The sequence below is a fragment of the Micromonospora humida genome (assembly GCF_016901255.1).
Classification (GTDB): domain Bacteria; phylum Actinomycetota; class Actinomycetes; order Mycobacteriales; family Micromonosporaceae; genus Micromonospora; species Micromonospora wenchangensis.
Genome location: NZ_JAFEUC010000007.1, coordinates 340,008 through 397,678 on the forward strand (window position 1 = coordinate 340,008; position 57,671 = coordinate 397,678).

Consider the following 57,671-nt stretch of genomic DNA (forward strand, 5'->3'; position numbering starts at 1 on the left):
GCTCGGCGCGGACGTCCCGGCCGCCCTGCTCGACTTCGCCCGGGGGGTCAACGCCACCCAACTGGTGCTCGGCGCGAGCCGGCGCGGCCGGTTCGCCCACCTGTTCGCCCGAGGCGTCGGCGTCACCACCACGGCCCGCTCCGGGGCGATCGACGTGCACCTGGTGACCCACCCGCAGGCCGGGCGGGGCCGGCGCGGGGCGGCGGTGCCGGCGGCGCTGTCCCGGCGACGTCGACTGCTCGGGTTCGCGCTCGCCGGGCTGGGCCTGCCGCTGCTCACCCTGCTGCTGTCGGTGCTGCCGGACCTCACCCTGACCAACGACATCCTGATCTTCCTGGCCGGGGTGGTCGGGGTGGCGCTGGTCGGTGGGCTGTGGCCGGCGCTGGTCGCCGCGCTGGGCGGATCGCTGCTGCTGAACTGGTTCTTCACCCCGCCGTACCGCACGCTGACCATCGCCGAGGCGGACAACCTGCTCGCGCTGGGCGTCTTCGTCGCGGTGGCGGTCGCGGTGAGCTGGGTGGTGGACGTGGCGGCCCGGCGTACCCGGGAGGCGGCCCGCGCCGCCGCCGACGCGCAGACCCTGGCCACCGTCGCCGGCAGCGTGCTGCGCGGCGAGCGACCGCTGCCGGCGCTGCTGGACCGGCTGCGGGAGACCTTCGCGCTGCGCGCGGTCAGCGTGCTCGAACTCGCCCCCGACGCCCAGGGGCGGCCCGGCCGGGCCCACGAGGAGGGCGTGTGGCGTCGGGTCGCCAGCGTCGGGGTGGATCCGGCCGGCAGCCCCGGCGCGGGGGAGACCACGGTGCCGGTCGACGAGCGGCTGACCGTGGTGCTCAGCGGCCGTCGGCTGGAGGCCGCCGACCGGCGCATCGTCGAGGCGTTCGCCGCGCAGGCCGCCGTCGCGCTGCGTCAGGAACGGCTCGCCGAGGAGGCGGCCACGGCCCGGCCGCTCGCCGAGGCCGACCGGTTGCGCACCGCGCTGCTCGCCGCCGTCAGCCACGACCTGCGTACGCCGCTGGCGTCGGCGAAGGCGGCGGTGAGCAGCCTGCGCAGCCCGGATGTCGAGTTCGACCCGGAGGACCGGGCCGAACTGCTCGCCACCGCCGACGAGTCACTGGACCGGCTCGGCCGGCTGGTGGCGAACCTGCTCGACATGAGCCGGTTGCAGGCCGGCGCGCTGGGCGTCACCCGCACCGCGGTCGGCCTGGAGGACGTCGTACCGCTGGCCCTGGACGAGCTGGGGCCGGCCGCCGCCGAGGTGCGCACCGACATCCCCGCCGACCTGCCGGCCGTCGACGCCGACCCGGGCCTGCTGGAACGGGTGCTGGTCAACGTCGTCGCCAACGCGCTGCGGCACAGCCCGGTCGGTCGGCCCCCCACGATCACCGCCAGCGCCCACGCCGGGCAGGTGGAGCTGCGGGTCATCGACACCGGGCCCGGTATCCCCGAGGACCGCTGGGAGCACGTCTTCCTGCCGTTCCAGCGCCTCGGCGACCGGGACAACCAGACCGGGGTGGGGCTCGGACTGGCGCTGTCCCGAGGGCTGGCCGAGGCGATGGGTGGCAGCATCACCCCGGAGACCACCCCCGGCGGGGGGCTGACCATGGTGCTGCGGCTACCCGCCGCCGACGAGAGGCCGGACCGGTGACCCGCATCCTGGTCGTCGACGACGAACCACAGATCCTCCGCGCACTGCGGATCAACCTGCGTGCCCGGGGGTACGACGTCGAGGTCGCCGAAACCGGCACGGCCGCGCTGAAAGCCGCCGCCGGCCACCCGCCGGACCTGGTGGTGCTCGACCTGGGCCTGCCCGACCTCGACGGCGTGGAGGTCATCCGGGGCCTGCGGGGCTGGACCACGATCCCGGTCATCGTGCTCTCCGGGCGGGCCGGCAGCGCGGACAAGGTCGCCGCCCTCGACGCCGGTGCCGACGACTACGTCACGAAGCCGTTCGGGGTGGACGAACTCCTCGCCCGCATCCGCGCCGTCACCCGCCGCCTCGCCTCCTCACCCGTCGACGCGACGGCCACCGCCCGGGTGGGCCGGCACACCGTCGACCTCGCCACCCGCACCGTCACCCGGGACGACGGCACCGAGATCCGGCTCACCCCCACCCAGTGGGCGGTGCTGGAACGGCTGCTGCGCAACCCCGGGAAGCTGATCAGCCAACGCCAGCTCCTGCACGAGGTGTGGGGGCCGGAGTACCAGCAGGAGACCAACTACCTGCGGCAGTACCTGGCGCAGTTGCGGCGCAAGCTGGAGGACGATCCGGCCCGGCCCCGGCACCTGATCACCGAGCCGGGCATGGGCTACCGCTACCGCCCCTGACCGGCGCGGCCCTGTCTCAGGCCGTGCCCCGGCGGTCACCGGGCCGGCGACGCCCCGCCTCCATCACCGGGCGTCGTGCCCTATCCGGCGACAAGTCCGATCGCCAGGGCGACGACGGCGAGCAGCGGGGGGAGGAGCTGCTTGAGCGCGGCGCTGGCCTTCGACGGTGCCGAGACCAGCAGCACCAGCCCGGCGGCGATCATCGACCCGGCACCGACGAAGACCAGCGTCGCGCCGACGGCGTGCGCGCCCATGGCGTACGCGACGATGCCGACGACGATCGCGACGGCCAGGAACAGGTTGTAGAAGCCCTGGTTGAAGGCGAGCTGCCGGGTCACCTCCGCCTCCTCGCGGCTGGTGCCGAAGACCGCGCGGGCGCGGGCGCTGGTCCAGACGACGGACTCCAGGTAGAAGATGTAGACGTGGATGAGGCCGGCGATGCCGGCCAGGACGAGCCCTGCGACGACCACGACCCTGCCTCCTCGGTTCGCGCGGAACGGAGATGTCCGCCACCGTCATTCTTCCTGTCCGCCGTGCCCCCGAATCAGGTGGTGGCGGGTTTCCCGTGCGCCTCCTACGGTGGGGGAGACGTGGGGGAGGTTCAGGTTGCTCGACGCGGGTGACGCGGTGCGTTGGCTCCAACTCGCCGCACCCCGCGGTGGGCCGGACGACCTGCCGATGCTGGTGAACCAGGTCGCGCCAGCCATGGACGCCACCGAGATCGTGATCTACCTGGCGGACTACCAGCAGGCCAGTCTCGTACCGTTGCTCGGTGCCGGTCTCGACCGGGGTGAGTTGTCGATCGAGACGACCCTGGCCGGCCGGGCGTTCACCGCTCTCGACGTGCAACGCGCCGCCGACAGCCCGGACCGGGTCTGGGTGCCGCTGCTCGTCGGGTGCGAGCGGATGGGCGTGCTGGAGATCGTCTCGCCGGCCGCCGGGGAGCGGGCCATCGACGGGCCGGCCTGGGAGCTGGCGACCTGCGTCGGTCAACTGGTGGTGAACCGCCGGCCGTACGGCGACGTCGTCGAGCGGCTGCGGCGGCGGCTGCCGATGCAGGTCGCCGCCGAGATCGTCTGGGGTCTGCTGCCGCCGTTGACCTTCGCCACCGACGAGATGGTGCTCACCACCATCCTCGAACCGTGCTACGACGTCGGCGGCGACATCTTCGACTACGCGCTCAACGGCGATGTGCTCAGCGTCGGGCTGTTCGACACCTGCGGGCACGGCATCCGGGCGAGCACCCTGGCCTCACTGGTGGTCAGCGCCTACCGCAACGCCCGCCGGTGCGGACTCGACCTGGTCGACACGGCCCTCAGCATCGACAAATGGGTACGTTCGGAGCACCCGCACCTGTTCGCCACGGCGCTCCTCATCGAGCTGGAGCCGAGCACCGGCCGGCTCCGGGTGATCAACGCCGGTCACCCGGGCGCACTGCTGCTGCGCGACGGCAAGGCGATCCGGGAGCTGCCGGGCCCGACCGCGCTACCGCTCGGCCTGGGCCACCTGACGACCCAGCGCCCCGAGGTGTACGAGGAGGAGCTGCATCCCGGGGACCGCATCCTCGCCTATACCGACGGCATCACCGACGCGCGGGGCGGCGACGGGGAGCGGTTCGGGTTGACGCGGCTCGTCGACTTCGTCAACCGGGCCCTCAACGACCAGTTGGCCACCCCGGAGACGATGCGCCGGTTGGTGCGCGCGGTGGTTGCCTACCAGGAGGGGCAGCTCGACGACGACGCGACGTCGCTGCTGCTGGAGTGGCGTCCGCCGCGTACCCCACTGCCCCACCTGCCCGGGGACCCGACGCGGGAGGGGTGAGCGGCCGTGGCGCGGGGCGGTGGCCGGCTGGCCCGGCACCGGACGACGGGGTCACCCGGCCGGGTCGGTGTCCCGGTCGCTCGGGCGGGGCACCGGCACCGGGTCGGTCCGCTGGGGCCGGTCGGGCTCGGTGAGCTGGAGCAGGCGGTACATGGTGCGCCTTAGCAGCACCGCGGCGTCGCCCGGGCGGGCGGTCAACGCGCCCAGCACCGCTGCCGGGTCGATCCCGCCGGTGAGAGCGAGCTGGGGCAGCAGCGGCCGGTGCGGGTCCAGCCGGGGCGCGTGGAGGGCGAGCAGATGTTGCGGCGTACCGGGGGCGGGCGTCGGCCCCGGGGCGGGGAGCACCAGGGTCCGACGTCCGACGGCGGCGGCGTAGGCGGTGACGGAGCCGTGGTCACCGATGACGTGGTCGGCGGCGACCACCGGGGCCCGCCAGTCCTCGCTCGGTCCGGGCAGCAGCAGCCCGGCGTCGAGGCAGCTCCGGAGCCAGGCGCGGATCTGGCGGTGCCCGTGGGCGGCCCAGATCGCCGGGTGCAGCAGCGCGGCGACCCGGTAGCGCTCGGCCGGGAGCTGTGCCATCACCTGCGGTAGCAGGTCGGGCCAACGTCCGAAGCTGCCGTCCGGGCCCCAGGTGGAGGCGACCACCACGAGTTCCTGGTTTTCGTTCAGCCCCATGGCCCGCCGGTAGTCCGGGCGGTGGGGCAGGCTGGCGACGAGCCGGTCGACGCAGGGGTCACCGACGACCACCGCCGTCCCGAGCGCCTGCGGGCACTGCCGTCGCAGCACCTCCACCTCGTAATCGTGGGAGAGGGCGAGAGCCGCCGGGAGCACCCGTCCGTCGTGGGTGAGCCGTTGCGCGTCGAGACCGTAGACGGGGCGGTCGGCGGGTGCCGGTCCAGCGGTCGGGCCGGAACGCACCCGCTTGCTGCGCCCGGCTCCGTGGGCCAGCAGCAGCAGGGGCGCGTGGAGTTGGTGCAGCCCGCCGTGGGCGGCGGCGAGGCCGAGGTCGAAGCGTTCCCGGACGGCCTGCTGCCAGGGCAGGACGAGCGCGCCGAGCCCGTCGAGGAGCTGTTCCACCCGGTGGTTGAAGACGTCCGGGGCGATGGTGAAGACCACCTGCACCCGGGGGTCGCTCTCGACGTACCCGATGACGTCGAGCAACCGGTGGCAGCTCGCGAGGGTGTGGGTCACGACGAGCACCGTGTGGCAGCCCGACCGGGTCACCCAGCGGTCGGCATCGATCCCGATGGGAGCGGGTGACCACGCCGACGTCATGGCTCGCCCCTTCGGTCGTCCTCTCCTGCTGTCCGATCAGGACGGTACCGTCGACGCGGGGCTCCCGGCAGCTTCGGGCGGTCCACGCACACGGCGACGGCCGGCCGACCCGCGACGCGAAGCGGCCGGGACCGCCACGGCGGTCCCGGCCGCATCCCTGCCGGCGGCGGGATCACCCGTCCAGCGGCTTGATCCAGATGTTGCGGTACTGGACCGGGTTGCCGTGGTCCTGGAGCCGGATCGCGCCGGCCGCCGGGCCCTCGGGCCGACTGCCGCCGGTCGGGCCGAGGATCTCCACGTCGTCGTGCACGGTGACGCCGTTCCACACCACGGTGACCCGGGGGTTCGCCACCTTGACGCCGGCCGCGTCGTAGCGGGCCTGCCGGTACTCGATGTCGTACGTCTGCCAGGTCTGCGGCGGGCGGGCCGCGTTCACGTCGGGCGCCTTCTGGGTGTAGATGGCGGCGGCGTCGTTGTTCTGCGGCGGGTCGATGCCGAACGAGTCGAGCACCTGGATCTCGTAGCGGTCCTGGAGGTAGACGCCGCTGTTGGCGCGCTGCTGGCCGGTCACCTCCGGCGGGTAGAGCGGCAGGTTGAACTCGACGTGCAGCCGGAAGTCGCCGAACGCCTGCACGGTACGCAGGTCGCCGCCGCGTACGGTCATGGTGTTGCCGTCGAGCGTCCACTCCGGTTCGCGGCCGTCGGTGTGCTGCCACTCGGTGAGGTCACCGCCGCCGAACAGGGTGATCCGTTCCCCGCGCGGCCGGACGGCGAGCACGTCGAGGTTGACGTGCCCGGAGTCGGCGCTCTCCTTGCGGTACTCGACGATGTTGCGGCCCCGGCGCAGGTGCGCCTTGCTGGTGACGGTGCCCCACTCCTCCCAGGTGACGGTGGACGGGAAGACGGTCTGCCCGATTCGCTTGCCGTTGACGTACAGGCTGAGTTGCTTGGGGCCGGAGAACGGGTTCGGGCCGTTGCTGTAGCGCATCGCCAGGTCGTGGTTGCCGGCCTCGGGGACGTCGACGGAGATCCGGGTCGACGCGCCGTCGTCGGCGAACCCGGCGGCGAAGCCGGCACCGGAGTAGGCGGCGTGGTCGGTGGCCATCCCGACGCCGACGGTACGGCCCTCCTCGGCCTCGAAGAAGGTCTGCGGCTGGGCCACCCGGCCGGGGATCTCGTTGAGCGTGTACCACGCCTCGGTGTTCCACAGCTGCTCGCCGTCGGCGGCGGAGAACGGGCGCGGCGAGCGGACGTGCACCACCCGGTTCTCCTTCAGGCCCGGAATCCGCAGCCGGACGGTGCGCCCGTTGGCCGCCAGCACCGCCCGGGTCACGGTGAGTTTCTCCAGGTCGAGCTTGGGGCCGCCGTACTGGCTGGTCGCCCCGTAGCGCCACTGCGTCACCTGGTACGCCTCGGCGAGCCGGTCGGCCGTCTCGGCCGAGATGGGCTCGGTGTACTCCAGGTCGAATCCGTTGGCGGTGGCGCGCATCTGCTTGACCTCGAAGGTCGAGGTGCCGTTGGGGGTGAGTTTCTGTAGGCCGTAGCTGAGTTTGCCCTCCTGGCCCCAGTTGCCGCCGGCCCCCACGCCGCCGGTGTAGACCGCGCCGTCGGGGCCGAGGGTGACCTCGTTGACGCCGGCCTCCAGGCCCTGCGTGTGCCGGAACACCGCCCCCTGGTACTGCCCCTCTACCTCGTCGAGGTACACCCGTTGCAGGCCGCCGTAGGTGACGTCGCCGACGACGAGCTGCCCGGCGTACGGGCCCTGCGTCAACAGCACCGGACTGGACGGGGAGTTGCCGATCTCGTTCTGCGGGAGCCAGACGATCGGCCGGGTCACCGGCTTGTCGTCGTACGGCCCGTCGGGGGTGGTGTAGTGGTTGAAGAACGCCCCCTGCTGGATCTGGACCAGCTTGGACGCGGGCAGCCAGCCGCCCTGGTTGTCGGTGACGAGGACCTCGCCGCGCGGCCCCCAGCCGATCCCGTTCGGGGTACGCAGCCCACCGGCCACGTACGTGATCTTGCCGGTCCGGGCGTTGACCCTGATCGAGGTGCCCCGGTTCGGCGCGGGCTGCGGCACGGTGGTGGCCCCGCCCTGGTTGATCGCGACCGACAGGTTGAGGTGGAAGAACCCGTCCCGGTAGAGCAGGCCGAACGCGAACTCGTGGAAGTTGCCGCCCCACGGCCAGGTGGCGACCGTACGCCGATCGTCGGCGACGCCGTCGTCGTCGGTGTCGCGCAGCGCGGTCAGTTCGTGTTTCTGGCTGACGTAGACGGTGCCGTCGACCACGGCGACGCCCTGCGGCTCGCGCAGCCCGTCGGCGAACCGGTGGTAGGTGACCTGGTCGGGGCCGGTCGCGCCGGTCGCGCCCTCGGCCACCCAGACCTCGCCGGTGGCGTTGTCGGTGCCGCCCCAGGTGCTCAGCACCAGCGCACCGTCGGGCCGGAACGCCATCCCGGTGACCTGCGGCCGGAACCCGTCGGGGCGCAGGTCGGTGAGGGTGTAGCCGGGGTGTACCCGGTCGAGCGGCAGGCCGTCGCCGGCCGCGTCGGTGGCCCCCTCGCAGTACTTCCAGCCCGGCGCGGTGACCCGGACCACCCCGGCGTCGGTGCTCAGCGCGGAGGTCGGCACGAGGGTGAAGTCGGCGCTGCCGGGCGGACGCCATTCCAGCCGGAGCACCTGGCCGCCGCCGTCGTCGAAGTGCTCGATGCGCAGCGGGTGCAGGCCGGCGGTGAGGGTGGTCGACCCCTCCTTGGCGGTTTCCCCGTGCAACCCGTCGTGGTCGACGACGACGGTGTCGCCGATGCTCAGTCGGGAGCCGTCGTCGCTGGTGAGGCGGAAGGCGTAGGTGCCGTCGACGGGTGCGGCGAGGTTGCCGGTGACGTGGCTGACGAACCGGTCGGCGAGCCCGAAGTCGTCGGTGCTGGTCCAGTTGACCTGCGGCATCAGCTTGTCGACGTTCGGCGTCTGGGCGGGCTTGAGGGTGCACAGCGCCGACAGCGGGGTGCCCATGTCGTACGTGCGCAGGGTGACGCCGGGTTCCTGGGGCGGCAGGTCGGCGGCGGGGGCGGCGGTGGCCGGGGTGACGGACCCGGTGGCGAGGACGGTCGCCAGGGCGGTGCCGGCGGCCACGAGCGCGGATCTGCGCCGCCGGTGCGGGGTGGTCATGGTGCCTCCAGTGGTGGTGGGCCCGGCCGGGGGACCGCGCCACTTTCTCCCGTTGGCGGTTCGGTATGGAACGCGTCACACCGAAGATTGATCGCAGACACTAACACTTTGAATCGATTCGGGGAAACTTTTCGATGGTTGTGCAAAAGTCGACCGGGGGTGGGTCGAATCCACCGGCTCGTGGGCTGGTCGCCGGGGTCGGGGGTGAGGCACTATGCCCATGGAATCCGCGCAGCTCAAGCCAGGACTGGTAGGTGAACCGTGCCGCTGCCCCGTCGCGTGGTCGTTTCCGGTGTGGTCGCCACGGCCGTCCTCGGCGCGGCGGTGGGCGTCGCCGTCTGGGCCGGCCGGGACGATCCGGCGTACCAACCGCCGACGTCGCGGGTGGTGCAGCCCGGCGCACCCGGCCAACCGGGACGGCAACTGTCCGGCACCGACCTGTCGCAGGTCTCACCGCCCGGGTTCACCGCCGCCGACAGCCGGTTCGTGCAGGGCATGATCCCGCACCACACCCAGGCCCTGGCGATGACCGCGTTGCTGGCCGGGCGTACCACCAGCCCGGACGTGACGCTGCTGGCCAAGCGGATCGAGGTGTCGCAGGGCGACGAGATCGCCCGGATGCGCGCCTGGCTCGCCGAGCGCAACGTGCCGGCCGCCGGCGGCCACGACGGGGCGGCACACGACGCGCTCATGCCGGGGATGCTCACCTCCGCCCAGTTCGACCAGCTCAAGCAGGCACGTGGGGCGGAGTTCGACAGGCTCTTCCTCACCGCGATGATCCGCCACCACCAGGGCGCACTGACCATGGTGGAGCAGTTGTACGCCGCCGGCGGTGGCCTGGAACCGGCGAGCGACCAGTTCGCCCGCGAGGTCAACGCCGACCAGGGCATCGAGATCCAGCGAATGCAGCAGATGCTGGCCAAGCTGGGCTGAGTCACCGCCCCGCCCGGCGCAGGCCCGGCTGCCCCCCGGCCTGGCCCGCGTAGGGCCGGGGTCGGCCTCCATGGGCGGCGTCGGCTCGTCATAGGGAGCCGGGAGCGGCCGGGGCCTGCCCAGCGACGCTGGGCAGGCCCCGGTTCTGCATGACCCGCCGGTCCGTCGGACCGGTCGGGTTACCCGTCGAGCTGGTCGATCAACGCGCGTGCGTCGCGGACCAGCAGGTTGCGCGCCCCGATGGCGTTGAGCGCGCCGGCCTGGTCGAGGAAGGTGGTCAGGTGCCCGACCGCCTCCGCCGGCTGGCCTGCGGAGGCCGCCGCGCCGGCCTTGCCGAGGCTGGTGGTCAGCTTGTCGGCGTTGCCTGCGCTGACGGTGCCGGCGGACCGGTAACCGTCGACGAGGGCCTGCAGGTCGGCGAAGGACGTCGTGGTGGTGAACATGACGGACCGGTTGGTGGTGTTACCGGCCTTGTCCTTCGCGGTCACCGTCAGGGTGTGGCTGCCCAGCGGGAGGCCGGACAGGTTGACCGTCGCCCCCCGGGCCACCCGCTTGCCGTCCAGCAGCGCGCTGTCCGGGTTGATGCCGGGCCCGGAGCCGGTGTCGGTGACCGTCCAGTCCACCGTTACCGTGCCGGAGTCACCGTACGCCGTGCCGTCGGTCAGCCCGGACACCTGCACCTCGGGAGCGGTCCGGTCGATCTTGAGCCACTGGCTGCCCTGCCGCGAGGTGTTGCCGGACCCGTCGACCGCCCGGTACCGCACCGAACCCCTGACCTCGGCACTGATCGTGGCGACGCCGCTGGCCGGCACGTCCACCCAGGTCACGCCGTCGTCGACGGAGTACTGGCCGGCCCACATGCCGGGGATCAGGCCGGTCAGGGTGAGCGTGACGGCACCGGTGTACCAACCGTTGTTACCGGTCGGCTCGGCCGGGCCCACCGTGGCGGAGACCCGGGGGTTGAAGGTGTCCGCGAGGTCCACCACGGCCTGGCGGAGCGTCCCGTACGCCGCGCCGTCCAGCCGGTCGGCGAGCGTGCGCAGTTGCGCCTCGGCGGCGAACCGCTTGCCCTCGGCGGCGAAACCGCTGGCCCGGCTCAGGGTCGTGTCGACCTCCGCGCTCAACGCCGGGTCGATCGCGCCGGCCCGTACCCCCTGGTCGTGGTACGCGCGGACGAGCGCGAAGCTCGGCGTCCAACTGATCTTCGGCTGCCCCTGTGCGTTGAACCCGGCGAGCTTCACCTGGGCGGCGGCCTCGATCTCGGCCGCCGACAGGTGGGCGCTGGGCTTCAGTGCGAACACGTCGAAGCCGCGGGCGATCTCGTTGCCGTACAGGTTGCCGTTGTACCAGTACGCCGACCAGAAGCCGCCCAGCACGAGTGCGTTCGGGTTGACCGGGCCCCGGTCGAAGTACGCGATCTCGCGCGGGTTCTTCGAGTCGGTGAAGTCGAACACCGAGATGCCACCCTGGTACCAGGCCTGCATCATGACGTCGCGGCCGGGCACCGGGATCAGCGAGCCGTTGTGCGCGACGCAGTTCTCCTGCAGCGACTGCGGCACCGGCAGCTTGTAGTAGCTGGCGAAGGTCATCTTCCTGTCGACGATGTCGAAGATGGCGTTGGCGCCCCACTGTGGCTGGTCGGTGTCGCGGCAGCGTGCGCCGCTGCCACCGCCCCACTCGTCGGTGAAGATCACCTTGGTGCCGTCGTTGTTGAACGTCGCCGAGTGCCAGTACGCGAAGTTCGGGTCGGCGACCTCGTCGATCCGCTTCGGGTTCGCCGGGTCCGAGATGTCGATCAGAATGCCGTTGCCCTGGCACGCGCCGGCCGCGAGCCCGATCTCCGGGTATGCGGTGATGTCGTGGCAGGCGTTGGTGTTCGGCGTCGGCGACCAGGTCGACCCGGACGGGTGCCGGGGCGTGACCGGGCCGTTCTGGAGGCCGTCGACCCGACCGGTGACCGGGTCCTGGAACAGCCTCGGCTGGTTCACCACGGCGGCGTCCTGCGGCGCGGCTACCGGCACCTTGATGACGTCGATCCGCCACCGCGACGGGTTCTCCCCGTCGGCGGCGTTGTTGTTGCAACCCTCCATCGTGGTCGCCGGGCGGACCGAGGTGGTGCCGGAGACGTAGACGTAGACGTTGTCGGCGTCGCGGGGGTCGGTCACCACGGAGTGCGTGTGCGAGCCACGGCAGAGTTGGACGGCGGCCACCTGCACCGGGCTGCGGACGTCGCTGATGTCGAAGACCCGCACCCCCTGGAACCGGGTGCCCACGTTGGGGTTGGTGCCGCAGTCGACCCGACCCCGGCTCTCCTCGACCGACATGAACAGCAGGTTGCCCTGCACCGAGAGGTCACCCTGCCCGCCGGGGCACACGACGCTGGTGACCAGCGTCGGCTCGGCCGGGTCGGCGATGTCGACGATGGTGAACCCGTTGTAGTTGCCCTGGAAGGCGTACCGGCCGCCGAAGGCGAGATCCGAGTTGTAGTACCCGCCGTTACCCGGGTTCGTCGGGTCGACGAACCCGGCGGGCTTGTCGCGGTGCGCGACGTGTTCCAGGTTGCTGATCGCGGACTGTGCGTCGAGCCAGCCGCCGCCGAGGCCGACGCGCGGATCGGGTTCCGCCGCCGACGCGGTGCCGGGGAACGCGCCGGCCAGCAGCAGCCCCGCGGCTATCAGGCCGAGGGTCCGTCGACCCCGGCGTGCCCTGGTGGTTGGGGGAGTTGTCATGTGTCGCCTTCCGATCGAAGACCAGCCGCGACGTCCACATCGGGAGAAACGCGTCGCGTGAGTAAGGACCGTACCGACCGTGCGGTGCTGGTCAAGATGTCCATGTGAGCTATGTACGCGTTTGCGCGGCAAGCCGTACGCAATTGCTCCCGGGTGCTCACGCAGGTCACGACAGTCGTAGGAGCCGCTGCCCCGGTCCTTACGCCACTCGTCGAGTCGCCGGCTGCCGCCGGGACGTACCCGTACCCGGCGGACGTCTCCGAGCGCTCATGTTCGGTTTCTGGCACCGTGGGTACGAGGTACCGCGTCACCGGATGTCCGGTACGCCTCGACGAAGGGGGTTCAGGTGGAATTCACGCTGTCGACCCGCCGGGAGGGGGCCGGCACGGTGGTCGAAGTCGCCGGTGACCTCGACATGAGCACCACGCCCCGGTTGCGCGAACGGTTACGCGAGGTGGTCGAGGGTGGCACCCGGGTGGTGGTGGTCGACCTGACAGGCGTCGGGTTCATGGACTCCAGCGGCCTCGGCGCGCTGGTGGTCGCCTATCGTGAGCTGCGGGAACGCGACGGCTGGCTGGGGCTGGCCGGGGTGCGCAGGTCGGTCCGCACCGTGCTGTCGATCACCTCGGTCGACCAGGTCATCGCCATCTTCGACACGGTGCGCGACGCCGAGGCGGCGGCCCCGGTGGCGTGAGCGTCCTCAGCCGGACGGGGCGCTGGCCCGGTCGGTGTCCGCGCCGGCGGTGCTGCGGCGCGGCCCGTGGTCGCCGTACCAGTCGATGATCATCAGGGTGGCGTCGTCGGCCAGTTCGGGGCCGGCGGTGGCCAGCGCCGCGTCCGACAGCGCCCGGACCGCCTCGCGGGGGTGCAACGACGCGATGTCGTGCAGGGCGGCGGGCAGGTCGAGATCGGCGGCGTTGCGTTCGCGCATCCCGTCGGTGACCACGACCAGCCGGTCGCCGGGCCGCAGGACGACCTCCCCGCTGCGGAACCCCGCCTCGGGGAACATGCCCAGCGGAAAGTTGCCGGGCAGCTCCAGCATCGTGGTCCGGCCGTCGCGGACCAGCATCGGCGGGACGTGCCCGGCGTTGAGCAGTTCGCAGCGCCCGGTGGGCAGGTCGATCCGGCCCAGCACCGCCGTCACGTACGCGCCACGGACGTTGGCGTGCGCGGCGATGGCGCGGTTGGCCTCCTCGGCCTGCCCGGTGAGGCCCATCCCCCGGCGGCGGGTGTTGCGCAGGCTGCCCACCCCGAGGGTGGCGGTCAACGCGCTGGCGACCCCGTGGCCCATCGCGTCGGTGACGCTGAGGTGCAGCGCGTCCCGGGCCACGCTGTAGTCGAAGGTGTCCCCGCCGACGCTCGCCGCCGGCTCCAACCAGCCGGAGAGGGCGAACGCCCCGGCCTCGCAGGTGAACGAGGCGGGCAGCAGCCGACGCTGGATCTCGGCGGAGAGGGTGAACGGGGTGCTGCGCTGCCCCCACTCGAACAGGTCGGTGTGCCGCCGGTTGGCGATCACCACGAACGCCAGCGCGTGCGCCGTACGGGCGACCCGCTCGATCACCTCGGCGTCCGGCTCGTCGGGCAGGTCGATCTCCAGCAGGCCGATGGCCTCACCACGCTCGGTGACCGGGGCGAGCAGTGTCCACCGTCCGTCGCCGGGAAGCACCCGGGGGACCTGGTGACGGACCGCCTGCTCGTAGGGGCCGCCGTCGAGGGGCAGCACCTCGGCGAGTTCCTCACCCTGGCGGCGACCCGGCCCGGCGACGCCCGGCTGATGGGTGAGCCGGACCAGGGCCCGGCCGCTGAGGTCGGCGATCAGCAGGGAGACACCGAGCGCGTCCAGCGCCGTGGCGATCGCCCCGGTCACCGCCTCGACCGCCTCGACCGGCGCGGCGTCCTCGGCCGACTGCAGCATCTCGGCCAGCACGATCTGCTCGCTGTCCTCCATCTGTGGAGCATATGCACTCCCGGTGCCGGCCGCCTCACGGGCGACCGGCCCGGCGACCGGGCGGTAGCGGTCCCGCCCCGGGCCGCCGTACGGGCGGTGACCCGACGGCCGCGGCCGGATGGTCCGGTCAGCGGCGGGCCAGCGCGGACTCCAGCCGACTGATCAGCGTCCTACGGCCCCTGCCCCGGCGTTCGGCCCGCAGGGCGGCCCGCAGCTGTGCGGTGTCGAGGTCGCGGACGTGCTTCGTCGCCTCGGCCACGGTCAGCTCGGTCAGCGAACCACCCGAGGTGACGTTGCGACGTGCGCGTCTGGCCGGGCCGGTGTTGGCCACGTACTGCCGGCCGGAGGCCGACGCCCGGCGCTTGCGCGCGTCGGTGGCCCGCTGCTGCTGCGGGGAGAGCTGCTTCCATGCCTTGTCGGGCAGGTACCTGTCGGTTTCGCCGTCGTGCCGGGCCCGGGTGGTGCCCTGCCTGGTCCGCCACTTCTGGTCGCCCCAGCGACGCAGGGACTGCTGCCGCTCGTCCCGCGGGCCCTGGTAGCCGCCGCCGCGCTGCTGGTACTCGCGGGTCAGCAGTTGCGACTTGCGCGCCGACCACTGCCCCGGTCGCCCACCCCGGTCGCCGGCCCGGATCTCCTCCTTGAGCTGCTCGCGCAGCTCGGGTTTCGTGTAGCGCGCCATGGGCGCGGATTACCCGTGGCCGCCCGCCGTACTCACCCGTCGGCGAGCCGGCCGCGCAGCGTGGCCAGCGCCCGGCTGATCAGCCGGGAGACGTGCATCTGGGAGATGCCGACCCGGTCGGCGATCTCCGACTGGGTCAGGTTGCCGTGGAACCGCAGGGTCAGGATCAGGCGTTCGCGTTCCGGCAGGGCGGCGAGGGCGGGGCCGAGGGCGACGTGGATCTCGACGAGTTCGAGGTCGTGGTCCTCGGCGCCGAGGGTGTCGGCGAGTTCCATGCCGCCGTCGGTGCCGATGGGGGTGGACAGCGAGGTCGCCCGGTAGGCGCGGGCCCCCTCCAGACCCTCCAGGACGGTCTCCTCGGACAGGTCGAGGTAGCCGGCGATGTCGGCGACGGTCGGCGACCGGCCCAGCGTGTGGGCGAGGGTGCCGTTCGCCTCGCTGATCGCCAGGCGCAGCTCCTGGAGCCGGCGGGGGACCCGCACCGACCAGGTGCGGTCCCGGAAGTACCGCTTGATCTCGCCGATGACGGTGGGGATGGCGTACCCGGTGAAGGCGACGCCCCGGGCCGGGTCGAAGTGGTCGACCGCCTTGATCAGCCCGACCGCCGCGGTCTGGATGAGGTCGTCGTCCTGGACGCCGCGCCCGGCGTAGCGGCGGGCCAGGTGCCGGGCGAGCGGCAGCCACGCCTCGATGGCGCGTTCCCGCAGGGCCGGCCGACGCGGATCGTCGGCCGGCAGGGCCGCCATCGCGGCCACCAGCTCGTCGGCGGTGGTGCCGTTCGGGTCGAGGACCGGTTCGGAGGTGCTGAGCATGCTGGACCTTCCGCAGGTGCCCGCTGATCGGAGGCGACACATCGGCTGACGCCGGAGCACGCGGACGGGCTGCGCGCTGTCGCAGGGTCACGATCACGGGCACGGTCACCGCGTCATGTCATCCATCTGTTGGATGCGACGCTACCCGAACGGACTGGTAATTACCAGACGAACGGTTGATATTTGGCTGGTGGGTCGCCCGGTGCCCGGTCAGTGGCTGAACGCCTCCCGCCGGCACGCCGTCATCTTGGGCGACTGGAAGTCACCGTTCGGGCCGACCTCGGTGATCCCGAACTCGCCGTCCTCGTCGGGCGTGGTCAACCGGTAACCGGCCTTCTTGGCGCACTGGTACCACTCGCGCTGGTTGTCCCGGAACGCCGCGTTGTCCGTACGCTTCTGGCGCTCCTCGAAGAACTCCGGCTCCGTCGACCGGCACGCCGCCCGGACCCGCTTCGCCTTCGGGTCGTTCTGGCTCTCCCTCCAGATCACGCTGCGGCCGTCCTCGTAGCCGGGGCCGCCCTCCTTCGCCACACACCGTCCCCAGACCGCCCGCAGGGCCTCGATCTCGTCGTTGGTGGCGTCGAGGGGGATCAGCGGACGCCGGTCCTCGACGTCGGCGCGACCGGTGGCGCTTGTGGTGGGGCTCTGCACCGAGGCCACCCGTGAGCCGTCGACCCGGTCGTCGGTCGGGGCGGCGGAACAACCGGCGAGCAGGCAACCGACCACCAGTGCCGGTAGGGCGAAGCGACGGGCCGGGGTGAGGAACGTGTGCGACATGCTGCCCACGGTCGGGGCGTGATGTCAGGAACCCGTGTGGATTCGGCGGACCTGACAGGTTTCTGAAGAACCGTCGCCATGCTCGCGGTGTGTCAACAGAACAGTCACCAGCGCAGAGCCCACCGCGCCGTACCGGCCGACGCGTCGTCGTCCCGGCCGTGCTGACCCTGGTGGTGGCGGTCGTCGCCAGCGGCGTCGTCTGGTCCGTCCACCGTGCTCCGGCCACGGCCGGCGGGGACCCGCCGGTCCCGGTGCAGACCACCACCGTCGTACGGACCGACCTCGCCACCACCGTGTCGCTGACCGGCACCCTCGGGTACGGGCGGGCGGAGCCGGTGAAGGGCGGCCGCAGCGGGACGGTCACCTGGCTGCCGGCGGCCGGCGCGACGGTCACCCGGGGCAAGCAGCTCTACCGGATCGACGACCGGCCGGTGCCGCTGTTCTACGGCGGCCTGCCGCTCTACCGCGACCTGGCCGAACCCGGCACGGTCGGCCGCGACGTGCGGGTCGTCGCCACCAACCTCAAGGCGTTGGGGTACGAGATCGGCTACCAGCCCGTACCGGGGGAGAAGGTCTCCCGACCGGTGAAGCCCGCCACCTCCGTCCCGCCCACCGGTCAGCAGACGGCACCGGAGCAGGACAGGGGCACCTCCGGGCAGGGCGCGGCGGCACCCACGCCGACGGCCGCCGCCCCGGCCCGGGTCGTCGTCCGCAAGGGCGAGGGGGTGCTGACCGGCTCGCTGATGCGGGCCATCAAGCGCTGGCAGCAGGACGCCGAACTGCCGGTGACCGGCCGGATCGCCGTCGGCGACGTGGCGGTGCTGCCCGGCGCGGTCCGGGTCGACGCCGTCACCGCGCTGCGCGGGGACCCCGCCGAGACGCCGTTGTTGACCGTCACGCCGACCGCGAAGGTGATCACCGTCCAGGCCGAGGCGGCCGAGGCCGGCACCATCCAGCGGGGCGACCGGGTGACGGTGACGCTGCCGGGCGACAAGACCGTCGACGGCACCGTCTCGGCGGTCGCCACCGCCGTCACCCAGGACGACAACGCCGGCCCGACCGGCACGCCGAAGCGGGCCGTCACGGTGACCGTGGACGACGACCCGACCGGGATCGACGCCGCCGACGTGCAGGTCGACCTGGCCGGCGAGACCCGGGAGGGCGTCCTCGCCGTACCCGTCGGCGCGCTGGTGGCGCTCAGCGAGGGCGGCTACGCGCTGCAACTGGCAGACGGTGGACGGTTCGTCGCCGTCACCACCGGCATGTTCGCCAAGGGCATGGTGGAGGTCTCCGGCGACGGGATCACCGAGGACCTCGCGGTGGTGACCGCCTCGTGACCGTGCTGGCCGTACGCGACGCCGCCATGCGCTACCCGGGTGGGGTCACCGCCCTCGCCGGCGTCTCGCTCGACATCACCGGGGGCGAGATGCTGGCCATCGTCGGCCCGTCCGGCTCCGGCAAGTCGACGCTGCTGCACATCATGGGCACGCTGGACCGGCCGACCTCCGGCACGGTGCACCTCGGTGGCCTCGACGTCGCCGGGCTCTCCGACCGGCAGTTGTCCGCGCTGCGCGGGCGCTGGCTGGGCTTCGTCTTCCAACAGTTCCACCTCGCCGCCGGGCTCACCGCCGCCGAGAACGTCGCCACCGGTCTGCTCTACGCCGGGGTGCCCCGCCGGGACCGCCGGCCACTGGCCCTCGCCGCGCTGGACCGGGTCGGACTGGCGCACCGCGTCACCCACCTGCCGCACCAGCTCTCCGGCGGGGAACGGCAGCGGGTGGCGATCGCCCGCGCCCTGGTCCACCAGCCCGCGCTGCTGCTCGCCGACGAACCCACCGGCGCGCTGGACACCCGTACCGGCCGGGCCGTCCTGGAGCTGCTGTACCGGCTGCACGCCGAGGGCACCACCATCGCCGTGATCACCCACGACCGGGACATCGCCGCCCGCCTGCCCCGCCGGGTGGAGCTGCGCGACGGCCACCTGGTCGCCGACTCCGGCCGGGTGGTGACGCCCCGATGAGCACACCCACCACCGGGGGTACGCCGCACCGGGCGCATCCGGGTACGGCCCGCGAGGCCGCCAGGCCGGTCCGGCTGGCCGTGACCGACCTGCTCGGGCTGGGGCTGCTCGGTATCCGTACCCGGCGCACCCGGGCCGCGCTGTCGGCGCTCGGCATCGCCATCGGAATCGCCACGATGATCGTGGTCACCGGCATCCCGGCCTCCAGCCAGGCCCAGCTGATGCGGGAACTGTCCGCGCTCGGCACGAACATGCTGGAGGTGCGGGCGCTGCCCGACCAGGACCCACCGGCGCTGCTGCCGAAGGAGTCGACCGCCATGGTCCGGCGGGTGGGGCCGGTGACCGGCGTCAGCGCGGTCGCCAACACCCACCGGCTGGTCCGCCGCTCCGACCGTACCGACCCCGTCGACGGCTCCGGTCTGACGGTGCTGGCCAGCCAGCTCGACCTGCTCCCGATCATCAACGCCCGGGTCCAGCACGGAAGCTGGCTCACCTCGGCGACGGCGCGTTTCCCCACCGTGGTGCTCGGCGCGGTCGCGGCGGCCCGGCTGGGCGTGCGCGACGTGCCCGCGGGGGGCGGACCCGGCCAGCAGGTGATGATCGGCGACCGGTGGTTCACCGTGGTCGGCATCCTGGCCACCGTCCCGCTGCTGCCGGACATCGACCGCTCGGTGCTGGTCGGTTGGCCGGCCGCACAGTCCGAGCTGGGCTTCGACGGGCATCCCACGGTGCTCTACGTCCGGTCGCTGGAGCCGGCGGTGGAGCAGGTCCGGGCGGTGCTGCCCGAGACGGTCAACCCGCAGAGCCCGGCCGACGTGCTGGTCAGCCGCCCCTCCGACGCGCTGGCCGCGAAGCGCGCCACCGAGAACGCCTTCTCGTCGCTGTTCCTGGCCCTGGCGGCGGTGGCGCTGCTGGTGGGTGGGATCGGGGTGGCCAACACGATGGTCATCTCGGTGCTGGAACGGCGGGCCGAGATCGGTCTGCGACGCGCGCTCGGTGCCCACCGTGGGCAGATCCGCGGCCAGTTCCTCACCGAGTCGGTGGCACTGGCATCGCTGGGCGGGGTCGTCGGGACGCTGCTCGGGCTGGCCGTCACCGCCGGCTACGCCGCGTACCACCAGTGGCCGGTGGTGATCCCGCTCGCCTCGACGCTGGCCGGGCTGGGCGGCGCGGCGGTGGTGGGCGTGGTGGCCGGCGTCTACCCGTCGATGCGGGCCGCCGCCCTGCCGCCGACCGAGGCGCTCGCCAGCATCTGAGCCGGGCCGGCGGCGGGTCCGGTGCGGCGGGGTCCGGCCACCGGTCCGGACCCGCCGCCCGGTCGGGCGTCCCTCCCGACCGGGCGGGTGCCGCAGTGGACGGCCGGGTCGCCCGCGCCCGGCTGTCCGCTGCCGTTAACGGTCACATCCGTCGACCGGCCGGCTCCAGAAAGTTACGAGCCGGTGCCTCCGATAGTTTCGACCACGGCTGCCGGTCCCGGGGTCGGTCGGCCCGTCCCGGCGCAGGTCAGCCCCTGCCGTCGGCGGGTCGGTCGAGGATGTGCCCGCAGTCGACGCTGCCCGTCCGGTTGAGCATGTTATCGATAACCTGCTATCTTTCGGCCGGGAGCGAAGGGCACGCTCCCCGTCGTCGGAGTCCGTTGGCAGCGGCACACGAGGGCATCCCCTCGCGCCGCCCTGCCGGTCGACGACCAGATCCGGGCCGCTGCACCGAGCCGTCGTGCCGTCCGCGCCGAACGGGCGCGTCCGCCCACCCGAGTCGCCCCGCCCGGGCGAGGAGACGGGGTGCGGGTGTCCACCGCATCCTGCCGTCCCCGCCGGCCATCGCCGGGTCGACTCCGCGTATCACCACCGGGACACCAGACCCATGGCAAGGAGCCAAGCAATGGTCAGACACAGACACCTACTCCCGACCATCGCCGCCGCGGCCGTCCTGCTCGCGGCGACCGTCGGCGGCGCGCTGAACGGCGGCCTCTCCGCGACGGCGGAGGCGGCCACGAACGGCACCCTCGCGGCGACGGCGGGCTGCGGCAAGGCCCCCACGTTGAGCAACGGGACGCGCACGATCACCAGCAGCGGGCAGAACCGCAGCTACATCCTGCGGATTCCGGACGGCTACGACCGCAACCGCCAGTACCGGCTGGTCGTCGGCTTCCACTGGTTGAACGGCTCGGCGCAGAACGTCTCCTCGGCCGGCTACTACGGCCTGCTGCCGCTGTCCAACAACAGCACGATCTTCGTCGCCCCGCAGGGCATCGACGCCGGCTGGGCCAACACCAACGGCCGGGACCTGACCCTCTTCGACGACATCCTCCGGCAGGTCGAGAACGACCTGTGCGTGGACACCACCCAGCGGTTCGTGCTGGGTTGGAGCTACGGCGGCGCGATGAGCTACGCGGTGGCCTGCGCCCGGCCCACCGTCGTGCGCGCGGTCGCCGTGCTGTCCGGCGCCCAGCTCAGTGGCTGCAACGGCGGCACCCAGCCGGTGCCGTACTTCGGCATCCACGGCACCCACGACAGCGTGCTGAACATCTCGATGGGCCGGTCGCTGCGCGACACGTTCGTCCGGAACAACGGGTGCACCGCGCAGAGCCCGCGCGAGCCGGGCCTGAACACCTTCACCCACATCACGACCGTCTACTCGGGCTGCCGTTCCGGCTTCCCGGTGCAGTGGGCCGCGTTCGACGGTGACCACACCCCCAGCCCGGTCGACGGGTCGGGCACCCCCAACGACTCGCGGACCTGGACCTCGGGGGAGATCTGGCGCTTCTTCAGCCAGTTCCAGTCCACCACGCCGCCGACCACGCCCCCGCCGACCACCGCTCCGCCGACGACCCCGCCGCCCACCACCGCCCCGCCGACCACTCCTCCGCCGACCACTCCTCCGCCCACCAGCGGGCCCGGCGGCTGCACCGCCACCTACAAGGCGGTCAACAGCTGGCCCGGCGGTTTCCAGGGTGAGGTCACCGTGGCCAACACCAGCTCCGGTGCGATCACCGGCTGGGCCGTGGGCCTGAGCTTCGGCAGCGGCCAGGCGATCAGCAGCGTCTGGAACGGCGTCAACACCGGCACCACCGGCAACGTCACCGTCCGCAACGCCGCCTACAACGGCGCGCTGGCGCCCAACGGCTCGACCACCTTCGGGTTCACCGCCACCGGCAACGGCACCCCGCCGCCCGGCAACATCACCTGCGCCATCTCCTGACCACGGACGCCCTCAGGGCCCGGAGCCACCCGGCTCCGGGCCCGCCGTCCGTTCCGGGCCGGTCGGTGTGGCGGGCGTGCCGCGCGGCGGGGCTTATTGCCATAGACTGGCAATTACGCGATAGTGGCAGCAGTGGCGGGTACCCGGGCCTGCGATGATCCGATCTGGCCCGAGTGCCCGCCCCTGTGTCGATCCACGACCCGAGGGAGCTGCCGGTGGGGCCCGAACGCACGGACGGAATCTCCCCGGAGCACGTCACGTCCCGGTCCGTACGCCTGCCGGCGTTGCTCGGCATCGTCCTGCTCGTCGTCGCCGGCTGCGCGTCCCCGACGCCGTCGTCGACCGGCCGCACCGGGAACGGCCCCGTCGTGGTGGCCACGGCGGGTGAGCCCGACACCCTCAACCCGGTGCTCAACTACGGCCCCGACGGCGCGTCGCTGATCTTCGACGGGCTGGTCGCCCGGGACGCCCGCAACCAGCTCGTGCCGGCCCTGGCCCGGGAAATGCCGACGGTCTCGGCGGACGGCCGGACGGTCACCGCGACCCTGCGCGACGGGGTGCTGTTCCACGACGGCAGCCCGCTCACCGCCGGCGACGTCGTCTTCACCTACCAGGCGGTGCTGGACCCGAAGGTCGACTCGACGCTCCGCTCGGACCTCGACATGCTCGCCTCCGTCACCGCCCCCGACCCCACCACCGTGGTGTTCACCCTGAAACACCCGTACGCGCCGTTCGTGCAGCGGCTGGCGCTGGGCATCGTGCCGGCGAAGGCGTTCGAGGGGCAGGACGTCAACAAGGCGGAGTTCAACCGCAGGCCGATCGGCACCGGCCCGTACCGGATGACGTCGTGGACGCCGGGGGACCGGCTGGTGCTGGCGGCGAACGAGCGGTACTGGGGTGGCAAACCGGCGAACCCGGGCGTGGTGGTGGCGTTCGTCGCCGACGACAACGTCCGCGCGCAGCGGATGCGGGCCGGCGAGTTCGACGCGGCCGAGCTGCCGCCGAAGCTGGCGACCGGATTCGACGGCCAGGCCGGTCAGCAGGTGCGCAAGGTCCCCACCGCCGACTACCGGGGCGTGATGCTGCCCATGGGCAACCCCGTCCTGGGCGACCCGGCGGTCCGCCGGGCGTTGCACGCGGCGGTGGACCGGCAGGCCATGGTGAGCGGGGTGCTCGGCGGGGCGGGGGAGCCGGCGTTCGGCCCGGTGCCGCCCACCTCCGAGTTCGCCGAGCCGTCGGTCACCGGGCGGCCCACCGCCGACCGGGCCGCCGCCGCCGCGATCCTCGACGCCGCCGGCTGGACGCCCGGCCCGGACGGCATCCGCGCCAGGGACGGGCGGCAGGCCGCGTTCACCCTGATGTACCCGGCCACCGACAGCCTGCGCAAGGAACTGGCCCTGGCGTTCACCGCCGACGCCAGGAAGATCGGTGTCGCGGTCACCCCGCAGGGTCTCACCTGGGACGCGATCACCCCCCGGATGAGGACCGACGCGCTGGTCATGGGGTACGGCACCCCGTACGACCCGGATTTCGTCTCGTTCAAGCTGTTCGGTTCCGCCTTCGCCGGGCAGGGCTTCTTCAACCCCGGCTCCTACCGGTCCGCCACCGTCGACGCCGCCCTGCAGGCCGGCCGGGACACCACCGACCCGGCCGCCCGACGGGCCGCGTACGCCACCTTCCAGAAGCAGCTCGCCGCCGACGTGCCGTGGGTGTTCCTCACCTACCTGCAACACACCTACGTGGTGCGCGACACCGTGACCGGGGTGACGCCCCGGGTCGAGCCGCACGAGCACGACGTCGCCAACAGCCTCTGGTGGAACGTGCACACCTGGGAGAAGACGTCGTGACGACGCCAGCCCCACCGCCGGTGCGCCGTCGGCGGCTGGCCGGGGCCGGGGTCATGATCCGCCGCCGGCTGCTGGTCGCCGTACCGGTGCTCGCCGCGACCAGCATGGGCATGTTCGCCCTCGGCGCGGCCTCCCCGATCGACCCGGCGCAGCAGTACGCGGGCGCGGCGGCCTTCACCACCACCGAGGAGAACCTCGCGCAGCTCCGCGCGAACTGGGGCGTCGACGACCCGCTGCCGGTGCAGTACGCCCGCTGGGTGGGCAACCTGCTGCGCGGCGACCTCGGCTGGTCCACCAGCCGCCACGAACCCGTCACCTCCGTGCTGGCCGCCCGCGCCGGCTGGACCCTGCTGCTCGTCGGACTGGCCCTCGCCCTCGTCCTGGTGGCCAGCGTGCTGCTGGGCACCCTGGCCGCGTACCGGCGCGGTGGCGTCTTCGACCGCGCCCTGCGGTCCGTCGCGTACGCCGTGCAGTCGATGCCGGTGTTCTGGATCGGGTTGGCCGCGATCGCCGTGTTCGCCCTCACCCTGGGCTGGCTGCCCGCCGGTGGGCTCACCGACATCACCGCGACCGGCACCGACCCGGCCGACGTGGCCCGGCACCTGGTGCTGCCGGTGACCGTGCTGGCGATCTCCCAGGCCCCGTGGTTCGTGCTGTTCGTCCGGGACGCCGTCGCCGAGAGCCTGCGCGACGACCACGTGCTGGCCGCCCGCGCCCGGGGGCTGCCCGGCCGTACCGTCCTGTTCGGCCACGCGCTGCGGACCGCGCTGCTGCCCTTCCTCACCCTGGTCGGCACCCACCTGCCCGAACTCGTCGGCGGCGCGGTGCTGGTGGAGACCGTCTTCTCGCTGCCGGGCCTCGGTGCGGTCACCGTCGAGGCGGCGTTGGGCGCCGACTTCCCGCTGCTGGCCGCCACCACCCTGGCCACCACCGTCGTGGTGCTGGCCGCGAACCTGGCCACCGACCTCGGCTACGCCGCCGCCGACCCCCGGGTACGCCTCGATGACTGACCTCGCCCCACCGCCGGCCGCCCCGCCCGCCCGACGCCTGCCGCCGCGCCGGCCGGCCCCCCTGCTGCGGGGCGGTCGGCCCGGCGCGGGGGTGGCCGCCGCCGTGCTCGTCGTCGCGGTCGTCGCCTGCCTGCTCGCGCCCCTGCTGTGGCCGCTGGACCAGAGCGCGGTCGACCTCGCCCGGACCCGGCTCGCGCCCTCGCCCGAGCACCTGGCCGGCACCGACGACCTGGGTCGGGACGTGGCGCTGCGCAGCCTCTACGGGCTGCGCGTCTCGCTGCTCGTCGGGGTGGTCGCCGCGCTGGTCGCCACCGTCATCGGTGGTCTCGTCGGCGCGGTCGCCGGCAGCGTCGGCGGGCGGGTCGACCGGGTGCTGATGCGGGTCGTCGACACCGTCGCCGCCCTGCCGCACCTGCTGCTGGGCATCTTCATCGTGGCGATGCTGCGGCCGAGCCTCGGCGCGGTCGTCGCCTCCGTCGCGTTGACGCACTGGCTGTCCACCGCCCGGATCGTCCGCTCCGAACTGCTCAGCCTGCGGTCCCGGCCGTTCGTCGACGCCGCGATCTCCGGCGGGGCGGGCCGGGCCCGGGTGCTCACCCGGCACCTGCTGCCGCACGTGCTGCCCCGGCTCGCGCTGGCGACCACGCTGATGGTGCCGCACGCCGTCTGGCACGAGACCGCGCTGTCCTTCCTCGGCCTGGGTCTGCCGCCGCACCTCGCCTCCATCGGCAACATGATCAACGACGGCCAGCGTTCCCTGCTCACCGGCGCGTGGTGGGCCAGCATCGTCCCCGGGCTGGCCCTGGTCGCCGTCACCCTCGCCCTGGCCGTGCTCACCGGCCGCTGGCGGGACCGCCTCGACCCCCGCGTACGGGCGGAGTTGCAGCTGTGACCACGAGCGCCCCCAGCACCGTGCCCACCGCCGCCGACCGCCGGCCGGCGCTGCTGACCGTCGACGGGCTGACCGTCCGGTTCCGGCTCCCCGACGCCGTCGTGCACGCCGTCACCGACCTGCGCCTCGACCTGCACCCCGGCGAGCTGCTGGCCGTGGTCGGCGAGTCGGGCTGCGGCAAGTCCGTCCTCGCGCACGCCCTGCTCGGCCTGCTGCCCCGCAACGCCACCGTCACCGGGCACGCCCACCTGCACCCGGCGGACGGCACCCCGGTCGACCTGGTCGCGGCGGGCGAACGGCACCTCGCCCGGCACGTCCGGGGGCGGGTCGTCGGCCTCGTCCCGCAGAGCCCGGCCACCGCCCTCACCCCGGTGCGCACCGGCCGGCGGCTGCTGGAGGAGACCCTGCGCGCCCACGGACACCCCCGCCCCGACGTCGCCGACGCCGCCGGGCGGGCCGCCGTCGACGTCGGCCTGCACCCCGCCGACCTCGACAGGTACCCGCACGAGCTGTCCGGCGGGATGGCCCAGCGGCTGGCCACCGCCCTGGCGCTGGCCCCCGACCCGTCGCTGCTGCTCGCCGACGAACCCACCAGCGGCCTCGACCGGCCGCTGGTGGAGCACACCCTGGACCTGCTGCGCCGCCGCTGCGACGCCGGGGCCGCCGTCCTGCTCATCACCCACGACCTCGCCGCCGCCCGCCGGGTCGCCGACACCGTGGCCGTCATGTACGCCAGTCGCGTCGTCGAACACCGGCCCACCCCGGACCTGTTCGACAGGCCCGCCCACCCGTACACCGCCGGGCTGCTCGACGCCCTGCCCGAGCGGGCGTTCACCCCAGTGCCCGGTCACCCGCCGATGCTCACCGACCTGCCCGAGGGCTGCGCGTTCGCCCCGCGCTGCCCCCGGGCCACCGACACCTGCCGCACCCCGCCCCGCCCGACGGCCGACGGCAGCGGGCAGGTCGCCTGCCACCACCCGCTCACCCCCGGAGCACCGGCATGACGACCACTGCCGCCAGCGCGCCCGGCCCGTCCGCCGGGCTCGCCGCGCACCAGGTCACCGTCCACTACGGCCGGCAGCGCGTCCTCGACCGCGTCGACCTGCACGTCGCTCCCGGTGAGACGGTCGGCCTGCGCGGCCCCTCCGGCAGCGGCAAGTCCACCCTCGCCCGGGTGCTGGCCTTCCTGCACGCCCCGGACGGCGGCCGGATCACCCTCGACGGCGAACCCGTCGCCGGGGTCCGGCACCGGCTGCCCGCCGCCGTACGGACCCGGGTGGCGATCCTGTTCCAGAGCCCCCGCGCCGCGAGCGACCCCCGGTTGAGCCTGGCCGACCTGATCGCCGAACCGCTGCGTGCCACCGGGACGCCGGCCGGGCAGGTGACCGCCCGCACGGCCGAGCTGGCCGACCTGGTCGGGCTCACCCCCGACCTGCTCACCCGGCGTCCGCACGCGGTCAGCGACGGGCAGTTGCAACGCGCCTGCCTGGCCCGCGCCCTCGTGCACCGCCCCGACCACCTGCTCTGCGACGAGGCCACCGCCATGCTCGACGCCTCCACCCAGGCCCACGTCGCCGCCGTCGTCACCGACTACCAGCGCCGGCACCGCGCGGGCGTGCTCTTGATCACCCACGATCCGGCGCTGCTGGCCCGCTGGGCGACCCGGGTGGTGGACCTGCCGGTGCCGGCGGTGACCCGGTGACGGCGACGCCCGACCCCCGCAGCACCTACCGGGCGGGGCCGGTCCGCAGGTAGGTGAGGACGGCGAGCACCCGGCGGTTGGTGTCGTCGCTGGGCGGCAGGTCGAGCTTGGCCAGGATGTTGCCGACGTGCTTGCCGATCGCCGCCTCGGTGACGTGCAGCCGGGCCGCGATCGCCGCGTTGGAGTGCCCCTCGGCCAGCAGCACCAACACCTCCCGCTCCCGGGAGGACAGGGCGGCGAGCGGGTCGCGGGGGCGGTGCAGCAGATGCCGCACCACGTCGGGGTCGATGGCCGTGCCGCCGTCGGTGACCCGCCGCAGGGTCGCGGCGAACTCGGCGACGTCGGCGACCCGGTCCTTGAGCAGGTATCCGACCCGACGGCGGTCCCCGCTGTCGAGCAGCGCCGCGGCGTACCCGGCCTGCACGTGCTGGCTGAGGACCACCACCGCGAGGTGCGGGCGGGCGGCGCGGGCGGTGACGGCGGCCCGCAGCCCGTCGTCGCGGTGCTGCGGCGGCATCCGGATGTCGGTCACCACCAGGTCCGGTTCGTGCGCGTCGACCGCCTCCAGCAGCTCCGGGGCGGAGCCGACGGCGGCGACCACCGCGAAGTCGAACCGGGTCAGCAGGCCGATCATGCCCTCCCGCAGCAGCACCTCGTCCTCGGCGAGCACGACCCGGGTCACCGGGGACACGGCAGCTCCACCCGCACCAGGGTGGGCCCGCCGGGCGGGCTGGACAGCAGCAACCGGCCGTCGACGGCGGCGACCCGGTCGGCGAGCCCGGTCAGTCCGCTGCCCCGGGCCGGGTCGGCGTCGCCGCACCCGTCGTCCTCGATCTCGACGACGAGACCGCCGGCGGACCGGGTCAGTCGCACCTCGGCCCGGCCCGCGTGGGCGTGCCGGGCCACGTTGCCCAGGGACTCGGACACCACGAAGTAGGCGGTGGTCTCGACCACCTCCGGCAGCGGCTGCCCGAGGTCGGCGTGGACGTAAACCGGGATGGTGGCCGCCCCGGACAGTTCCCGGACGGCGCCGGCCAGGCCGAGTTCGGTGAGGTGCTGCGGGCGGATGCCCTGCACGATCTGCCGCAGAGTGACCATCAGCCCCTTGGCCTGCTCGTGCGCGACGGCCAACGGTCGGGCGGCGGGGGAGTCGTCGGGCACGTCCAGCCGGGCCAGGCCGAGCTGGAGGGTGAGGCTGGTCAGCCGGGGCTGCGCGCCGTCGTGCACGTCCCGCTCGATGCGGCGACGTTCGGCCTCGTACGCGTCGACCAGCCGGGCCCGGGAGCGGGTGACCTCCCGCAGCGCCGTGGTGTCGGCGGACCCGTCGAGCAGCCAACGGGCCGCCGTCGCCTGGCCGGCGGCGAGCAGGACGGCCAGGTACACCAGCGCCGGGACACACAGCACGCCCACGGCCGCGTACGGGATCGCCTGGCGGGGGGTGTCGATCGTGGTCCAGACCACGATGACCGGGTCGTTGCCGCTGGCCAGCCAGGGGCTGACGATCAACGTCCCGTCGAGCAGCACGAGCATGAACAGCAGCCAGTACGCCAGCGGCACGAGCCCGCCCAGCAGGAAGGTGTGGCCGACCTCCCGCCAGGCCGCGGCGCTGGTGTAGCGGGCCACCAGACCCGTGAACCGGGGTCGGTGCAGCGGTCGCGGGTCGACCAGGCGCAGCCGCCACCGCTCGACCGCGGCCACCGCGATGCTGACGACCGGGGCCGACGCGAGCACCAGCAGGGCGACGACGGTGAGGAACACGACGATGGGCAGCTCGACCGGGCGGTCCTGCCGCACCGTGTTGAGGACGGCCACCAGGGGCGCACCGACGACGAGCAGCCCGATCGACAGGGGGCCGGCGACCGGCAGGGTGGTGGCGAGGTAGGCCAGCGCCCGCCACGGCCACGGGGAGAGCAGGTGGTCGCGTCGGCGCAGCGCCGCCGCCAGGTGCAGGGGTACGTCCGGGGTCATGGTCGAACCCTGTCAGGGCGACGCCTCCCGGCCCAGCCCACTGGTCGTAGCGTTGCGGGTATGCCTGGCCCTACCCGGCCGGGACGTCGACGGACGTCGTTGCGCAGCGTGATCCGGCAACTACTTGACCGGGCCGTGCAACTCCCCGGGCCGGTGGTCCCGTTCTACCTCCGGCACAAGGAGGCAGTCGACGTGAGAGCCGAAGACGAACAGGCGTTCCGCGAGTTCGTGACGTCCCAGATGGCGTCGCTGCGCAAGCTGGCGTACATGACCTGCGGTGACTGGCACGCGGCTGAGGACGCCGTGGCCAACGCCCTGGTCAAGCTCTATCCCCGCTGGCGGAAGCTGGAGCGGCCCGATCTCTACGTCAAGACCATGGTCTACCGGGCGGCGGTCGACGAGACCCGGCGGCCGTGGCGGCGGGAGCGGTCGTCCGGTGACGCCATGCCGGACGTCGCGCTGCGGGACCCGGCCGACGCGACCGACGAGCGGATGCGCCTGCGGGCCGCGCTCGACGCCGTACCGGCCCGGCAGCGGGCCGCCGTCGTGCTCCGGCACTACCTGGGCCTGAGCCTGGAGGACACGGCCGGCGTCCTCGACTGCACCGTGGGCACCGCCAAGAGCCAGGTCTCCCGTGGCCTGGCGAAGCTGCGCGAGTCGCTCGCCGCCGAACGCATCAATCTCACCGGGAATTCGATCGAGGAGTGGACCAGTGCAGTTGCATGAATTCGTGGACGCGGTGACCGGTCAGGAGCCACCGATGACCCGTACCGCCGACGACATCGTCGCGGCGGGCCGGCGGGCGCAGCGGCGTCGCCGGGCCGGGTTCGCCTCGGCGGGCGCGGCCGGCCTGGTCGTGGTCGCGGTCGCCGGGGCGTTCGCGCTGCCGACCCTGGGCGCCGGGCGGGACACCACCGCCGCGCCGCCCCCGGTGGGTGCGGCGGCCGGCCCCGCGGAGGCCCGCTGGGCCGACGCCCCGCCGTTCACCTTCACCTTCAAGGGGTACGACGCGGGCCCGCTGCACGTGCAGGACCCGATCGTCGCGTCGGTCGGTTACCAGATCGCCTCGGTCTACTCCGACGGCCACATCTCGAACGACAAGCCGGTCACGGCCGACGAGATCGAGGCGCGTGGCGACGCCATCGAGCGCAAGAAGCGGGCCACCGGGGGCAAGCCCAGCCTGTGGGCGTACCTGACCGTCTACCGGCCGGGTGTCTTCGACCCGGCCGGGGTCAAGAACGGCCGGAAGGTCACCGTGGCCGGGCACAAGGCCGTGCAGGCGACCCTGCCGGTCGGCCTCGACCCGAGCAAGCCGGTCGACGAGGGCAACAAGCTGCTCGCCTGGGAGTACGCGCCCGACGCCTGGGCGGCGGTGACGTCGATCTCCAGTTCCGTGTCCTCGCCCAGCTTCCAGGACCTCGGCGGCCTGGTCGGCGGTCTGAAGCCCAGCCGGCCGAAGCCGGCCCCGGTGCCGTTCACCGTCGGCTACGTGCCGGCCGGCTACCGCCCGTTGCAGTCGGGCACGCACGCCATGCCCGGCCTCAGCGGCATCGCCGCGGCCCGCGCCGGTGACTTCGGCGGCGCGACGTACACCCGGCCGGCCGCGCCCACCTCGGGGCTGACCGCGCCGTACGACGCCACCGAGAACGGCATCAAGGACGGCTTCCACATCTTCGTCACGCCGGGCAGTAGCTCGAACCAGTCCCCGGAGCCGGGCGTGACGAAGTGCTACCCCGGCTCGGACCGGACGGTCCCGGGCGGCGACGCCGCAGGCGGCGGCTTCTGCAACATCTGGAACGCCGACGGCACGGTCGTGCTCCAGGTCAGCGGGATGGGCCTGGGCAACAAGCTGCCGGTGGCCGAGCTGAAGAAGATCGCCCAGGGGATCAGGGTCGCCGACGTCAGGGACGAGTCGACCTGGACCCCGGCCGCGCAGGCCCTGCGGCCGTAACGGAACCGTCCACTCCGGCGGATCGGCACGCGGCAGGGGTCGGGGCCGACCGCCCCGGCGACAGCGGCACCGCGCACGACGGCGGTGCCGCTGTCGCCGTTTCCGGGTGCCGCCGCCTCCCGTTCCCGCCGCCGGACCACCGCACCGGCGGTACGCTGCCGCCCGACCCTTCCGTCCGGTGAAGTTGGTCGATGCCCTTAATGAGCGGGCCGGATGTCTTGGCAGCGGCGCGCACCTCGGCTACCGTCGTGGGAACGCTCCCATGTAGAAACATCTATGTGATCAGGAGGCAACACGTCGTGGCTACCCTCTCCTCGCTCCGCCGTAGATCGGTGGCGGCCTTCAGTGTGGCGGCCGTCGCGGGCGTCACCGCCGCCGGCGTCTGCCTCGCCGGTGGCACCGCCTCCGCCGGGACGATATCCGGACCGCTCTACCGCGACCCGACCACTGCCGTCGTCCGCTGGGTCGCCGCCAACCCCGGCGACTCGCGCGTCGGCGTCATCCGCGACAAGATCGCCAGCCAGCCGCAGGCCCGGTGGTTCGCCAACTTCAACCCGTCGACCGCGCAGTCCGAGGCCGCGTCGTTCGTCGGCGCCGCCAACTCCGCGCGGCAGATCCCGGTGCTCTCCATCTACGAGATCACCAACCGGGACTGCGGCGGGGCCAGCGCCGGGGGCGCGCCGGACCTCAACCAGTACCAGACCTGGGTGTCGAACTTCGCCCGTGGGCTGGGCAACCAGACGGTCATCATCATCCTGGAGACCGACTCGCTCGCCCTGCTGACCTGCCTGAACAGCAACGAGATCAACGCCCGTAACCAGGCGATCTCGACGGCCACCCGGACCCTCAAGGCGGCCAACCCCAACGCCAAGGTCTACCTCGACGGCGGTCACTCCACCTGGAACAGCCCCAGCGAGACGGCCAACCGCCTGCGGGCGGCCGGCGTGCAGTACGCCGACGGCTTCTTCACCAACGTGTCGAACTTCAACCCCACCTCCAGCGAGGCGAACTTCGGCCGGAACGTCATCAACGCCCTCAACGGCATGGGCATCTCGGGCAAGCGCCAGGTCATCGACACCAGCCGCAACGGCGGTGCCAGCGGTGACTGGTGCGGCGACGACAACACCGACCGCCGCATCGGGCAGTATCCGACGACCAACACCGGCGACAACAACATCGACGCGTACCTCTGGGTGAAGCCGCCGGGCGAGGCCGACGGTTGCCGCTACACCGCCGGCTCGTTCCAGCCGGACCTGGCCTTCAGCCTGGCCAACGGCGCACCCAACCCGCCCGTGACGACCCCGCCGACCACCCCGCCGCCCACCACGGCTCCGCCGACGACCCCGCCGCCCACCACGGCGCCCCCCACCACGCCGCCGCCGGCCGGCAACGGCTGCACCGCGTCGGTGGTGGTCAACCAGTGGAACGGTGGCTTCACGGCGAGCGTGACGGTCACCGCCGGCGCCACCGCCCTCAACGGCTGGAACGTCAGCATCAACCTGCCCGGCGGTGCCAGCGTCACCAGCACCTGGAGCGCGCAGTCCAGCGGCACCAGCGGGACCGTCCGGTTCACCAACGTGAGCTACAACGGGCAGGTCGGTGCCGGGCAGTCGACCAACTTCGGCTTCCAGGGCAACGGCACCGGCCCCGGTGCGACAGCCACCTGCGCGGCCAGCTGATCCCATCCGACGGCGACGGCCCGACGCGGAGAACCCCTGCCGCGTCGGGCCGTCGCCGTTCGGCGTCCCCCGCTCCGGCTCCGCGCCGGGCAGATCGCCATGCTCCGCGACTACTTCACCGAACCACCGTCCGACGCCTCCGCCGGTCGGTAGCTCACCCGGGCACCCCGGGCGTCGCTACCGGGCGTCGACGCCGGTGAGGGCGGCGTCGACCGCGGGTGCCGACGACCTGACCGACCCTGCCGGGAGCAGCTCAGGCCGCAGGCGCGAGGACGATGGTCTTGCCGGACAACTCACCCGCGCCGGCCTGGGCGTGCAGCGCGGGCAGGTCGGCCAGCGCCACCCGTCGGGTGACCTCGACCCGCAACTCGCCGGTGCCGACCCGCGCCGCCAGGTCGGCGAGCTGGTCGGCGTCGCTGCGGACGAACAGGTCGATGCCGCGTACGCCGCGCTCCTCGTCGGAGGGGGCCGGCATCCAGACGGTGGTGTTGACCAGGGCCCCGCCGTCGCGGATCAGCGGGACCAGCGCGGCGAGCCGCTCCGGGGCGACCGGGGCGAGGTTGAGTACCAGGTCGACCGGCTCGGTCACCGCGGCCACCACGTCGGTGCCGGTGTGGTCGATCACCTCGTCGGCCCCGGCGGCCCGGACCCGGTCGGCGCTGCGGGGGCTGGCCGTGGCGATCACCCGGGCGCCGGCCTCCTTCGCCAACTGCACCGCGTAGCCGCCGACCGCACCCCCGGCCCCGTTGACCAGCACCCGCTGGCCGGCGGTCAGCCTGCCGTGGTCGAACAGTGCCTGCCACGCCGTCAGGCCCACCAGCGGAAGCGCCGCCGCGTCGGCCAGCGGAATGTTCCTGGGTGCCCCCGTCAGGATCTCCGCCGGGGCGATCACGTACTCCGCCGCCGCACCGGTACCCGTCATCGGCAGGAAGCCGATGACCCGGTCGCCGACCGCGACGTCGGCCACACCGTCGCCGACCGCGTCGACCGTGCCGGCGACGTCGAGACCGGGGGTGTGCGGCAGCTCGACCGGGATCGGGCCCTGCATGTAGCCCGCCCGGATGTTGCCGTCGACCCCGTTGAACGACGTCGCGGCGACGCGGACACGGACCTGGCCGACGCCGGGGGTCGGCTGCTCCACGTCCTCGTAACGCAGCACCTCGGGACCACCGAACTCGTGGAAACGCACTGCCTTCATTGCTGGACCTACCTTCGGGTGGACGCCGCCGACGCGTTTCGAACGTTCGGCGGAACACGGGTGCGGCATCGCTTGACGTCGCCAGGGCATCCGGTCCGCTGTCACCAGGGTCGCCCGGAGGCAGCCGCCGGAGCTGCGGTCGCTGGATGCGTCACCCAATCTGGCAGGAACCGGCGCGGTCAGCCTGGGCCAGGTTGGCCCACCCTGACGATGCCCGGCCCACCGGCGTCGTCGACGATCTCGGCGAGGCGCGCCGCATCGACCGAACGCGGTGCCGCGGTGAGCATCAGGGCCGACAGATCGTCGCCCGGGATGGTGAGCAGGCTCCCGACGAGCGTGACGACGCCACCGTCCGGATGAACGAACGCGGCGCTGCTCTCGTAGGCGACCACCGGTCGCGGCGTGCGCCACAGGGTGTCGAACAGGCCGCTGCGGCTACGCATCTCGTCCACCAACGCGGCGAGGGAGGCGTCGGCCGGGTAGCGCAACACCGCGCTACGCAGGCGGGCGACGAGGACCGCCTCGTGATCGGTCGCCTCTGCCGCCGACTGCCGGAAACCCCGGAACGGGTCGCAGAACGTACGCCAGGCGACGTTCCACTCCCACGGGTCCCCGGTGAGGTCCCAGTGCCCCAGGGCCAGGAACGCGTTGTTCACGGCGACCAGGTTCATCGCCGCGTCGGAGACGAACATCGGGGTGTCGGTGAACCGTTCCAGCAGCCGCATCGCGCCCGGACCGATTTCGTTCGGCACCCGCCCGTCTGCGGCGGCGTACCCGGCCAGCGCGCAGAGCCGCTCGTACTCCGCCCGCCCGACGCGCAGGGCACGGGCGATGGCCTGTACCACCCCGGCCGACGGGTGGCTGCGCCCCTGCTCCAGCCGGCGTACGTAGTCCGCCGACATGCCCGCCAGGTCGCCGAGTTCCTCCCGCCGCAACCCCTGCACCCGCCGCCGACCGACCGGCAGCCCGACCGTCGCCGGCGTCGTGCTCTCCCGCAACTGGCGCACCGCGACGCCGAACTCGTGACGATCCACGGCCCCAGTGTGCCCCGCCGGTCGGACCGCAGGTCGCGGGTGGTCCAGGGGGTTATCCCCGGGACGGGTGCGGGTGGAAGCCGCCTTCTAGCGGCCCCGTCGCGCTCCTAGCGTGGGAACGACCGAGGGCGGCCGCAGGCGCAGCCCCGGTTTCCCGAGGAGCCCGCTCATGGCACGAGGAATCCGCACAGCCCTGTTCGCCGCGTTGGTCGCCGGCTGTCTGACCCTGGCGAACGCGGCACCCACCTTCGCCTTCGGCACCGTCGCGCCGTCGACCCTGCAGGGAGGCGACGGGCCGGCCCGGCTGAGACTGCCGACGCCGACCGGGCCCTATCCGGTGGGTACGGTCGACCTGCACCTGGTCGACCGCTCCCGCACCGACCCGTGGGCGACCACCCCGGCCTCCCGCGAGCTGATGGTCAGCCTCTGGTACCCGGCCACCGACGTGGCCCGCTTCCCCCGGGCACCCCACATGCTGCCCGGCGCGGCGGCCCACTTCGGCAGCGCCGACGGGGTCGGGGTCAGCCTGTACGACATACCGGCCGGCGCGGTGGACTTCGCCGCCACCCGGACCAGCGGTCACCGGGGTGCGCCGATGGCGCGGCACGGGCGACCGTTCCCCGTGGTGTTGTACTCCCCCGGGGCCGGCGACCCACGGACCTGGAACACCACCCTGGTGCAGGACCTGGCCAGCCGGGGGTACGTGGTGGTGACCATCGACCACACCTACGAGACGTCCGAGGTGGAGTTCCCCGACGGCCGGGTCCTCACCACCGTGTTGCCGCAGCTCTTCGAGCAGGCGCAGCAGCCCGACGACTTCCAGCGACTCGCGGCCCGCGTGTTCGACACCCGGGTCGCGGACACCCGCTTCGTACTCGACCAGCTGGCGGCCCTGCACCGGGGCGGCAACCCGGACGCGGAGGGCCGGCCGTTGCCCCGGGGCGTGGCGGGCGGCCTGGACCTGCGCCGGACCGGCATGTTCGGCGTCTCGGCGGGCGGGATCACCGCTCTGCAGGTGATGAGCGGGGACCCCCGGATCAGGGCCGCGATCGACATGGACGGCAGCATCGAGTCACCCATCGTCCCGGACGCCCTCCGGTTGTGGCCGGTGACCCGCACCGGCCTGGACCGGCCGTTCATGCTCGTCGGTGACGCCGGCACCGACCACCGGCAGACGCCGTCCTGGCGGATGCTGTGGGACAACAGCACCGGCTGGCGGGTCGACCTGCGGCTCGACGGCGCGCCCAGCGAGGACGCCTACAAGGACGTCGTACCGCTGCTCCCGCAGATCGCCAGGCAACTCGGCCTGCCCGACAGCTTCGTCACCGGGACCATCGGCACCATCGACCCGGCCCGCGCCATCCGCACCCAGGAAACTCTGGTCACCGCCTTCTTCGACAGGTGGCTGCGCGACCGGGACGGGCACCTGCTGGACGGTCCGTCGCCACGACTGCCCGGCGTCACCTTCATCCCCTGACCCGCGATCCACCCCGCCGGCCGGCAGCCGTGTCAGTTGCCGGCCGGCGTTCGTGTCGGTCGCCGGCCGACGGGCACGCACGCCGGCCGGCGTCGGACCGGCAGGGTCAGCCGCCGAGGTGACGCAGGACGGCCAGCACCCGGCGGTTGTCGCCGTCCGAGGCCGGCAGCCCGAGCTTCGCGAAGATGTTCGCCACGTGTTTCTCCACCACCCCGGGGGTGATGGCGAGCGCCGCCGCGACACCGGCGTTGGACCGGCCCTCGGCCATCGCCGAGAGCACCGCACGCTCGCGGGGGGTCAGCGACGCCAGCCCCGCCACGTCCCGCCCGGCCCGCATCAGGTGACCGACCACCTCCGGATCGAGCGCCGTGCCGCCGGCCGCCACCCGGGTCAGCGCCGCCACGAAGTCGGCGACGTCGGCGACCCGGTCCTTGAGCAGGTAGCCGACCCCGCTGGGCCGGTCGGTGAGCAGGCGGGTCGCGTAGCGGGTCTCGACGTACTGGGAGAACACCAGCACCCCGACCCCGGGATGGTCGCGGCGGATGTCGATCGCGGCGCGCAGCCCCTCGTCGGTGTGTGTCGGCGGCATCCGGATGTCGACCACGGCGACGTCCGGCAGGGCGTCGGCGACGGCCGACCGTAACGAGTCCGCGTCGGCCACCGCCGCGCACACCTCGAAGCCACGGTCGGTGAGCAGCCGGACCAACCCCTCGCGCATCATCGCGGCGTCCTCCGCGATCACCACCCGCATGCCGTCGCCTCCGTTTCACACCTGTGTGGGTAGCTCGATCTCGACCCGGGTGGGCCCGCCGGCCGGGCTGTGCACCCGCATCCGGCCGTCCACGACGGTGATGCGGCGGGCCAGCCCGGTCAGGCCGGGGCCGTCCGGGTCCGCGCCGCCGGTGCCGTCGTCGGTGACCCCGAGCGTCAGACTCCGACCGGTGCCGACGACACCGAGCCGGACCCGGGTCGCGTGGCTGTGCTTCGCCGCGTTGGCGAGCAGTTCGGCCGCGCAGAAGTAGACGATCGTCTCGATCGCCGGCGCCGGCCGGTCGGGCAGTTCGACCGTCACCGTGACCGGGAGCGCGCTGCTGGAGGCGAGGGTCGCCAACGCGTCGCCGAGGCCGTTGTCGAGCGCCGGCGGGTGGATGCCGCGTACCAGATCGCGCAGGTCGGCGAGGGCGTCCTTCGCGCCACGGTGGGCGAGGGCGACCAGCTCGCGGGCCTGCACGAGGTCGGGCGGCGGGCCGTCGACACCGAGCTTCTCGGTGGCCATGCCGAGGTTCATGGCCAGCGTCGCCAGCCGGATCTGCGCGCCGTCGTGCAGGTCCCGTTCCAGCCGGCGCATCATCGTGGCCGCGTCGTCGATGGCCTGGGCCCGGCTGACCTGGAGCTGCCGCACCCGTTCGGCGAGCCGACGCGGGCCGAGCAGCCACCGCATCGCGGCCAGGTCCGCGGTGGTACCGATCCGTAGCAGCGTCGGTGCCACCAGGAGCATGGCGAGACCGGCCGCCGCGATGAGGAACGCGCCGGCGATCGTCCGCGCCCCCATGGGGCCGAACGGGGTCAGCGCCCACACCGGCCCGAGGCGGGTGCCGGGCGGATGGTTGCGGAACAGCGGCCACCACAGCGGGTAGCTGAGGTTGACCGGCCCGACCACGTAACAGAACAGGCCGTAGCCCTGCGGAACGGCAAGCGGCAGCTTGAGCAGGGCGTACCCGCAGGCCCGCCAGCCCGGTCCGTCGGTGACCAGTGCACCGGGCCGCCGCGACGGCCGGGGTGGCGGAGCCTGCACGGGTACGCCGAGCAGCCGGGACGCGAGCCGGCGGTGCACCGCTCCCGTCGCGCGCCCGGCCGGGGCGGCCAGCACGACCAGCAGCGCGACGGTGAGCGGGAACAGCACCAGGAACAGCGGCGCGACGGTGGGGGCGGGCTCACGGGACATGGCCCCGGTGGCCCACAGGACGAGGGCACCCACGGCGGGCACGAGCATCGGTACGGCCAGGACCGCGACCGCGCTGAGCACCCCGACCAGGCAGAACACGGCCTGACTCAGGACCGGTCCGCTGAACGGTGCGCGCAGCGCGGTCATCGGCCCATTCTGGCCGATGACCGCGCTGCTGCCTGCTCCGTTGCGACCGGCCCGGTCGTGGCCGGCCCTGCTGTCGTCGGCCCGTGGGTCACGCATCCCGGGAGCGGAGCAGGACGCCACCACACCCGATCGCCACCGCCGCGTACCCGCACATCAGCAGCACGCTGACCCACCCGGTGAACAGCCCGAACCCGGGCGAGAGCACCGCCACCGAGTTGAGCAGCATCAGCGGTGGCATGAAGCGTCCGACGACGACGCCGTGCTCGCCGAACAGCCCGACCACGATCGTGGGGACGAACATCAGAGCGAACAACGTCCCGATCGCGGCCCCCGAGTGCCGTACCAACGCCCCGACACCCACCCCGATCAGCGCGGTGGCGGCCAGATAGCCGCCGGTCAGCAGGACCGCCCGCAGGACCGCCGGATCCCCGAGGGAAGCGGTCGGGATGGCGGTACCACGGATCGCGAGCTGCCCGCCCAGGTAGCCGGCGGCCGTCCCGGTCATGCCCACGGCGAGAGCCGCGCCACCACATACGGCGGCCTTCGCCGCCAGGACGGTCCGACGCCGCGGCACGGCGGCGAACGTCGACCGGATCTGCCCGGTGCCGTACTCGCCGGTCACCAGCAGGACGCCGAGCACACCCAGGAACAGTTGGGCCAGGATGGCGCCGCTGAGACTGTTGTTCAGGATCTGGGCGGTGGTGGCGACCGGCGTGTGGGACCGGTAGCCGAGGCCCACCCCCACCCCGGTCGCCGCCATCGACAGCACCGTCGCGACCGTCAGCCACCACGTCGACCGGACGCTGCTCAGCTTGATCCACTCCATCCGGGCCACCTGCCGGAATCCGTAGCCGTTCATGACACCTCCGTGCCGCGGTAGTCGGTGGACTGCGAGGTGAGCCGGAAGAACGCGTCCTCCAGCGTGTCGTGGCGGCCGGCGAGTTCGGCGACGGTGGTCTCCGCCAGCAGTTCGCCCCGGCCGATGACCACCAGCCGGTCCGCGGTCAGCGCCATCTCGGCGATCAGGTGACTGGACACGAACACCGTCCGGCCCTCGGCGGCCAGGGCGCGCAGCAGGCTCCGGATCCAACGGATGCCCTCCGGGTCCAGCCCGTTGACCGGCTCGTCGAGCAGCAGGACCCCCGGGTCGCCCAGCAGCGCCACCGCGACGCCGAGCCGCTGGCGCATGCCGAGCGAGTAGGTGCCGGTGCGCCGCTTCGCCGCGTCCGACAGACCCACGAGGCGCAACACCTGGTCGACCCGCGAACGCCGGATGTCGTTGCTGGCGGCGAGCGCGGCCAGGTGCGCGTAGCCGCTGCGGCCAGGATGGAACGCCCCGGCGTCGAGGAGTGCGCCGACCGACCGCAACGGCCACGTCAGGTTCGCGTACGGCACCCCGCCGATCAGCGCCTCCCCACGGTCCGGAGCATCCAGCCCGAGGATCATCCGCATCGTCGTCGACTTGCCGGACCCGTTCGGGCCGAGGAACCCGGTCACCACGCCCGGCTGGACCCGGACGGTCAGCCCGTTCACGGCGACCCGGCCCCCGTATCGCTTGGTCAACTCCCGTAGCTCGATCACGAGATCGACGGTAGGTAACCCGCTCGGCGGTCAGAAGCCGGCAACCACCCGGCCCGGCCTGGTGGTTTTCCCCCAGCGACCCGTATCCCACGGCGGCAGCCGCTCGGACGTCGCTCCCGACGACACATCCGGATCCGCAGTCCGCCGCCGCGATGCAACACAGTCGGCGTGGACGGCCATAGTGTGCTGTGAGGCATCAGGTACGGCCGTCGGACGAGGAACTGTGGTCCTCGATCGCCGCCGGTGACGAGTGGGCATTCGGTCGGCTCTTCGACCGGTACTCCCGCCCGGTCTACAACCACGCGTTCCGGCTGACCGGCCGCGTGCGAGGTTCCGGATCGGACGCTGGTGCTGCTGGCCTACGCCGGTCTGCGCTCGGTGAAGCGCTCGCGCCGTGCCGCCCGGCACGAGCTGGATCGTGGACTCGCGTGGCGTCCCAGTGGCGGCTCGTGGGCTCGGCCACGCCGACGCCAGTGTGACGACCCATCACTACGCCCGTGCCGTCGACGGCCGGGACCCTGCGGTCGCTCAGCACCTGGACACGAGTCGGGAGATGGTGGCGAGGCGATCGCCCACGCAAGCGCCGGAAGGCGGAACAGCTATCGATGATCAAGGCTGTGGCCTGGTGCCCCCGGCAGGATTCGAACCTGCGACACACGGTTTAGGAAACCGATGCTCTATCCCCTGAGCTACGAGGGCGCGAGGGCCCAGTCTAGCGACCTGCGGGTTCACCTGGGGTGGCAGGGAGTGGCCCACGTTCACCCGCGTTCCCCGGACCGCCGTTCTCCCAGCCCAGGACCACAGCTCGAGCACACGAACCCCGGCTTGCGACCGGCGGTCGGCCGCGGTGACCCGCGTTGGCACCGGTTCACCCCGGGTGGCATCCGCTGGAGAGCACACACCACGCACATCATCTAAGATCAACGACGTTCCGTCCGCATGCCCACAGTCGGCGCCGCCACCGGAGACCGGGAGCGCTGACCCTGGGTCACTTGGGCCCGCCGCGATTCTGACCATGACGGTCGCCAAGCCTCCGTAAGCCGATGAGAGTGCTCATGATGGCTGTGCACGCCACGCAGAGCTGCAGGCCCAGCTGCGGCGACGATCGACAGGGCTCCACTACACTTGAGTATGTAGGCACGCTCGACGGGAGACAGCGGTCATATGCCACGGGCTAAGGCGTTCGAAGTTGCGTACAACGGTTACACTTACTACGTAGCAGTCATCGATGGACAAGAGCTCCTTAAGTCGAGCTTTGTGTCACGACGCGCTGAGGACGGCGAACGTGGGTTCAATCGGGCGTTGGCTCCGTCGCGAGCCCGCGAGATTTCCCGCTACCTTGACGACGAGCGTTCCTCAATTCCTACGAATGTCGTGCTCTCGGCGCAACCTGAGGCAAATCTTAGATTTTCGCGGAGCGCCATTGAATGGGATGCCGGCGAGCACGCCTTTCTGGTGCTAGACGGGCAGCATCGCCTTTATAGCATGTCTTACACGGAGCACGACTATCCGCTAGCCGTAGCCATTTATTCGGGCCTCACGCGCGAAGCTGAAGTTCGTCTCTTCATCGACATCAACACCAAACAAAAGGGTGTTCCTCCCGCACTACTTCTGGACATTAAGCAGCTTGCGGGCGTCGAGACTTCTCTCGAAGAATTGCTTCGACGCCTCTTCGACTATGTAGGCAGCGCAGAAGGAAGCCCGCTGTATGGGTTACTCTCGCCCGCTTCGACCAAGCCGGGAACTGTGAGTAGGGTTACGTTCAACGTTGCCCTCAAGCGACCAATGGAAGCTGGAATCCTTGCGCAAACCGACAACGATGAAGATCGCGGAAAGTTGGTTGTCAACTATTTGCGAGCGGCGGATAGGATTTTGCGCCAAAGTGGGGCCCAGACATCTTCGCTAACACGGGCGACCGTGCTGCAAGCCTTCTTTGAGCTCTTTAACGAGGTCGTCGATGCAACACTTCGCAACCACAAGAGCCTCAAAGACGCTCAGATCGCCAAGACTTTGAGCCCTCTAGCCGACCTGGATTTCGACTCTTACGGCGGCGGGAACCGTCCAAGTAAGACTAAGCTTGTCTCTGACATGCGGGCGAAGCTGACAGAAGCGCCCCGGCTCACCTCAAACATGCTCTAGTGCTAGACCGGACTATCGCGCTCGCTGAATTAGGAGTTCGAGCGCTAGCAGCCACGGGAAATCAGCCAAACTCACTCAGCCATCCGTTTAGCCTGGTGCAGCTGGCCGCGACGGATGTCACGGGCTGGCGGAGTGTGGGTCAGGGTGTCTGGGAAAACGACTTTCCGGCCGAGTCAGTTCAGCTCGCGACCTTCACGCATGCCGAGATGGCTGCCGATCGCTTTAGCCGGCAGCTAGCTTCCGCCTTGGATGGAGTCGCAAACGGCGCCGATCCTCACTGGACCGCCGTGACGACTTACTATGCCTCGTTCTACGCTGCCCAGTCCCTCCTATTGCGCTGCGGCAGCGGGGCGGTGCGATTTACTGGCGTCCGGGGCTTGCCCTTTCAAGGCGTATACGCCATTTCCGCCAAGGCATCCAACGTGTACGCAGGCCGCGTAGCCGTGAGGCTTTCCTCAGTTGGTGGCAGCTCGCATCGCGCCACATGGCGGGAGATCGTTGATCTGCTAGACGATCTAGTCGGCATTGAATCTAACCCGCGCGCAATTCTAGTCCTAGAGACCCTCAAGAAGGAGATATCTCGACCTAGATGGCTTAGCGATGCCCGGAATGAGATAAACTACGACCTGACCTCCTCGCCTTTCAGGATGCCGAATTGGCCGTCGTTGCTGTTCAAACTCGACAATGAATCTCAGGTCGAAGATGAACTTGCTCGTTCTGAGCAAGTCAGAACTGAACGGCGGTTCGAAATCGTAACCATGAGCCTTGCCATCCTCTCCGCGCAGCTGCGCGAAGAATATCGGGTACGCGGCGGTAGAATTGATAGTCGCCAGATTCGTGAAAGAGAAGCAATTCTCCCAAGTCACAGCTGGTTGGTGATGCATGAACGTGCGTGAAATCGCGGGAGAACGCCCACCACAGTGCTCTCATGCCGCAATACTTGCGCTCAGTGTCGTCATAGAATTGCCGACTGAAATGCCAGCGGCTTAAGCGAATCTTGATACGGGATAGCTCGAGCCTGTACGGCTTGGAGGTGAAGTCTGCGAGGAAGACAACATCGACGTCACGCACCGACGGCGGCCGAACACGTCGCCGTACCGCTCGGCCCAAGCCAGGTCGCGATCGGCGCCGGCGCCGATCCAGGCGTCCGGCCGGCCGGAGTCTCGAACGGCGCCCAGCGCCCGGATCAGCCACGGGCTGCGCTGGACCAGATCCCGTAGCTTGTCTTCCCGCATTGGTTCCCCTGGTTGCCGCTGTTGGGATTCCTGGTCAGTCGAACAACCGGCCCACGAGGGCACCTTGGCCGGCTTGCAGGACGTGCGCGGCCCGTAACGGTATCCAGAAGCACTCGAACCGGGTGGGCTCCTGCTCGCCGTCGTGGTCTTCCTGGCTCGCCCATCGCTCGGGCGTCGGCTCGTGCAGCGCCAACTCGAAGACGTGCCGACGTTGGATCTCGAAGCGGAGCGGGCTGATGTCGTACTCGATCGCCCCCAGCTTGCGCACGACGGTGAAGCCGGTCAGTCCGGTCTCTTCGCGGGCCTCGCGCAGCGCCGCGTCCGCCGGGTCCTCACCGGGGCGAACGCTGCCGCCGGGCACCTGGATGCCTACCTCCTCGTAGCTGAAGTCGGTGTGGCGGAAGACGAGCAAGTGACCTTCCCGCGCGACATAGCAGAGAACGTTGTTGGTGAACACCTTCTCGGGCATGGTGCCTTCCTCCACTCCTTTCCTCTGGTGCGTCTACCCGGGGTCTGGCAGGTCCATATCGGGCAGGCCGAAAATGGCTTCCTGGGCCGCTCGGGCGAGGGTGGCCTGGGCGGCGGCGGGTAGGCCGAGCCTGTTCCAGTGGAAGATCACGTGCAATGCGATTACTGCCCGCAGACCACGAGTGAGGGTGCCCCTTTCCCGTTGGCGGTGTAGAGCTGCTCCGGCGCGCGCGAATGCGGTGTGCCAGTCGCCGGGGGTGCGAGGTGCGCCGAGCAGCAGGCTCCGAACATCTCCGGTGAACCTCTCCCACCTGGAGGCATCGGTTGTGGGCGCCTGGTTGAGGTGTGCTGCGCGGTGCTCGACGACTTGGGCCCAGACGTCGCCTTGCTCGTTGAGGTCCAGCCCTGCTGCGCGCATCAGGGCTGTGCACAAGATCAGGGAGTGCTCGCGCCGGGTGGTGGGGTGCTCATGGAGGTAGGTGAGGAGGTGCCGGCTGTCGTGGTGGAACAGCGTGTGGGCGGTGGTCATGGCGTCGTGGCCGCCGAAGGCGTGGGTTTCGGGCTCGTAGATGTCCCCGTTCCAGGTGACCCCTTCGGTGAGTAGCCGGTGGACTTGGTCGCCGCTGTCTGGGCTGTCCGTGGGGAGGTAGCGGATGCGCCAGGCGCCTTTGCGGATGAACCACCACGAGGTGATGAGGTCGGCGGCCTCGGCGGCGGAAAGCACTCGGCTGAGATGGGTGATTGCCTGTTGCTCGCGCTCACGTGCGGTCTGGCCGGGATAGCTGATGTTGACCTGGCGCCAGGGGATGTGGTCCACGGGTGCTCTTTCGTCAGGTGAGGAGGAGACAGGCATCCCAGCCGGTGGTGGCGGCGACGAGGTCGGCTCCCGCCTTCCCGTCGAGGAGCCCGTCGGGCTCGTTGGTGGTAGGGGCCGCCTGCCGGTGGAGATCGTTGACGAGACCGAGGGGTACGGAGGTGAGGGCGTCGGAAGCGATGCGGCGGGCGGTGGCCAGCAGTCCCGCGGTGCCGTGGCACAGGCCTCGGTCGGTGAGCCGCCGAAGTTGTTTGGGGTCGTTGACACAGGTAGTGATTGCGGTCTCGGCGAGGTGCTGGCGTACGGTGTCGTGGAGGGCCTGCGCGGTGAGTTGCTGGGCTCGGGCGATGCCGGGGGTGCCGTAGCACCACGACGGCCGCAGTGGGGTTCGCTGGGCCGGTGTTGCGCGGCGCAGGTCGGTGAGGGTGATGGTTTGCGGCCACCAGATCGCACCGTCGGTGTGCTGCTGCCAGGCATCCAGCCATCGGCTGATGCGGCTGATCGCCGTGGCGTGTCCGGCGACGGTGACGCCGTCGCGGAGGGTGAGGGCGAGCAGTGCCAGCGGACCCGTGATGCCGTGGGCCATGCCGAAGTTCGCGTGACCGCCGACGGGCGGTGGTTGGCGGCGTTCGGGGCCGTTCCGGCACCACCAGCCGGGTAGCTCGCCGAGCGGTTCCGTGAGCCGGACGAGGTAGTCCAGGACGTGGCGGAGCAGGTCGTGATCGCCGAGCCGGCGTAGAACGACCCCGAGCCCGGTCAGCCCGCGGATGAGGTCGTACTCGGCGTAGTGCGGCTGCTCGTGTCGGTCGATGCGGCGGTGGGCGGCGTCGAGCCGTCGGCGGGTCACCGTGGCGGTGCCGTCGGCGGTGGCCGCTCGTGCCTGAGTGAGCCCTGGGTGGTCTGTGGTGGCGAGGACGAACGCGAGCGCGGGAGCGCCGTAGAAGAGGCTGGCCCCGTCGGCGATGCTCAGGCCACCGGCGGTGGCGTCGCGCAGTGCCCCGTACGCCGCAGGCCAGTTGCTGGTTTCCAGGTGCAGCAGGGCGATGCCGGCCGCGCCGTCGGCGAGGGACTGCCCTGCGGTCACGGTTTACGCCCGCCGAGGATGCCGGTGAGGGCGATGGTTCGGGCCAGCCGCAGGCAGTGCTGTTCGGAGGCGGGGCCGACGCCAATCATGCGGGCGTGGTGCAGGTGCAGCAGGTCGCCCAGCACCTCGGCGGCGTCGAGTCCGTCACTGACGACCATCGACCGGTAGGCGGCCAGTGCTGCCGCGAGCCGCTCGTCATGTACTGGGCGTCGGGCATGTTCGAGCTGGGCGGGGTCGAGGCGGGGTCCGGTGCGGTGAGGGACGTGGGTGGTGAGCCAGCGGGGGCCGTCGCCGGTGAAGCTGTCGGCGATGGCGATCATTCCGGCGGCGGTGACGGCCTGCCGGTCGCCGGTGAGCCTGTACAGGGTGGCGCGGGAGTCGGCGGCGAACACCCGTTCGGCGGCGGTGAGGGTCGCTGCGGCGCCGTGGCGGGTTTCCGGGCGGTAGGGGTGCAGGCTGTAGTCGTGTACGAGGGCGTGATCGTGCATGTGCCGCACCCAGCCGGCGAGATGGCGGGCGATGTCGGCGAACCCGTCGGTGTCTTGAAGCGGGATGCGCAGCCGAAGGTGCGGCTCGGGGTGCGGATACCTCAGGAACCACCAGCCGGCTGGGAGGTGATCGGCGGAGCGGCTGGCGAGGTCCGTCAGGATGTCGTCGAGCCGACCGTGGAGGTGTGCCTCCAGCCACCGTGACCGCCCTGGCCAGTGCTGAACAGTGGTTGCGGTTCGGGCTGGTCGGGCTGGTCGGGCGGCGGGCGCTGGGTGGGTGAGGGTGAGCAGGAGTTCGGCGGGGCGGTCGTTGATCCAGCCCGCTGTCCCTGGAGCCTCCGTGATCACAGTGCGGGGATGTCGGGCGAGCTGGTCGCGTAGGCCCGCCAGGTGCGTGTAGTTGTCCAGGTCAAGGCGGAGGCGGATGTCATCGTCGCCGACCAGGACCTGCTGCGGGATGTGTCGCTGGTGGCGGTGTCGCTGCCAGGCGTCGTGCCACTGCGGCCAAGGCGTGCTCGGAGCGTGAAGCGCAGTGGAGTCGATGATCCAGCGGGCTGGGTGCACGATGGTCCGCCCGCGCCGCAGGCGGGGTAGGAACGGCAGGCCGCTGGCGTGTCCCCAGTCGAACCGGCTGCACGGTGCCGTCCACGCGGTCCAGATCTCGGCCAGGAACCGCATCAGCGGCTGCTGCAACGTGGGCAGCAGCACGCTGTTGAACAGCAGCGGCTCGACAGGCTGACCGGTGGTCAGCGATACCAGCCACAACCGGCGTCCGTCGCCGGCCACCGCCAGGTCTTCGATCGTGTACGGCGGTGCCGGATGGAAGTCGCCGACAGGAAGGACGGGCAGCAGCTCGGGCGTCCGGGCGACTGCGGTGAGACGGGCGTCAAGGGGTGGTCCGGACAGTTGCAGCGGGGCCGCGCCGGGCAGGGCGGTCGGCAGATGGCGGTAGACCTGTTGAAATCCGGCGAGTTCAACAGGGGTGAGCAGGTGCAGGAACCGGGCCGCGGCGACCCCGGCGTGGCGGGACCCGCTGAGTACCGTCAGGGTGAACGCGCCGCGGTCCAGGTCGCGGGGAGTGTCGGCGGCGAGGGCGAACCGCAGTTCGGTGTGCGGGATCGGCGGGCGGTCGTCATTCCAGCGGAGTCGGTCGATCAGCGTGTCGTCGAGCACCACCTCGGCGCAGCCGTCGAGTGCGGCCTGCTGCGCGAGCTGTCCGAGCAGCCGGTCGCGGGCGGTGAAGAGAGTCGGGGCGCGGCGAGTGGATCCCCGGTAGCCAGCTGGAAAGCCCAGCACGTTCAGCACCTCACGGATGGGAACAGCCGCTCCTGGACCCCATCGCTCGATGAACGCGCTGTGGTACTCGGCCCATCCAGGGGTAGGTGGTGGCGCTACCGCCACGAGGGTCGACGCGGCCCGCTCCGCCTCGTGCAGGACCGGCGGGGGCAGGGTCACGGCGATGTCGGCGCGGAGATCGACGGCGACTCGGTTGCCCGGTTCCGGGATGGCGTAATGGCGGGTGAGGTGTGCGGACGGGTCGGTGGCGGTCATGGGTGGGCGTAGGGCCGAGAGCAGCACCCCGGTGTGAAGCAGGTCGGCCAGCAGCCGCTCGGCGTCGGCGATGCTGGCGGGTACAGCGATCGTCTCGGCGAGGTCGGCGAACCTGACCGGGGACCGCGCCGCCTGGATCGCGGCCCGGATCGGGCTGGTCAGCCGGACCTCAAGGTCCCACCGCCGATCGTCGCTGGCGTGGGCGCAGGGCAGCACCCACCTTTCGCCACGCCGGTATCCCAGCGAGTTCGTCACCACCGCGACGGTGCGCAGGGTCGCCAGATCCTGTTCGGCCCGCGCGGTGTGCTCGGCGATGAACCGGCCGTCGGGGCGGGAGAACGCACGGTGGGTCTCGCCCAGGTGGACCGCCGCGCGAGCGCCGAACCGGACCGGGGCGACACCGGCGAACGTGCCGAACGGGGTCGCCCGGGTGGTCCAGCGCAGCAGGTACCGGACCGCTGACTGCAGCAGGCGTCGTAGTCGCTGCTGGGACATCGGCTCCCCGCTCAGCGTGCGTTGGATCTGGTCGGCCAACTGCGGTGCCGCGCCGGTGACGGCTGCCGCGAACCCGGGCAGCGCCCACGTCTTGTCCAGCCACCCGCGCCACTGATCCGGATGACCATGGGCGATGTCGGGCCAGGGAGGCAGAACGAGGCCCCCGGGGTAGGCGGCGACTCTGATCAGCGCCGCACCAGCTGCGGGAACCATGATGCACCACCGAATCGACGGGCCCGGCGCACGCGACGCCGGGCCCGATCGGGAGAGAACGGAAGGGTCAGTTGCCGCCATCGCACTTCGTGGTGCAGGCGTTGGAGCCGGTGTTGCCGGAGCCGCACCCGTCGTCGGTGGCGGTGGCGTAGCCGCCCGCGGTGGGGCCGGCGTCAACCAGGCTGACGTCCAGGGCGAACTCCGAGGTGTCGGTGTCGTTCATGTGCGTTCCCTTCTATGCGAGGGTGAGGGTGAGGACGAAGCGGCTGTGCCGCTTGTCCAGCACCGTCCCGGCCGGCAGGTCGCCGTCGGGAGTACCAGCGGGCAGGACGTGCAGCACCGGTGACGGGCTGCCCGAATCCAGCCACGCGCGCATCTGTCCGACCATCCGACCGGTCGCCGACGCGGCGTCGGGCCCATGTGCACAGGCGCCGAGGTCGAACATGTCGTCGTCGTTCCATCGCAGCGTCGAGCGGTAGCAGAGCGCGCTGTTGTCGAGGGCGGCCGGCGTGCCGAAGCGCCATGCCGGGGCGACGACACCTGCATCGACGGCCTCCTGCTGAGCCGTGAGAACGACGAACTGCTGTCCCGCGTCGGTGATGCGGGACGCCAGCCACAGGTCGAGGTCGGCCAGGACGGTACGAGGGGGCAGGCTCACCCCGGCCCATGCCTGCGTCTTGGGCTGCGCCAACAGCGCACCGACGGCATGGCGGTCGACCTTCTGGTCCTCGTCCAGCCGCAGGTGAACCCCGTCAGCGACGTCGACGTACCGCACCTCATGTGCCCCGGCGCCCTGCATCGACACGAACCCGCACAACCGCTGGCTGTGACTGACCAGCCGGTCCCCGGTCCGACGCATCGCCCACGAGCGGGTCATCCCGAACGTCCGTAGCGGCACGACCAGCGTTCCGTTCTCGGCGAGCTGCGCGGTCCAGGCCGGCGGGATGTCCCAGGCGCCGACCGTGACGATGATCAGGTCGTATCGGCGGCCCGGATTGACCGGTTGCTCGGCATCGGCGCACACCACGACCACGTCGTCGTAACCCGCAGCGGTGAGGCAGGCGGTGGCCCGGTCGGTCACCTCGCGGTCGATGTCCACGGTCGTGACGGATCCCGACGGGCCGACCAGCTCGCGCAGCAGCGCCGCGTTGTATCCGCCGGAGCCGATCTCCAGGACGTGCCGGCCGGCCAACCCGCCGTCGACGGCGTCGGCGGCCTGACCGAGCATCTCGGCGATGAGCCACGGCGCCGACACCGAACTGACCGCCTCGTCGCCGATCCGCTTGGTCACCACGGCCTGGTCGGCCCGGTACGCCTCTGCCAGCGCGGCACCCGGCGTGAAGAGATGGCGGGGCACGGACCGTAGCGCCGCCTCCACCTCGAGCCGCATGACCAGTCCCTTCTCCGCATGATCAGCGACGAGCTGATCGACCATCGCGGTGTGCAGGTCCTCGCCGTTCGCCGTGTCGACACTCATTCGGCCGTTCTCCTTCGCATTTCCATCAGGGCCTCCCGATCGGATGGCCCGCCGTTCCGCTCTCGTCGGGCTCAACAGGGCGTCAAGCCGCTGGACTCGCCAAGTCACCGGGGAGTCCGAAGTCGATGTAGTCCCGGTCGAGGGTTCCGTCCTGCTGGCGCGGTGCATCAGGATCACGGGCGGAACGGTCTCCTGCTCCACTGCGACATCCCGTGCTCGTTCGAGTCGGGGCGGATCTGACGAGTAGCCCGGCCCGTCTCCACACTCGCGCGTCGAGCCCGTGGAGTGAACGCCCACCATGCGGACGACGCGGTTGTCCGCATGTACGCCACTCCTGCATCTATCCCGTCTCGGTGTTCTTGGTTGCGCCGCGCTGAACACTGAGTGACCCTATGTGCGCGATATCCATGCTGCTCACCGCCATGGTGGTGCAAGCAGCCAGAGGAGGCGGTGCTATGGGCCAGACCCCGCGGACGCTCCAGCCGTCCCTGTCTGAGCGCCACTTCTTCGGTGCCGAGCTGCGTCGGCTACGGGAGCAGGCCAAGCTCTCACAGGCGCGTCTCGGCGCGATGATCCGGTTCAGCTCTGATCTCGTGCGTCGGGTCGAGACAGCGGACCGTTTCCCGTCCCGGGAGTTCGTTGAAGCATGCGACAGGGCATTGGCGGCCGGTGGGGCGTTGGTCCGCCTGCTACCGCTTCTTGAGGAAGAACGTGGGCGGGCGACTCTTCCGAGCGGTCCTACCCGCGCCGGCGCCCTGCTGGCCGCCCAAGGGGAGGAGATGCCCGGGGTGGCGGACATGGTCGTCCGTGTCCCCTTCCAACCCGGCGTTCTTGACCGCGCCGCGCTGGACTGGCTGAACGCCTCAGCGGGACCCGGTCTGTCCGTGACCGGCCGAGCCGGCTCACCTGATCAGGTCTGCGAAGAGGATCTAGACTCCGCCGAGGCCGCCCTGGCGATGTTCCGCCAGTTGGATCACACCCACGGTGCCGGACAAGTCCACGCCCAGGTGCAGCGGTACGTCGAACGCGAGCTGAACCGGCTACTGGCCAGCCCGCCGGCCTCGGAGGCGGTCGGTCGGCACCTCTACACCCTGGCGGCGGGGTTCTTCGAGCTCTGCGGGTACCAGGCGGTCGACACCGGTGCCCATGGCCTCGCCCAGCGCCGCTACCTTCGTGCTCTTCGTCTGACGGAAGCCGCTGGCGACCGCTTGTACGGCAGCTACCTGCTCGCCGTGAACATCGGCCATCTCGCCCTGCACTGCGGCCACCCCGAACCGGCACGAAGGATGGCGTTGACGGCGGTAAGAGGAAGCGAAGCGCTGTTGACGCCCGCAGTGGCAGCCACGCTGCACGCGGTGGTGGCGCGGACGCACGCCCGCCTCGGGCGCGAGGGCGACTGTCTGCTTCACCTCGACACCGCGGAGAAGCAGCTGGCCCGCAGCAAGCCCGAGGACGAGCCGGCCTGGATCCGGTACTTCGATGCGGCGTATCTCGCCGACGAGATCGCCCACTGCTTCCATGACCTGGGTCAGCCGCAGCAGACCCAACGGCACCTGGGCGACGCTCTCACCGCTCTGAGCCCCACTCATGTCCGACGACTCGCCATTGACACGGCTCTCCTGGCCTCTTCGCTGGTCGCCGCCGGACGCCTCGACGAGGCCTGCGCCACCGCACGCGAGGCAGTCGACCACGCCGCACGAACCTCTTCACACCGCTGCCTGCAGCGCATCGTCGAGGTACAGGTCGACCTCGAGCCCTACCGGTGCAAGCCGGAGGTTCGCGAGTTCGGCGAGTACGTGCATCATCGGCTACCGCTGGCCGCTGTGTAACCCCTGTTGATCGTTGGCGGCATCCGCCAGCACGGAGCGGTAGTGGGCCAGTTCTGCCTCCAACGCCGCGCCCGCTCGACGGGACGACGCCACGTAGTGGCCGACATCAGGAAGGAGCAACACCTTGGGCGCTATGCCGAGAGACGTCAACTCCTCGGCGAGTTTTTGCACATCATCGGCTTCGGCCACCTCGTCGGCGGTGCCGTGAATGAGCAGCACTGGCCGTTGGATCTCGGCGGCACGGACCGCACCGGCGCCTCCGCGTAGCCGCATGGCGTGCGCCCGCTGGAACCGGGGCACCGTCCGCGCCCACCGGTCAGGATCCACGATCGCCGACACGGCGGTGGCAGTGGCGAACGGGCCGTCCTGTGCCACCGCGTGCAGAGCGGTGTATCCGCCGGCGCTGGCACCGCGGATGAACACCTGCCCCGGCAACGCCCGCCCCGCCGATAGCAGGTGAACCGCCACAGCAGCGCAGTCGTCGACGTCTTCCAGGCCCCACCGTCCGTAGAGCGACTCCCGGAACGTCCGGCCGTACCCGGTGCTACCCAGGTAGTCGACGTCAACGACGGCGAACCCACGACTGGTGAAGAACTGCGCCTGCCAGTCCAGGCGCAGCAGACACGAGGCGGTAGGCCCGGGATGCGCGCGAACGATTACTGGTGCGAGCCAGTCCGCAGTCGAGTTCGTCGGCGCGTACACCAGGGCAATGACCTCCCGGCCACCGGCCACCCGTACGCGGAGCTCCATCGGCGTGGATACCCGCACGCCGTCGAGCGCGGCATGCTCCGGGCTGGCGAGCACCTCCACCTGAGGGGGATCGATATCAGCCAGGTCTACGAGCGCGACCTGCGGGGCTGCGGTCGGCGACGAACCGATCAACGCCACCGTCGTCCCTCGGAGGGCGAGGTACGGCTTGATCGACGTGTACGGCAGGTCGACCGGACGGACGGTGCCGTCGGGCTCGATGACGACAAGGCGGTGTCGCGGCCCCTCCTGCACAACCGCGACGATCCGACCGTCGTCGAGGAAGCCGTACGACGCGTAGCCCAACTCCCAGGGCTCCGCAGCGCATTCGCCCGCGATCGGTGCCACCGCCTCCACCGTGAGGCCGTCCCACCGGTAGAGGTTCCACCAACCACTGCGGTCCGACACGAAGTACAACGCTCCGTCGGGTCCCCATCGCGGCTCCACCGCCGATTCCCCCGGACCCCCGGCCAGCTTCACGGGATTCTCGACCTCACCGTGCGGCGAATAGGCGGCGGTCCACACCTCGCAGGCATCCCACGGCATGTCGTGCTCGCTCCAAGCGGTCCAAGCCAACCGACCCGGGCCTGGCCGAGGCGCGCCGAGAAACGCCGGGGACGAGACCAGAGTCCGCATCCGCGGAGCGCCGGTGAGGGGCACCGCCACGAGCTGGTCACCCTGCTCCGACTCCCGCACGGCCAGCAACTCGCCGTCACCGATCGTCAGATCACCGAAGCACCCGTGACCGACCAATTCGAGTTCGTCGCCATCCAGGCGCCTCCGGTAAAGGCGATCTCCGCCGACGCACCACAACGTTCCCTCGGCGACAACGAACGATCCGCCTCCGTACGCGTGCACTCCGCTGCCGACATCGAAGTTCTTCGGACTGACGTCACGCTTGCCATCGCTTGCCCGCCAGCCCGTCACCGTCGTCCCCTGCTCCGCGTCGGGGCGGGTTTCCAACCAATACACGCCGTCGTCACCGGCACGTAGCTGGTCGTAGCTCACCGAGGCGCGGACGGCGTCATCGACCGACACTTCAGCGGTCCTGTCCGCCACCCTCACGTGTCCTCCTCGAACAACTCCCAGCAGGCCGGACTACGGCCGGCTCGCCAACCGGTCCGGGCATCGTCAAGGCCGGCAGCTGGTCTCGGACCTGCAGGCACCGCGAGTGCTCAGATGACCGACTCTACGCCCGAACGGCCTGTCCCTGCCGCTCGATGTTCCCCCTCGGGAACTGCCCGCCTCCTATTTCGCGCTCTCGAGGCAGAGTCGATGCGGACAACAATCCTTGTCCGCATATCCGGTATCGACCAGGCCATTCGAGGCGAGCCACCATTCGGAGCGATAAGCCTTCACGGGTGGTGCGGTGATGAGTGTTCCGTTCCCCCATTACGACCTCATTGGAAGGGCCCGATGCAGCTACAGGAGGAATTGGCGCGCTACGGCTACCGCCAGGAGTTGGCCCGGAGGCTGCGGTTCCGGGACCTGGTCGCGTACGGCTTGGTGTACATGGTGCCGATCGCGCCAATGGCGATCTTCGGCAGCGTCTACGCCGGCTCGGGCGGGATGGTGGCTCTGGCGTACGCGGTGGGTGTGGTGGCTCTGGTGTTCACCGCGTTCTCGTACGCGCAGATGGTGAAGGCGTTCCCCATGAGCGGCAGCGTCTACAACTACGCGGGTCGGGGGATCAGCGCGCCGGTCGGGTTCCTGGCCGGTTGGGTGATCCTGCTGGACTACGTGCTCGTGCCGGGGTTGCTGTATCTGGTGGCGTCGGTGGCGATGCACGCGGCGGTGCCGGCGGTGCCGGTGTGGTTGTGGCTGCTGGGGTTCGTCGGGGTCAACACGGTCGTCAACTCGGTCGGTATCCGGATGACCGCGATGGTGACCAGGGTGATGCTGGTCGGCGAGCTGATCGTCCTGGCGGTCTTCCTGGCCGTCGCCGGCTGGGCAATGGCCTCGGGCAGGGGCCGGTTCAGTTGGGACGCGTTCTACAACCCCGACACGTTCACCTGGTCCCTGGTGGCGGGTGCGGTGTCGATCGCGGTGTTGTCCTTCCTGGGCTTCGACGGCATCAGCATGCTGGCGGAGGAGACGCGTGACGGCACCCGGCAGATCGGCCGGGCGATGGCCGCCGTCCTCGTCCTGGCCGGGGTGTTGTTCATCGCGCAGACGTGGCTGGCCGCGATGCTGGTACCCCGTCCCGACGCGTTGCTCGCGGATGGCGACGTGAATGGCACGGCGTTCTACGACGCCGCTGCGGTCGCCGGCGGGAGTGGGCTGGCGACGGTGTGCGCGGTGGCGACGGCGATCGCGTGGGGCCTGCCGAACTCGATGGTCGCGCAGGTGGCCACGTCCCGGCTGCTGTACGCGATGGCCCGCGACCGGCAACTGCCGACGTTCCTGGCGAAGGTGTCGGTGCGCCGCAGCGTGCCGATCAACGCCACCTTGCTCACCGGCGCGGTGTCCCTCGCCCTCGGCCTGTACATGGCGACGCGGGCGGACGGGATCGCCCTGCTGTCGTCGCTGATCAATTTCGGGGCGATGGTCGCGTTCCTGGTCCTGCACGTCTCCGTCGTCGTGCACCATCTGATCCGCCGACGCAGCGGGAACTGGTGGGCTCATCTGCTCATGCCTGCGGTCGGCTTCGCGGTCCTGGCGTGGGTGGTGGTGAACGCCAACATCGCCGCGCAGCGTCTCGGCCTGGCGTGGCTGGCCCTCGGCGTCCTCGTCCTCGCCGGCCTCTACGCCACCGGCCGCCGACCCGCCCTGTCGGGCCTGACCGAGGCGCAGCCGACCGGCCGCAGCCCAGAGCGGGTGTGAGCACGATGTCTGACCGCAGCCACTTCACCTATCGGCCGGCGCGTGACGAACTGGCCTACACCTTCGGCGGCCGGATCCCGGTGGCGCACGTGCGCTCCGGTGACGTGTTCACCGTGCACACCGAGGACTGCTTCGGCGGTCGGGTACGCGGACCGGCGGATCTGCCGTCGCAGGTGTGCGCGATGCCGTACCTGAATCCGGTGTCGGGACCGTTCTTCATCGAGGACGCCGAACCCGGCGACACCCTGGCCGTCCACATCGCCGCGATCGAACCCGCCCGCGACTGGGGCGTGTCCGCGACGTTCCCCTACTTCGGGGCGCTGACCTCGACCCCGCACACCACCACCCTCCAACCACCCCTCGACGAACGCGTATGGGTCTACGACATCGACCCGTCGGCCGGGATCGTGCGGTACCGGGCAACCACCAGCGACCACAGCGTTGACCTTCCGCTGGATCCGATGATCGGCACGATCGGCGTCGCCCCCGCCGCGATGGAAGCCCGGGCCACGATCGTCCCGGACCAGCACGGCGGGAACCTCGACACCCCCGAACTCCGCGCCGGCACCACCCTCTACCTCGGCGTCAACGTCCACGGCGCTCTCCTCGCCCTGGGCGACGGACACGCCCGCCAAGGACACGGCGAAGCCTGCGGCGTCGCCGTGGAGATCGCCACCGTCACCACCCTCGCCGTCGACGTCATCAAGGGCGACCTTCCCACCACCTGGCCGCGGCTGGAAACCGACACCGCCCTCATGTCCGTCGGCTGCGCCCGACCGCTCGAAGACGCCTACCGCATCGCCCACCAGGACCTCACCACCTGGACCGCCGACCTGTGCCGTCTGGACACCCTCGACGCCTACCAACTCATCTCCCAGGCCGGCCGGGCACCGATCGGCAACGTCTGCGACCCCAACTACACGATTCTGGCCGCCATCGACAAAGCCCGCCTCCCCCGCCCCCAGCCCGCCTACCAGGGCGTCCACGCCCGGCTCCGCCACCTCACCCAGGAGCGGCCATGACCACTCCGGTCCCCGGGCTGCCGCTACGCGACGAGCTGTACCTGCTCGCCCACAACGACGACACCGGCCAACCCCACATCCACCGCCAAGCCTTGGCCCTCGGCCTCGCCGGCGCTGTCCTCATCGACCTCGTCCTCGCCGGCCGAACCATCCTCGACAACGACGACCACCCCGCCGGCGAGCAGAGGGTCAAGATTCACATCGACCGGCCCGTCGGCGACCTCATCGCCGACACCGCCCTCACCAGCCTCCGCCATGCCCGACCCGCCCCACCTCTGCGCCACTGGTTACGCGGGTTCGCCGACGACCTTTATGAACGCACCCGCGCCGGCCTGCACGCCGCAGGGATCCTGCGACACACGAGCCGCCGCCGACTCGCCGGACTCATCCGCGCCGACACCTACCTGCCCACCCAAACCCGATGGCCCGTCATCGCCCGCGCCCGACTCCGCTACCTCGCCGACGGCCGCGAACAACCCGACAACCACACCGCCGCCCTCGCCGGACTCGTGGTCGCCCTGCACCTCACCCCTCACCTCTTCCTCCCGGACAACACCACCGTTGTCACCGCCCACCTGCGCGCCATCGCCCACCAACACCTGCGCCCTGTCCGCGACATCACCGCCGCCGTCGACGCCGCAGTCGGCGACCTCGCCACCGCCACCTACCGCTAACCATCAGGAGGGAACCCCGTCACCGTGATGGCCACCCCGGCTCCCTGCTCACCTGGCGGTGGGCCTGCTCGGCACCGTCCTCCTCGCTGGCTGCCGCACCAGCGCCCCCGCCGATCCGAGGTCCGCCTTGACCGCCCACGCGTCCCCGTCAGCCAGCCCATCCCTCACACAGCCGGCCATGATCCCGCCGGCTGTGAATGCCATCGCAACGGTGGCCGCCGGATGACCTCGGACAACCACGTCGAAGGGCCGTGTTGATCGTCTCGCCGGAAGTGCTCATCGGTGCCGTCGCAGCAATCAGCAGGGGCGAACCGGCCCAGGACGTGTTTCAGGCCGCGCGCCGATTCACACCCGCGCCGGCAGAAATTTGGCATGCCTTGGTCAGCAGACGGGTGATTGTGGTGTTCCCGCCGTCCGGTCACCCGGGTACTGACCTTCGGCGACGTGACCGGCTACGGATCGGTGATCATGGGCGGCCTCGGCAGCCGGTCCGAG

General features: G+C 71.7%; 47 protein-coding genes and 1 tRNA gene (1 of these 48 only partly in view). 24 read left to right on the forward strand and 24 right to left on the reverse strand.

Features of this window, described 5'->3' with window-relative positions; genetic code table 11:
• Both JQX11_RS16975 and JQX11_RS16980 read left to right on the forward strand, forming a co-directional pair.
• Nucleotides 1-1,645, forward strand: the 3' portion of a protein-coding gene (locus JQX11_RS16975) for a DUF4118 domain-containing protein (RefSeq protein ID WP_204925910.1). It extends 896 nt beyond the left edge of the window; only the last 1,645 of its 2,541 coding nucleotides appear in the window; its start codon lies off the left edge, out of view; the stop codon is at nt 1,643-1,645.
• A complete protein-coding gene (locus JQX11_RS16980; protein WP_204925911.1) occupies nt 1,642-2,325 on the forward strand; it encodes a response regulator in 684 nt (227 codons plus the stop codon). Before JQX11_RS16975 ends, JQX11_RS16980 begins: the two co-directional genes overlap by 4 nt.
• Nucleotides 2,326-2,405: 80 nt before the next feature.
• Here JQX11_RS16980 and JQX11_RS16985 read toward each other — a convergent pair whose 3' ends face one another.
• Nucleotides 2,406-2,795: a DUF1304 domain-containing protein gene (locus JQX11_RS16985; RefSeq protein WP_204925912.1), complete on the reverse strand. Its 390-nt coding sequence runs from the start codon at nt 2,793-2,795 to the stop codon at nt 2,406-2,408.
• 136 nt (nt 2,796-2,931) lie between these two features.
• On the opposite strand from JQX11_RS16985, the gene JQX11_RS16990 reads away from it, so the two are divergent.
• Nucleotides 2,932-4,146, forward strand: coding sequence for a PP2C family protein-serine/threonine phosphatase (locus JQX11_RS16990; RefSeq protein WP_232377969.1), 1,215 nt, complete (start codon nt 2,932-2,934; stop codon nt 4,144-4,146).
• Nucleotides 4,147-4,197: 51 nt separating this feature from the next.
• On the opposite strand, the gene JQX11_RS16995 is transcribed toward JQX11_RS16990, so the two are convergent.
• Both JQX11_RS16995 and JQX11_RS17000 read right to left on the reverse strand, forming a co-directional pair.
• Complete coding sequence (locus JQX11_RS16995) at nt 4,198-5,337, reverse strand: hypothetical protein (protein WP_204925913.1); 1,140 nt, start codon at nt 5,335-5,337, stop codon at nt 4,198-4,200.
• Nucleotides 5,338-5,593: 256 nt separating this feature from the next.
• A complete protein-coding gene (locus tag JQX11_RS17000; protein ID WP_204925914.1) occupies nt 5,594-8,587 on the reverse strand; it encodes a 3-keto-alpha-glucoside-1,2-lyase-like domain-containing protein in 2,994 nt (997 codons plus the stop codon).
• Between the two features lie 261 nt (nt 8,588-8,848).
• On the opposite strand from JQX11_RS17000, the gene JQX11_RS17005 reads away from it, so the two are divergent.
• Entirely contained in the window at nt 8,849-9,520 is a 672-nt protein-coding gene (locus JQX11_RS17005) for a DUF305 domain-containing protein (RefSeq protein ID WP_204925915.1), read from the forward strand.
• A 179-nt stretch (nt 9,521-9,699) separates the two neighbouring features.
• On the opposite strand, the gene JQX11_RS17010 is transcribed toward JQX11_RS17005, so the two are convergent.
• Nucleotides 9,700-12,249, reverse strand: a complete 2,550-nt coding sequence (locus JQX11_RS17010; RefSeq protein ID WP_232377970.1) for an FIMAH domain-containing protein — start codon at nt 12,247-12,249, stop codon at nt 9,700-9,702.
• A gap of 346 nt (nt 12,250-12,595) precedes the next feature.
• On the opposite strand from JQX11_RS17010, the gene JQX11_RS17015 reads away from it, so the two are divergent.
• Nucleotides 12,596-12,943: an STAS domain-containing protein gene (locus JQX11_RS17015; RefSeq protein ID WP_204925916.1), complete on the forward strand. Its 348-nt coding sequence runs from the start codon at nt 12,596-12,598 to the stop codon at nt 12,941-12,943.
• Nucleotides 12,944-12,949: 6 nt separating this feature from the next.
• Here JQX11_RS17015 and JQX11_RS17020 read toward each other — a convergent pair whose 3' ends face one another.
• The 4 genes from JQX11_RS17020 to JQX11_RS17035 all read right to left on the reverse strand — a co-directional run bounded on the left by JQX11_RS17020 (nt 12,950) and on the right by JQX11_RS17035 (nt 16,465).
• Nucleotides 12,950-14,197, reverse strand: a complete 1,248-nt coding sequence (locus JQX11_RS17020) for a PP2C family protein-serine/threonine phosphatase (RefSeq protein ID WP_204925917.1) — start codon at nt 14,195-14,197, stop codon at nt 12,950-12,952.
• A gap of 127 nt (nt 14,198-14,324) precedes the next feature.
• On the reverse strand, nt 14,325-14,876 hold the full coding sequence (locus JQX11_RS17025) for a hypothetical protein (protein WP_204925918.1): 552 nt from the start codon (nt 14,874-14,876) through the stop codon (nt 14,325-14,327).
• 32 nt (nt 14,877-14,908) lie between these two features.
• The gene (locus JQX11_RS17030) at nt 14,909-15,688 is read right to left on the reverse strand and encodes a SigB/SigF/SigG family RNA polymerase sigma factor (RefSeq protein WP_204925919.1); all 780 of its coding nucleotides are present in this window, start codon (nt 15,686-15,688) and stop codon (nt 14,909-14,911) included.
• A gap of 210 nt (nt 15,689-15,898) precedes the next feature.
• Complete coding sequence (locus JQX11_RS17035; protein WP_204925920.1) at nt 15,899-16,465, reverse strand: hypothetical protein; 567 nt, start codon at nt 16,463-16,465, stop codon at nt 15,899-15,901.
• 89 nt (nt 16,466-16,554) lie between these two features.
• On the opposite strand from JQX11_RS17035, the gene JQX11_RS17040 reads away from it, so the two are divergent.
• The 9 genes from JQX11_RS17040 (at nt 16,555) to JQX11_RS17080 (ending at nt 27,137) form a co-directional block, all read left to right on the forward strand.
• Nucleotides 16,555-17,802, forward strand: coding sequence for an efflux RND transporter periplasmic adaptor subunit (locus JQX11_RS17040; protein ID WP_204925921.1), 1,248 nt, complete (start codon nt 16,555-16,557; stop codon nt 17,800-17,802).
• Nucleotides 17,803-17,828: 26 nt separating this feature from the next.
• Nucleotides 17,829-18,485, forward strand: a complete 657-nt coding sequence (locus JQX11_RS17045; protein ID WP_204925993.1) for an ABC transporter ATP-binding protein — start codon at nt 17,829-17,831, stop codon at nt 18,483-18,485.
• The gene (locus tag JQX11_RS17050) at nt 18,482-19,741 is read left to right on the forward strand and encodes an ABC transporter permease (protein ID WP_204925922.1); all 1,260 of its coding nucleotides are present in this window, start codon (nt 18,482-18,484) and stop codon (nt 19,739-19,741) included. The genes JQX11_RS17045 and JQX11_RS17050 overlap by 4 nt, the downstream gene beginning before the upstream one ends.
• Before the next feature lie 625 nt (nt 19,742-20,366).
• Nucleotides 20,367-21,686 (forward strand): CE1 family esterase, encoded by a 1,320-nt coding sequence (locus JQX11_RS17055; protein WP_232377971.1) that lies wholly within the window; start codon nt 20,367-20,369, stop codon nt 21,684-21,686.
• 215 nt (nt 21,687-21,901) lie between these two features.
• Nucleotides 21,902-23,533, forward strand: coding sequence for an ABC transporter substrate-binding protein (locus JQX11_RS17060; RefSeq protein ID WP_307826218.1), 1,632 nt, complete (start codon nt 21,902-21,904; stop codon nt 23,531-23,533).
• Entirely contained in the window at nt 23,530-24,543 is a 1,014-nt protein-coding gene (locus tag JQX11_RS17065; protein WP_307826219.1) for an ABC transporter permease, read from the forward strand. Before JQX11_RS17060 ends, JQX11_RS17065 begins: the two co-directional genes overlap by 4 nt.
• Complete coding sequence (locus JQX11_RS17070; protein WP_204925924.1) at nt 24,536-25,435, forward strand: ABC transporter permease; 900 nt, start codon at nt 24,536-24,538, stop codon at nt 25,433-25,435. The genes JQX11_RS17065 and JQX11_RS17070 overlap by 8 nt, the downstream gene beginning before the upstream one ends.
• Nucleotides 25,432-26,439 (forward strand): ABC transporter ATP-binding protein, encoded by a 1,008-nt coding sequence (locus JQX11_RS17075; protein WP_307826220.1) that lies wholly within the window; start codon nt 25,432-25,434, stop codon nt 26,437-26,439. The genes JQX11_RS17070 and JQX11_RS17075 overlap by 4 nt, the downstream gene beginning before the upstream one ends.
• Complete coding sequence (locus JQX11_RS17080) at nt 26,436-27,137, forward strand: ABC transporter ATP-binding protein (protein ID WP_204925925.1); 702 nt, start codon at nt 26,436-26,438, stop codon at nt 27,135-27,137. The genes JQX11_RS17075 and JQX11_RS17080 overlap by 4 nt, the downstream gene beginning before the upstream one ends.
• Nucleotides 27,138-27,162: 25 nt before the next feature.
• On the opposite strand, the gene JQX11_RS17085 is transcribed toward JQX11_RS17080, so the two are convergent.
• Nucleotides 27,163-27,828, reverse strand: a complete 666-nt coding sequence (locus JQX11_RS17085; RefSeq protein ID WP_204925926.1) for a response regulator transcription factor — start codon at nt 27,826-27,828, stop codon at nt 27,163-27,165.
• Entirely contained in the window at nt 27,816-29,105 is a 1,290-nt protein-coding gene (locus tag JQX11_RS17090; protein WP_204925927.1) for a sensor histidine kinase, read from the reverse strand. Before JQX11_RS17090 ends, JQX11_RS17085 begins: the two co-directional genes overlap by 13 nt.
• A gap of 192 nt (nt 29,106-29,297) precedes the next feature.
• Here JQX11_RS17090 and JQX11_RS17095 point away from each other — a divergent pair, with 192 nt between their 5' ends.
• The 3 genes from JQX11_RS17095 (at nt 29,298) to JQX11_RS17105 (ending at nt 32,735) form a co-directional block, all read left to right on the forward strand.
• The gene (locus JQX11_RS17095) at nt 29,298-29,831 is read left to right on the forward strand and encodes a SigE family RNA polymerase sigma factor (protein WP_204925928.1); all 534 of its coding nucleotides are present in this window, start codon (nt 29,298-29,300) and stop codon (nt 29,829-29,831) included.
• Nucleotides 29,818-31,056: a hypothetical protein gene (locus JQX11_RS17100; protein WP_204925929.1), complete on the forward strand. Its 1,239-nt coding sequence runs from the start codon at nt 29,818-29,820 to the stop codon at nt 31,054-31,056. Before JQX11_RS17095 ends, JQX11_RS17100 begins: the two co-directional genes overlap by 14 nt.
• 332 nt (nt 31,057-31,388) lie before the next feature.
• Nucleotides 31,389-32,735, forward strand: coding sequence for a glycoside hydrolase family 6 protein (locus JQX11_RS17105; protein ID WP_307826221.1), 1,347 nt, complete (start codon nt 31,389-31,391; stop codon nt 32,733-32,735).
• A gap of 253 nt (nt 32,736-32,988) precedes the next feature.
• Here the strand turns inward: JQX11_RS17105 and JQX11_RS17110 are convergent, their stop codons facing one another.
• On the reverse strand, nt 32,989-33,933 hold the full coding sequence (locus JQX11_RS17110) for an NADP-dependent oxidoreductase (protein ID WP_204925931.1): 945 nt from the start codon (nt 33,931-33,933) through the stop codon (nt 32,989-32,991).
• Between the two features lie 179 nt (nt 33,934-34,112).
• Nucleotides 34,113-34,967 carry a helix-turn-helix domain-containing protein gene (locus tag JQX11_RS17115; protein WP_204925932.1) on the reverse strand — a complete coding sequence of 285 codons (855 nt, stop codon included), beginning with the start codon at nt 34,965-34,967 and terminating at the stop codon, nt 34,113-34,115.
• A gap of 169 nt (nt 34,968-35,136) precedes the next feature.
• Between JQX11_RS17115 and JQX11_RS17120 the strand changes: the two genes are divergently transcribed.
• Nucleotides 35,137-36,444 carry an alpha/beta hydrolase family protein gene (locus JQX11_RS17120; RefSeq protein WP_204925933.1) on the forward strand — a complete coding sequence of 436 codons (1,308 nt, stop codon included), beginning with the start codon at nt 35,137-35,139 and terminating at the stop codon, nt 36,442-36,444.
• A 106-nt stretch (nt 36,445-36,550) separates the two neighbouring features.
• Here the strand turns inward: JQX11_RS17120 and JQX11_RS17125 are convergent, their stop codons facing one another.
• The 5 genes from JQX11_RS17125 to JQX11_RS17145 form a co-directional block, all read right to left on the reverse strand.
• Nucleotides 36,551-37,195 carry a response regulator transcription factor gene (locus JQX11_RS17125; protein ID WP_204925934.1) on the reverse strand — a complete coding sequence of 215 codons (645 nt, stop codon included), beginning with the start codon at nt 37,193-37,195 and terminating at the stop codon, nt 36,551-36,553.
• A 15-nt stretch (nt 37,196-37,210) separates the two neighbouring features.
• On the reverse strand, nt 37,211-38,632 hold the full coding sequence (locus tag JQX11_RS17130; protein ID WP_232377972.1) for a sensor histidine kinase: 1,422 nt from the start codon (nt 38,630-38,632) through the stop codon (nt 37,211-37,213).
• Nucleotides 38,625-39,395 (reverse strand): ABC transporter permease subunit, encoded by a 771-nt coding sequence (locus JQX11_RS17135; protein ID WP_204925935.1) that lies wholly within the window; start codon nt 39,393-39,395, stop codon nt 38,625-38,627. Before JQX11_RS17135 ends, JQX11_RS17130 begins: the two co-directional genes overlap by 8 nt.
• A complete protein-coding gene (locus tag JQX11_RS17140; protein WP_204925936.1) occupies nt 39,392-40,117 on the reverse strand; it encodes an ABC transporter ATP-binding protein in 726 nt (241 codons plus the stop codon). The genes JQX11_RS17135 and JQX11_RS17140 overlap by 4 nt, the downstream gene beginning before the upstream one ends.
• 623 nt (nt 40,118-40,740) lie before the next feature.
• A tRNA-Arg gene (locus JQX11_RS17145) sits at nt 40,741-40,816 on the reverse strand.
• Nucleotides 40,817-41,281: 465 nt separating this feature from the next.
• Between JQX11_RS17145 and JQX11_RS17150 the strand changes: the two genes are divergently transcribed.
• Together JQX11_RS17150 and JQX11_RS17155 are read left to right on the forward strand one after the other, a co-directional pair.
• Nucleotides 41,282-42,256 (forward strand): DGQHR domain-containing protein, encoded by a 975-nt coding sequence (locus JQX11_RS17150; RefSeq protein ID WP_204925937.1) that lies wholly within the window; start codon nt 41,282-41,284, stop codon nt 42,254-42,256.
• Nucleotides 42,257-42,351: 95 nt separating this feature from the next.
• Entirely contained in the window at nt 42,352-43,152 is an 801-nt protein-coding gene (locus JQX11_RS17155) for a hypothetical protein (protein WP_204925938.1), read from the forward strand.
• Between the two features lie 373 nt (nt 43,153-43,525).
• On the opposite strand, the gene JQX11_RS17160 is transcribed toward JQX11_RS17155, so the two are convergent.
• The 6 genes from JQX11_RS17160 to fxlM form a co-directional block, all read right to left on the reverse strand.
• Nucleotides 43,526-43,960: an NUDIX hydrolase gene (locus JQX11_RS17160; RefSeq protein ID WP_204925939.1), complete on the reverse strand. Its 435-nt coding sequence runs from the start codon at nt 43,958-43,960 to the stop codon at nt 43,526-43,528.
• A gap of 33 nt (nt 43,961-43,993) precedes the next feature.
• Nucleotides 43,994-44,776, reverse strand: coding sequence for a thiopeptide-type bacteriocin biosynthesis protein (locus JQX11_RS17165; RefSeq protein WP_204925940.1), 783 nt, complete (start codon nt 44,774-44,776; stop codon nt 43,994-43,996).
• 13 nt (nt 44,777-44,789) lie between these two features.
• On the reverse strand, nt 44,790-45,857 hold the full coding sequence (locus tag JQX11_RS17170) for a lanthionine synthetase C family protein (protein WP_204925941.1): 1,068 nt from the start codon (nt 45,855-45,857) through the stop codon (nt 44,790-44,792).
• Complete coding sequence (locus tag JQX11_RS17175; RefSeq protein WP_204925942.1) at nt 45,854-48,604, reverse strand: lantibiotic dehydratase; 2,751 nt, start codon at nt 48,602-48,604, stop codon at nt 45,854-45,856. Before JQX11_RS17175 ends, JQX11_RS17170 begins: the two co-directional genes overlap by 4 nt.
• Before the next feature lie 67 nt (nt 48,605-48,671).
• Nucleotides 48,672-48,827: an FxLD family lanthipeptide gene (gene fxlA / locus JQX11_RS17180; protein WP_088643751.1), complete on the reverse strand. Its 156-nt coding sequence runs from the start codon at nt 48,825-48,827 to the stop codon at nt 48,672-48,674.
• Between the two features lie 12 nt (nt 48,828-48,839).
• Entirely contained in the window at nt 48,840-50,081 is a 1,242-nt protein-coding gene (gene fxlM, locus JQX11_RS17185) for a methyltransferase, FxLD system (protein ID WP_204925943.1), read from the reverse strand.
• A gap of 455 nt (nt 50,082-50,536) precedes the next feature.
• On the opposite strand from fxlM, the gene JQX11_RS17190 reads away from it, so the two are divergent.
• Nucleotides 50,537-51,910 carry a helix-turn-helix domain-containing protein gene (locus tag JQX11_RS17190; protein WP_088643749.1) on the forward strand — a complete coding sequence of 458 codons (1,374 nt, stop codon included), beginning with the start codon at nt 50,537-50,539 and terminating at the stop codon, nt 51,908-51,910.
• Here JQX11_RS17190 and JQX11_RS33450 read toward each other — a convergent pair.
• Nucleotides 51,890-53,716, reverse strand: coding sequence for a S9 family peptidase (locus tag JQX11_RS33450; RefSeq protein ID WP_307826222.1), 1,827 nt, complete (start codon nt 53,714-53,716; stop codon nt 51,890-51,892). The two genes, JQX11_RS17190 and JQX11_RS33450, sit on opposite strands and share 21 nt — an antisense overlap.
• A gap of 357 nt (nt 53,717-54,073) precedes the next feature.
• Between JQX11_RS33450 and JQX11_RS17200 the strand changes: the two genes are divergently transcribed.
• The 3 genes from JQX11_RS17200 to JQX11_RS17210 are packed head-to-tail and all read left to right on the forward strand — an operon-like array spanning nt 54,074 to nt 57,176.
• Nucleotides 54,074-55,480 carry an APC family permease gene (locus JQX11_RS17200; protein ID WP_204925945.1) on the forward strand — a complete coding sequence of 469 codons (1,407 nt, stop codon included), beginning with the start codon at nt 54,074-54,076 and terminating at the stop codon, nt 55,478-55,480.
• Nucleotides 55,481-55,485: 5 nt separating this feature from the next.
• Nucleotides 55,486-56,502 (forward strand): acetamidase/formamidase family protein, encoded by a 1,017-nt coding sequence (locus JQX11_RS17205; RefSeq protein ID WP_204925946.1) that lies wholly within the window; start codon nt 55,486-55,488, stop codon nt 56,500-56,502.
• Nucleotides 56,499-57,176: a GOLPH3/VPS74 family protein gene (locus tag JQX11_RS17210; protein ID WP_204925947.1), complete on the forward strand. Its 678-nt coding sequence runs from the start codon at nt 56,499-56,501 to the stop codon at nt 57,174-57,176. Before JQX11_RS17205 ends, JQX11_RS17210 begins: the two co-directional genes overlap by 4 nt.
• Nucleotides 57,177-57,671: the final 495 nt, after the last annotated feature.

What these genes read in the sequence shown, in the direction of transcription:
- JQX11_RS17030 (WP_204925919.1), bottom strand. Translation starts at nt 15,688, where the DNA reads ATGCTCAGCACCTCCGAACCGGTCCTCGACCCGAACGGCACCACCGCC.
- JQX11_RS17010 (WP_232377970.1), bottom strand. Translation starts at nt 12,249, where the DNA reads ATGACAACTCCCCCAACCACCAGGGCACGCCGGGGTCGACGGACCCTC.
- JQX11_RS17090 (WP_204925927.1), bottom strand. Translation starts at nt 29,105, where the DNA reads ATGACCCCGGACGTACCCCTGCACCTGGCGGCGGCGCTGCGCCGACGC.
- JQX11_RS17120 (WP_204925933.1), top strand. Translation starts at nt 35,137, where the DNA reads ATGGCACGAGGAATCCGCACAGCCCTGTTCGCCGCGTTGGTCGCCGGC.
- JQX11_RS17050 (WP_204925922.1), top strand. Translation starts at nt 18,482, where the DNA reads ATGAGCACACCCACCACCGGGGGTACGCCGCACCGGGCGCATCCGGGT.
- JQX11_RS17205 (WP_204925946.1), top strand. Translation starts at nt 55,486, where the DNA reads ATGTCTGACCGCAGCCACTTCACCTATCGGCCGGCGCGTGACGAACTG.
- JQX11_RS17130 (WP_232377972.1), bottom strand. Translation starts at nt 38,632, where the DNA reads ATGCGTGACCCACGGGCCGACGACAGCAGGGCCGGCCACGACCGGGCC.
- JQX11_RS17000 (WP_204925914.1), bottom strand. Translation starts at nt 8,587, where the DNA reads ATGACCACCCCGCACCGGCGGCGCAGATCCGCGCTCGTGGCCGCCGGC.
- JQX11_RS17175 (WP_204925942.1), bottom strand. Translation starts at nt 48,604, where the DNA reads ATGGTTCCCGCAGCTGGTGCGGCGCTGATCAGAGTCGCCGCCTACCCC.
- JQX11_RS17020 (WP_204925917.1), bottom strand. Translation starts at nt 14,197, where the DNA reads ATGGAGGACAGCGAGCAGATCGTGCTGGCCGAGATGCTGCAGTCGGCC.
- JQX11_RS17160 (WP_204925939.1), bottom strand. Translation starts at nt 43,960, where the DNA reads ATGCCCGAGAAGGTGTTCACCAACAACGTTCTCTGCTATGTCGCGCGG.
- JQX11_RS17110 (WP_204925931.1), bottom strand. Translation starts at nt 33,933, where the DNA reads ATGAAGGCAGTGCGTTTCCACGAGTTCGGTGGTCCCGAGGTGCTGCGT.
- JQX11_RS17045 (WP_204925993.1), top strand. Translation starts at nt 17,829, where the DNA reads ATGCGCTACCCGGGTGGGGTCACCGCCCTCGCCGGCGTCTCGCTCGAC.
- JQX11_RS17200 (WP_204925945.1), top strand. Translation starts at nt 54,074, where the DNA reads ATGCAGCTACAGGAGGAATTGGCGCGCTACGGCTACCGCCAGGAGTTG.
- fxlM (WP_204925943.1), bottom strand. Translation starts at nt 50,081, where the DNA reads ATGAGTGTCGACACGGCGAACGGCGAGGACCTGCACACCGCGATGGTC.
- fxlA (WP_088643751.1), bottom strand. Translation starts at nt 48,827, where the DNA reads ATGAACGACACCGACACCTCGGAGTTCGCCCTGGACGTCAGCCTGGTT.
- JQX11_RS17210 (WP_204925947.1), top strand. Translation starts at nt 56,499, where the DNA reads ATGACCACTCCGGTCCCCGGGCTGCCGCTACGCGACGAGCTGTACCTG.
- JQX11_RS17150 (WP_204925937.1), top strand. Translation starts at nt 41,282, where the DNA reads ATGCCACGGGCTAAGGCGTTCGAAGTTGCGTACAACGGTTACACTTAC.
- JQX11_RS17135 (WP_204925935.1), bottom strand. Translation starts at nt 39,395, where the DNA reads ATGAACGGCTACGGATTCCGGCAGGTGGCCCGGATGGAGTGGATCAAG.
- JQX11_RS17080 (WP_204925925.1), top strand. Translation starts at nt 26,436, where the DNA reads ATGACGACCACTGCCGCCAGCGCGCCCGGCCCGTCCGCCGGGCTCGCC.
- JQX11_RS17025 (WP_204925918.1), bottom strand. Translation starts at nt 14,876, where the DNA reads ATGGCGCGCTACACGAAACCCGAGCTGCGCGAGCAGCTCAAGGAGGAG.
- JQX11_RS17070 (WP_204925924.1), top strand. Translation starts at nt 24,536, where the DNA reads ATGACTGACCTCGCCCCACCGCCGGCCGCCCCGCCCGCCCGACGCCTG.
- JQX11_RS17055 (WP_232377971.1), top strand. Translation starts at nt 20,367, where the DNA reads ATGGTCAGACACAGACACCTACTCCCGACCATCGCCGCCGCGGCCGTC.
- JQX11_RS17125 (WP_204925934.1), bottom strand. Translation starts at nt 37,195, where the DNA reads ATGCGGGTGGTGATCGCGGAGGACGCCGCGATGATGCGCGAGGGGTTG.
- JQX11_RS17035 (WP_204925920.1), bottom strand. Translation starts at nt 16,465, where the DNA reads ATGTCGCACACGTTCCTCACCCCGGCCCGTCGCTTCGCCCTACCGGCA.
- JQX11_RS17190 (WP_088643749.1), top strand. Translation starts at nt 50,537, where the DNA reads ATGGGCCAGACCCCGCGGACGCTCCAGCCGTCCCTGTCTGAGCGCCAC.